The organism is Nesterenkonia lacusekhoensis, assembly GCF_017876395.1.
Lineage (GTDB): Bacteria > Actinomycetota > Actinomycetes > Actinomycetales > Micrococcaceae > Nesterenkonia > Nesterenkonia lacusekhoensis.
Genome location: NZ_JAGINX010000001.1, coordinates 2,060,337 through 2,116,342, shown reverse-complemented (window position 1 = coordinate 2,116,342; position 56,006 = coordinate 2,060,337). Strand labels below are relative to the sequence as shown.

53 protein-coding genes and 1 pseudogene (2 of these 54 cut by a window edge) are annotated in these 56,006 nt (G+C 67.4%); 28 read left to right on the top strand and 26 right to left on the bottom strand.

Annotation, left to right across the window (positions count from 1 at the left end):
• Window positions 1-230 carry the beginning of an HAD-IIA family hydrolase gene (locus tag JOF45_RS09980; protein ID WP_210049461.1) on the bottom strand. The gene continues 583 nt to the left of window position 1, outside the view, so only the first 230 of its 813 coding nucleotides appear in the window; its start codon is at window positions 228-230; its stop codon lies off the left edge, out of view.
• 118 nt (window positions 231-348) lie between these two features.
• Between JOF45_RS09980 and JOF45_RS09975 the strand changes: the two genes are divergently transcribed.
• From JOF45_RS09975 to JOF45_RS09965, 3 genes are read left to right on the top strand one after another with little or no spacing between them, the layout of a single operon-like run.
• Window positions 349-708, top strand: a complete 360-nt coding sequence (locus JOF45_RS09975; protein WP_342591506.1) for a GntR family transcriptional regulator — start codon at window positions 349-351, stop codon at window positions 706-708.
• A gap of 43 nt (window positions 709-751) precedes the next feature.
• Window positions 752-1,648 carry an ATP-binding cassette domain-containing protein gene (locus tag JOF45_RS09970; protein WP_342591460.1) on the top strand — a complete coding sequence of 299 codons (897 nt, stop codon included), beginning with the start codon at window positions 752-754 and terminating at the stop codon, window positions 1,646-1,648.
• Window positions 1,645-2,421: a hypothetical protein gene (locus JOF45_RS09965; protein WP_210049457.1), complete on the top strand. Its 777-nt coding sequence runs from the start codon at window positions 1,645-1,647 to the stop codon at window positions 2,419-2,421. The genes JOF45_RS09970 and JOF45_RS09965 overlap by 4 nt, the downstream gene beginning before the upstream one ends.
• 64 nt (window positions 2,422-2,485) lie before the next feature.
• Here JOF45_RS09965 and JOF45_RS09960 read toward each other — a convergent pair whose 3' ends face one another.
• The 3 genes from JOF45_RS09960 to JOF45_RS09950 all read right to left on the bottom strand — a co-directional run bounded on the left by JOF45_RS09960 (window position 2,486) and on the right by JOF45_RS09950 (window position 4,205).
• Entirely contained in the window at window positions 2,486-3,112 is a 627-nt protein-coding gene (locus JOF45_RS09960) for a YigZ family protein (RefSeq protein ID WP_210049455.1), read from the bottom strand.
• Between the two features lie 319 nt (window positions 3,113-3,431).
• Entirely contained in the window at window positions 3,432-3,776 is a 345-nt protein-coding gene (locus JOF45_RS09955; protein WP_210049452.1) for a non-heme iron oxygenase ferredoxin subunit, read from the bottom strand.
• Between the two features lie 39 nt (window positions 3,777-3,815).
• Window positions 3,816-4,205, bottom strand: coding sequence for an RNA-binding S4 domain-containing protein (locus JOF45_RS09950; RefSeq protein ID WP_210049449.1), 390 nt, complete (start codon window positions 4,203-4,205; stop codon window positions 3,816-3,818).
• Between the two features lie 595 nt (window positions 4,206-4,800).
• On the opposite strand from JOF45_RS09950, the gene JOF45_RS13530 reads away from it, so the two are divergent.
• The gene (locus JOF45_RS13530) at window positions 4,801-7,230 is read left to right on the top strand and encodes an SH3 domain-containing protein (RefSeq protein ID WP_210049447.1); all 2,430 of its coding nucleotides are present in this window, start codon (window positions 4,801-4,803) and stop codon (window positions 7,228-7,230) included.
• A gap of 123 nt (window positions 7,231-7,353) precedes the next feature.
• Here the strand turns inward: JOF45_RS13530 and hisD are convergent, their stop codons facing one another.
• Complete coding sequence (hisD, locus tag JOF45_RS09940; RefSeq protein WP_210049445.1) at window positions 7,354-8,661, bottom strand: histidinol dehydrogenase; 1,308 nt, start codon at window positions 8,659-8,661, stop codon at window positions 7,354-7,356.
• Between the two features lie 86 nt (window positions 8,662-8,747).
• Here hisD and JOF45_RS09935 point away from each other — a divergent pair, with 86 nt between their 5' ends.
• Entirely contained in the window at window positions 8,748-10,319 is a 1,572-nt protein-coding gene (locus JOF45_RS09935; protein WP_210049443.1) for a mechanosensitive ion channel family protein, read from the top strand.
• A gap of 340 nt (window positions 10,320-10,659) precedes the next feature.
• Here JOF45_RS09935 and JOF45_RS09930 read toward each other — a convergent pair whose 3' ends face one another.
• Complete coding sequence (locus tag JOF45_RS09930; RefSeq protein ID WP_210049440.1) at window positions 10,660-11,787, bottom strand: SDR family NAD(P)-dependent oxidoreductase; 1,128 nt, start codon at window positions 11,785-11,787, stop codon at window positions 10,660-10,662.
• Window positions 11,788-11,928: 141 nt separating this feature from the next.
• On the opposite strand from JOF45_RS09930, the gene JOF45_RS09925 reads away from it, so the two are divergent.
• The gene (locus JOF45_RS09925; RefSeq protein ID WP_210049438.1) at window positions 11,929-12,336 is read left to right on the top strand and encodes a hypothetical protein; all 408 of its coding nucleotides are present in this window, start codon (window positions 11,929-11,931) and stop codon (window positions 12,334-12,336) included.
• 125 nt (window positions 12,337-12,461) lie between these two features.
• Here JOF45_RS09925 and JOF45_RS09920 read toward each other — a convergent pair whose 3' ends face one another.
• On the bottom strand, window positions 12,462-13,277 hold the full coding sequence (locus JOF45_RS09920) for an MBL fold metallo-hydrolase (RefSeq protein ID WP_210049436.1): 816 nt from the start codon (window positions 13,275-13,277) through the stop codon (window positions 12,462-12,464).
• A 106-nt stretch (window positions 13,278-13,383) separates the two neighbouring features.
• Here JOF45_RS09920 and JOF45_RS09915 point away from each other — a divergent pair, with 106 nt between their 5' ends.
• Window positions 13,384-14,517 carry a glutathione S-transferase family protein gene (locus tag JOF45_RS09915; RefSeq protein WP_210049434.1) on the top strand — a complete coding sequence of 378 codons (1,134 nt, stop codon included), beginning with the start codon at window positions 13,384-13,386 and terminating at the stop codon, window positions 14,515-14,517.
• 99 nt (window positions 14,518-14,616) lie between these two features.
• Here the strand turns inward: JOF45_RS09915 and JOF45_RS09910 are convergent, their stop codons facing one another.
• Window positions 14,617-15,525 carry an NAD(P)-dependent oxidoreductase gene (locus tag JOF45_RS09910; protein ID WP_210049432.1) on the bottom strand — a complete coding sequence of 303 codons (909 nt, stop codon included), beginning with the start codon at window positions 15,523-15,525 and terminating at the stop codon, window positions 14,617-14,619.
• Between the two features lie 140 nt (window positions 15,526-15,665).
• On the opposite strand from JOF45_RS09910, the gene otnK reads away from it, so the two are divergent.
• From otnK to JOF45_RS09875, 7 genes are all read left to right on the top strand, one after another.
• Window positions 15,666-17,051, top strand: coding sequence for a 3-oxo-tetronate kinase (otnK, locus tag JOF45_RS09905; protein WP_210049431.1), 1,386 nt, complete (start codon window positions 15,666-15,668; stop codon window positions 17,049-17,051).
• Entirely contained in the window at window positions 17,051-17,947 is an 897-nt protein-coding gene (gene otnI / locus JOF45_RS09900; protein ID WP_210049429.1) for a 2-oxo-tetronate isomerase, read from the top strand. The genes otnK and otnI overlap by 1 nt, the downstream gene beginning before the upstream one ends.
• Window positions 17,944-18,729: a DeoR/GlpR family DNA-binding transcription regulator gene (locus JOF45_RS09895; RefSeq protein WP_210049427.1), complete on the top strand. Its 786-nt coding sequence runs from the start codon at window positions 17,944-17,946 to the stop codon at window positions 18,727-18,729. Before otnI ends, JOF45_RS09895 begins: the two co-directional genes overlap by 4 nt.
• Window positions 18,730-18,822: 93 nt before the next feature.
• Window positions 18,823-19,809, top strand: coding sequence for a D-erythronate dehydrogenase (gene denD, locus JOF45_RS09890; protein ID WP_210049425.1), 987 nt, complete (start codon window positions 18,823-18,825; stop codon window positions 19,807-19,809).
• 11 nt (window positions 19,810-19,820) lie between these two features.
• Complete coding sequence (locus JOF45_RS09885) at window positions 19,821-21,224, top strand: GntP family permease (RefSeq protein ID WP_210049423.1); 1,404 nt, start codon at window positions 19,821-19,823, stop codon at window positions 21,222-21,224.
• Between the two features lie 10 nt (window positions 21,225-21,234).
• Window positions 21,235-21,852, top strand: coding sequence for a class II aldolase/adducin family protein (locus tag JOF45_RS09880; protein WP_210049421.1), 618 nt, complete (start codon window positions 21,235-21,237; stop codon window positions 21,850-21,852).
• A 23-nt stretch (window positions 21,853-21,875) separates the two neighbouring features.
• The gene (locus tag JOF45_RS09875; RefSeq protein ID WP_210049419.1) at window positions 21,876-22,667 is read left to right on the top strand and encodes an SGNH/GDSL hydrolase family protein; all 792 of its coding nucleotides are present in this window, start codon (window positions 21,876-21,878) and stop codon (window positions 22,665-22,667) included.
• A gap of 95 nt (window positions 22,668-22,762) precedes the next feature.
• On the opposite strand, the gene JOF45_RS09870 is transcribed toward JOF45_RS09875, so the two are convergent.
• Window positions 22,763-24,025 (bottom strand): aspartate aminotransferase family protein, encoded by a 1,263-nt coding sequence (locus JOF45_RS09870; protein ID WP_210049417.1) that lies wholly within the window; start codon window positions 24,023-24,025, stop codon window positions 22,763-22,765.
• 94 nt (window positions 24,026-24,119) lie between these two features.
• Here JOF45_RS09870 and JOF45_RS09865 point away from each other — a divergent pair, with 94 nt between their 5' ends.
• Window positions 24,120-25,595, top strand: coding sequence for an NAD-dependent succinate-semialdehyde dehydrogenase (locus JOF45_RS09865; RefSeq protein WP_210049414.1), 1,476 nt, complete (start codon window positions 24,120-24,122; stop codon window positions 25,593-25,595).
• A gap of 6 nt (window positions 25,596-25,601) precedes the next feature.
• Here the strand turns inward: JOF45_RS09865 and JOF45_RS09860 are convergent, their stop codons facing one another.
• A complete protein-coding gene (locus JOF45_RS09860; RefSeq protein ID WP_342591457.1) occupies window positions 25,602-26,135 on the bottom strand; it encodes a substrate-binding domain-containing protein in 534 nt (177 codons plus the stop codon).
• 149 nt (window positions 26,136-26,284) lie between these two features.
• Between JOF45_RS09860 and dnaK the strand changes: the two genes are divergently transcribed.
• The 6 genes from dnaK to trmB all read left to right on the top strand — a co-directional run bounded on the left by dnaK (window position 26,285) and on the right by trmB (window position 33,269).
• Window positions 26,285-28,144: a molecular chaperone DnaK gene (dnaK, locus tag JOF45_RS09855; RefSeq protein ID WP_210049411.1), complete on the top strand. Its 1,860-nt coding sequence runs from the start codon at window positions 26,285-26,287 to the stop codon at window positions 28,142-28,144.
• Between the two features lie 13 nt (window positions 28,145-28,157).
• A complete protein-coding gene (locus JOF45_RS09850; protein WP_245324201.1) occupies window positions 28,158-28,904 on the top strand; it encodes a nucleotide exchange factor GrpE in 747 nt (248 codons plus the stop codon).
• A gap of 119 nt (window positions 28,905-29,023) precedes the next feature.
• Window positions 29,024-29,983: a DnaJ C-terminal domain-containing protein gene (locus JOF45_RS09845; protein WP_210049409.1), complete on the top strand. Its 960-nt coding sequence runs from the start codon at window positions 29,024-29,026 to the stop codon at window positions 29,981-29,983.
• Window positions 29,984-30,014: 31 nt separating this feature from the next.
• On the top strand, window positions 30,015-30,455 hold the full coding sequence (locus tag JOF45_RS09840; RefSeq protein WP_245324200.1) for a heat shock protein transcriptional repressor HspR: 441 nt from the start codon (window positions 30,015-30,017) through the stop codon (window positions 30,453-30,455).
• A 43-nt stretch (window positions 30,456-30,498) separates the two neighbouring features.
• On the top strand, window positions 30,499-32,427 hold the full coding sequence (locus tag JOF45_RS09835) for a penicillin-binding transpeptidase domain-containing protein (protein WP_210049408.1): 1,929 nt from the start codon (window positions 30,499-30,501) through the stop codon (window positions 32,425-32,427).
• Window positions 32,427-33,269 carry a tRNA (guanosine(46)-N7)-methyltransferase TrmB gene (gene trmB, locus JOF45_RS09830; RefSeq protein WP_210049406.1) on the top strand — a complete coding sequence of 281 codons (843 nt, stop codon included), beginning with the start codon at window positions 32,427-32,429 and terminating at the stop codon, window positions 33,267-33,269. Before JOF45_RS09835 ends, trmB begins: the two co-directional genes overlap by 1 nt.
• 7 nt (window positions 33,270-33,276) lie before the next feature.
• Here trmB and JOF45_RS13775 read toward each other — a convergent pair.
• Window positions 33,277-33,384 (bottom strand): annotated as a pseudogene (locus tag JOF45_RS13775) (winged helix-turn-helix domain-containing protein); the annotation flags it as partial.
• Window positions 33,385-33,450: 66 nt separating this feature from the next.
• Between JOF45_RS13775 and JOF45_RS09825 the strand changes: the two are divergent.
• Window positions 33,451-34,384 (top strand): IS5 family transposase gene (locus JOF45_RS09825; RefSeq protein ID WP_210049404.1). Its coding sequence is split into 2 segments (ribosomal slippage): window positions 33,451-33,828 and window positions 33,830-34,384, totalling 933 coding nucleotides; the frame shifts between segments, so codons are not numbered across the junction.
• Here JOF45_RS09825 and JOF45_RS09820 read toward each other — a convergent pair.
• Window positions 34,381-34,905, bottom strand: a complete 525-nt coding sequence (locus tag JOF45_RS09820; RefSeq protein WP_018023079.1) for a putative glycolipid-binding domain-containing protein — start codon at window positions 34,903-34,905, stop codon at window positions 34,381-34,383. The genes JOF45_RS09825 and JOF45_RS09820 overlap by 4 nt on opposite strands.
• Window positions 34,906-35,504: 599 nt before the next feature.
• Here JOF45_RS09820 and JOF45_RS09815 point away from each other — a divergent pair.
• Window positions 35,505-36,476 carry a hypothetical protein gene (locus JOF45_RS09815; RefSeq protein ID WP_210049402.1) on the top strand — a complete coding sequence of 324 codons (972 nt, stop codon included), beginning with the start codon at window positions 35,505-35,507 and terminating at the stop codon, window positions 36,474-36,476.
• Window positions 36,477-36,516: 40 nt separating this feature from the next.
• On the opposite strand, the gene JOF45_RS13640 is transcribed toward JOF45_RS09815, so the two are convergent.
• The 5 genes from JOF45_RS13640 to JOF45_RS09790 form a co-directional block, all read right to left on the bottom strand.
• On the bottom strand, window positions 36,517-37,491 hold the full coding sequence (locus JOF45_RS13640; protein WP_210049400.1) for a CPBP family intramembrane glutamic endopeptidase: 975 nt from the start codon (window positions 37,489-37,491) through the stop codon (window positions 36,517-36,519).
• A gap of 77 nt (window positions 37,492-37,568) precedes the next feature.
• A complete protein-coding gene (locus JOF45_RS09805; protein WP_210049399.1) occupies window positions 37,569-38,369 on the bottom strand; it encodes a methyltransferase domain-containing protein in 801 nt (266 codons plus the stop codon).
• 69 nt (window positions 38,370-38,438) lie between these two features.
• Complete coding sequence (locus JOF45_RS09800) at window positions 38,439-39,830, bottom strand: FAD-binding oxidoreductase (protein WP_210049397.1); 1,392 nt, start codon at window positions 39,828-39,830, stop codon at window positions 38,439-38,441.
• A gap of 214 nt (window positions 39,831-40,044) precedes the next feature.
• A complete protein-coding gene (locus JOF45_RS09795; RefSeq protein WP_342591456.1) occupies window positions 40,045-40,512 on the bottom strand; it encodes a SufE family protein in 468 nt (155 codons plus the stop codon).
• Window positions 40,509-41,402, bottom strand: coding sequence for a sulfurtransferase (locus JOF45_RS09790; protein ID WP_210049395.1), 894 nt, complete (start codon window positions 41,400-41,402; stop codon window positions 40,509-40,511). Before JOF45_RS09790 ends, JOF45_RS09795 begins: the two co-directional genes overlap by 4 nt.
• Before the next feature lie 199 nt (window positions 41,403-41,601).
• Here JOF45_RS09790 and JOF45_RS09785 point away from each other — a divergent pair, with 199 nt between their 5' ends.
• The 4 genes from JOF45_RS09785 to JOF45_RS09770 are packed head-to-tail and all read left to right on the top strand — an operon-like array spanning window position 41,602 to window position 45,501.
• Window positions 41,602-42,615: a sulfate ABC transporter substrate-binding protein gene (locus JOF45_RS09785; protein WP_210049393.1), complete on the top strand. Its 1,014-nt coding sequence runs from the start codon at window positions 41,602-41,604 to the stop codon at window positions 42,613-42,615.
• Between the two features lie 7 nt (window positions 42,616-42,622).
• The gene (locus JOF45_RS09780) at window positions 42,623-43,507 is read left to right on the top strand and encodes an ABC transporter permease (RefSeq protein ID WP_210049391.1); all 885 of its coding nucleotides are present in this window, start codon (window positions 42,623-42,625) and stop codon (window positions 43,505-43,507) included.
• The gene (locus JOF45_RS09775; RefSeq protein ID WP_210049389.1) at window positions 43,500-44,393 is read left to right on the top strand and encodes a sulfate ABC transporter permease subunit; all 894 of its coding nucleotides are present in this window, start codon (window positions 43,500-43,502) and stop codon (window positions 44,391-44,393) included. The genes JOF45_RS09780 and JOF45_RS09775 overlap by 8 nt, the downstream gene beginning before the upstream one ends.
• A gap of 19 nt (window positions 44,394-44,412) precedes the next feature.
• The gene (locus JOF45_RS09770) at window positions 44,413-45,501 is read left to right on the top strand and encodes a sulfate/molybdate ABC transporter ATP-binding protein (RefSeq protein WP_210049387.1); all 1,089 of its coding nucleotides are present in this window, start codon (window positions 44,413-44,415) and stop codon (window positions 45,499-45,501) included.
• 101 nt (window positions 45,502-45,602) lie between these two features.
• Here JOF45_RS09770 and JOF45_RS09765 read toward each other — a convergent pair whose 3' ends face one another.
• The 9 genes from JOF45_RS09765 to JOF45_RS09725 all read right to left on the bottom strand — a co-directional run bounded on the left by JOF45_RS09765 (window position 45,603) and on the right by JOF45_RS09725 (window position 55,067).
• The gene (locus JOF45_RS09765; protein ID WP_210049385.1) at window positions 45,603-46,772 is read right to left on the bottom strand and encodes an acyl-CoA dehydrogenase family protein; all 1,170 of its coding nucleotides are present in this window, start codon (window positions 46,770-46,772) and stop codon (window positions 45,603-45,605) included.
• Window positions 46,773-46,825: 53 nt separating this feature from the next.
• Complete coding sequence (gene fdxA, locus JOF45_RS09760; RefSeq protein ID WP_210049383.1) at window positions 46,826-47,146, bottom strand: ferredoxin; 321 nt, start codon at window positions 47,144-47,146, stop codon at window positions 46,826-46,828.
• Complete coding sequence (locus tag JOF45_RS09755) at window positions 47,143-48,576, bottom strand: FAD-dependent oxidoreductase (protein ID WP_210049381.1); 1,434 nt, start codon at window positions 48,574-48,576, stop codon at window positions 47,143-47,145. The genes fdxA and JOF45_RS09755 overlap by 4 nt, the downstream gene beginning before the upstream one ends.
• Entirely contained in the window at window positions 48,573-49,337 is a 765-nt protein-coding gene (cobA, locus tag JOF45_RS09750) for a uroporphyrinogen-III C-methyltransferase (protein WP_210049379.1), read from the bottom strand. Before cobA ends, JOF45_RS09755 begins: the two co-directional genes overlap by 4 nt.
• Window positions 49,334-50,740: a sulfate adenylyltransferase subunit 1 gene (locus JOF45_RS09745; RefSeq protein ID WP_210049377.1), complete on the bottom strand. Its 1,407-nt coding sequence runs from the start codon at window positions 50,738-50,740 to the stop codon at window positions 49,334-49,336. The genes cobA and JOF45_RS09745 overlap by 4 nt, the downstream gene beginning before the upstream one ends.
• The gene (gene cysD / locus JOF45_RS09740) at window positions 50,737-51,624 is read right to left on the bottom strand and encodes a sulfate adenylyltransferase subunit CysD (protein ID WP_245324199.1); all 888 of its coding nucleotides are present in this window, start codon (window positions 51,622-51,624) and stop codon (window positions 50,737-50,739) included. Before cysD ends, JOF45_RS09745 begins: the two co-directional genes overlap by 4 nt.
• Entirely contained in the window at window positions 51,621-52,379 is a 759-nt protein-coding gene (locus JOF45_RS09735) for a phosphoadenylyl-sulfate reductase (RefSeq protein WP_210049373.1), read from the bottom strand. Before JOF45_RS09735 ends, cysD begins: the two co-directional genes overlap by 4 nt.
• Window positions 52,376-54,139 (bottom strand): nitrite/sulfite reductase, encoded by a 1,764-nt coding sequence (locus JOF45_RS09730; RefSeq protein WP_210049371.1) that lies wholly within the window; start codon window positions 54,137-54,139, stop codon window positions 52,376-52,378. Before JOF45_RS09730 ends, JOF45_RS09735 begins: the two co-directional genes overlap by 4 nt.
• Before the next feature lie 91 nt (window positions 54,140-54,230).
• Window positions 54,231-55,067, bottom strand: a complete 837-nt coding sequence (locus JOF45_RS09725; RefSeq protein ID WP_210049369.1) for a sulfurtransferase — start codon at window positions 55,065-55,067, stop codon at window positions 54,231-54,233.
• A 208-nt stretch (window positions 55,068-55,275) separates the two neighbouring features.
• Between JOF45_RS09725 and JOF45_RS09720 the strand changes: the two genes are divergently transcribed.
• On the top strand, window positions 55,276-56,006 hold the 5' portion of the coding sequence (locus tag JOF45_RS09720) for a YeiH family protein (RefSeq protein WP_210049367.1). It continues 325 nt past the right edge of the window; the window shows 731 of its 1,056 coding nt (coding positions 1-731); it begins with the start codon at window positions 55,276-55,278; its stop codon lies beyond the right edge, outside the window.

Here is a 56,006-nt window from a genome sequence, read left to right as displayed (position 1 = left end):
AGTGCGGAGGTCCAGATCCGTTCCTCAGGCACGACCAGCCCGGAGTGCCGGAGCCGTGCGCTGAGGTCTCTGGCGGTGAAGATCGAATTATTCGTCAGGACCAGGTAGGGGAGGTCCTGGCGGCGCCACTGTTCCAGCAGCTCAGCCGCGCCCGGCAGGGCCTCATGTTCACGGACGAGCACGCCGTCCATGTCGGTCAGCCAGCATTCGATGTTCTCGCCATTCATCATGTCTCCCATCCTACCGTTGACAGACGGTCTACTCCTATGGTTCATTAGTCAAGTAATGAACCACTGAGGTAGTGATGTGGTCTAAGCTGGGGAGGTCCTGATGGAGGAGGTGAGTTCTGTGGAAGATGGCCGTCCGCTCTTCGTGCAGATCGCAGAGCAGGTCGAGTCCTCCGTGCTCGACGGCTCTCTGGCCGAAGGGGAGCGTGCTCCCTCCACCAACGAACTCGCAGCCTTCCACCGGATCAACCCGGCGACGGCGGCGAAAGGTATCAATCTGCTGGTGGACCGGGGCATCCTGGTCAAGCGCCGCGGACTGGGCATGTTCGTCGCCGACGGCGCCCGGGAGATCCTGCGCGCCGAACGCCGGCAGCACTTCGCCGATCACTACCTCGAACCGATGCTCACCGAAGCACGCGCCGTCGGGCTCACCACGGACAGCGTGATCGAGATGCTCCGCGCCAGAGCGCGCGAGCAGTGACCTGTCCGCTCCCGCGCGGGCATCAGGAGAGGAGGGATGCTCAGTGAGCACCCGACAGAGACCGGCGATCGAAGTGCGTGGCGTCTCGCGGAACTACCGCAGCACCACGGCGCTCGACTCCGTCAGCGTCACCTTTGAGAAAGACATGATCCACGGCCTGCTGGGCCGCAACGGGGCGGGGAAGACGACTCTGATGTCGCTGATCACCGCTCAGGACTGGCCCAGCTCCGGCGAGATCTCGGTCTTCGGGCAGGCCCCGCATGAGAACGAGCAGGTGCTGCCCAAGATCTGCTTCGTCCGTGAGGAGCAGAAGTACATCGACGACGCCAAGGCCTCGCATGCCTTCGCCGCTGCGGCCCTGGCCTTCCCCAACTGGGACTGGGAGCTGGCCGAACGGCTGAAGCAGGACTTCAAAGTCCCGGAGAAGACTCGGATCAAGAAGATGTCCCGTGGACAGCGTTCGGCCGTGGGAGTCATCATCGGACTGGCCTCACGGGCCGAGGTCACCTTCTTCGACGAGCCCTATATGGGTCTCGACGCCGTGGCCCGCCAGCTCTTCTACGACCGTCTCCTCGAGGACTATGCGGAGAATCCGCGGACCATCGTGCTCTCCTCGCACCTGATCGACGAGGTGGCCCACCTGATCGAGAACGTGGTGGTCATCGATCAGGGCAGGATCCTGATGGATGAGCCTGTGGAGGAGCTGCGCGACCGTGCCGTCACCCTGGTTGGACGCTCCGACGCCGTCGCCGAGATCTCCGGAACGCGTGAGGTGCTCCACCACGAGGAGCTGGGCCGGATGGTCCGCACCACTGTCCTGGGCGCACTCAGCCAGACCGAGAAGCGCCGGGTCCACGAGTTGGATCTGGACGTCGTCCCGGTCTCGCTGCAGCAGCTGATCGTCCGCATGACCGAGAAGCAGCAGGAGGCAGCACGATGACTACGACGACGACCGCGACGGCTGGGACTGAGACCGCCCAGCACCGTTCCAGCTTCGCCCGTGTGCCCGCGGCCTTCCGGCTGCAGTTCCTGGTGAAGACCCATTTCATCCATGTGCCGCTGATGGTCTTCTTCGTCGCCTGGGCGATCGCGCTGGGCATCGGCTTCTGGCTGGACCGTGTGCGGGCCCAAGGGTCATGGACTGCCGAGGATCCCTTCTATGCCGGTGCCTCGCAGGCCGTGGTGTGGTGCCTGGCCTTCATGGCTGCCTATGCGGCGTCGCACACCTTTCCGTTCTCCATGGCGCTGAGCTTCAGCCGGCGGGTCTTCGTCCTCGGGGCCTACCTGGCCTTCGCCGTCGTCTCCGCCGTCTACGGGGCGGCCTTCGCCCTGGTGGCGCTGCTCGAACGGGTGACCGACGGCTACGGGATCCACTCCTACACCTTCGACCTGCCGTTCCTGACCGAGAGCTCCGGGATCGCCGGGGCCGGGGCGCTGGCCGCAGCACTGTGCCTGATGGTGATGCTCTTCGGCTTCGGCGTGGTGATCATGCATCAGCGCCTGGGGCTGACGTGGACCTGGACAGTTCTGATCGGCATCGGCGTGATCGTGATCCTGGCGGCCATGCTCATCACCACCAATGACGGGTGGCCCGCAGTGGGCCGTTGGTTCGCAGACCAGACGGCGTTCACCCTGGCGCTGTGGACCCTACCGGTGTCCCTGCTGGTCGGCTGCGGGAGCTACGCCCTGATCCGCCGGGCTACCCCGGCCTGAGCTGGGACGGCCTGGATGGCTCAGTCCGAGGTGATCAGCGTGCGGAGCCATCAGCGTGCAAAGATCAGCGCAGCACCCAACGGGTCTGACCCAGAGCGGGCTCTGCGGCTCCGGAGGTGAGGTCGGCCAGGCGCGTGATGGCCTGGTCGACCTCCTCGCGCGGAACTGCGAAGGTCAGTGTGACCTTCTCGCCATAGCCGGTCTCCACCACGGACCAGCCGGCACTGTGACATTCGGCCTCGAAGGCCGGGCCGTGGTGGTAGTCCAGCACCACCGTGATCTCGTGGCGCAGCGCGTAATGGGCCAGCTGTGCGGCCTGGATGCCCTCTGAGACGGCATTGCCGTAGGCCCTGATCAGGCCGCTGGCTCCCAGCAGCACCCCGCCGAAGTAGCGGATGACCACGGCGACGACGTCGGTGACCTCTTCCTGTAGCAGCACGTCCAGCATCGGGCGGCCTGCCGTGCCGGAGGGTTCGCCGTCGTCGTTGCTGCGCTGGACCGCAGCATCCGGGCCGAGCACGAATGCGGTGCAGTGGTGCCGGGCTTTGGGGTGGGTGGAGATCTGCTCGGCGATGAACCGCCGCGCCTCTTCCTCCGTGTGGGCAGGGGCCAGGGCGCAGATGAAGCGGGATTTCTTGATCTCCAGCTCCGCCTGGGCGGGCGCCGCCACAGTGGTGTATTGCTCAGCCATCGGAGTCCACACTAGTCGCCGCTGATGGTCCCGCCGTCTTCTCTCGTTCTTCGGCCGGATCCAGTCGGTTTCGGCCTCTGGCGTGGGCACGCCTGAGGACCTGTGGGGAGAGGCGGCAGATGACAGAGAAGAGCCCCCGGGTCCGGCAGCGTGAGGGGGACGCTGTGTGCCGGGCCCGGGGGCTCTGAATCACTCGCACCTTGATGAGGTACTTACTAATATAGGGACCGACCTTGATGGTTCCCCCGAAACTCCCTGAAAGTTTCCTGTGAGTTTTTGCTCGGCGCTCGATTCGGGCATCGGTCCAGGCCAGAGCGGGTCATTCAGCTGGGTACGGGGTCCCCGGGTAGAGCAGTAGGGAGCCATCCTCGACGTCCACCCGGTGGGTCTTCACCGGCTTCATCGCAGGCGGCGTCTCCGGGACGCCGGTCTTGAGGCAGAAGGCCGAAGCGTGCATCGGGCACTCCAGGGTCTGTTCCTCCACGAAGCCGTCGGAGAGGGACACCGCTTCATGGCTGCATTCGTCGTCCAGGGCGAAGAATCCGCCGTCCTCCGCGTGGACCACAGCGATGTCGGCGTCGTACCCGGAGTCCTCTGCGGTGACCCGCATGACTTCGCCCTCAGGCAGTTGGCTGGCCGGTCCGAGGTTCACTGGTTCAGTCATGCTACCCAGGGTAGTGGTTTCGGCCCGTCCGAATCCTGCTCAGCGGTCCTTGATGTAGCCGCGCAGGGCCTCCAACTGCCGGCGTTCACGCTTGGTCGGTCGGCCGGTGCCGCGCTCGCGAACGGGAAGTCCGACCTCTCGGGGCTTGATCTGCTCCGGGGAGTGGTCCTGATATGCCGTGCGTGCCACCGGCGGCCCCACCCGCTTGGAATAGGTGTGCACGACTTCCAGGATCACCACGAACCCAGGCCGGCTGATATGGATCTGAGTCCCCGGGGAGATCTTCAGCGAGGCCTTGGCAGGCTCGCCGTCGATCTTGATCTTGCCGGCGCGGCAGGCCTCAGTCGCGGCGGAGCGTGTCTTGAACATGCGGACCGACCACAGCCATGCATCGACTCGGACCGGCGACGTCGGGGCGCTCTCACTCATGGGGACAGTCTAGGAAACCGCCTGGAACGAGCGCAGACCCCGTGTCGAAAGCGTGAGGGGGACGCTGTTCTTCGACACGGGGCCTGCTGAATCACTCGCACCTTGAAGAGGCACGTTCCACTCTAAGGAGCGAGCTTGAGTGATCAATGGGCGCAGCCTGAAAGTACTCTGGGATTTGTTGTCGGTCTCGGTTGCATGGGCCAGGACTTATGCTCAGTCACAGTCTGATTACGATGTCCGCCGAGAGTGCCGGCGTGGCGGTTCTGCAGGTCCTGCGGATGAAATAGTGGAACGCGAAGAGGGCAGTGCAGAGTCATCCGTTGTCCTGCGGTAGTGGCAGCCTGACGATGCACTGCCCTCCTCACCTCACTGCAGCCGCGTCGAGCATCTTCAACTCCAGCTCGAAGCTTTGCGGCCTTCTCCTTGCCATGCCCTGACAGCCCCGGGTTACTCTGAACTCGAACGCGGCGAGTCGTGCGCGCTGGCTTCCCATCCTTGTGTACGATCCGCCGCTTCCCCCACAGCGACAGATGTGGGGTGCACCTGGTGCGCCCCGAAGGGGCCGTTCCGCGGAACGACTAGTGAGGATTCTGCTGTGCCGAAGAAACTTTCGACGGCCATCGTCGGCACTCTTGCCGTCGGCCTGACCCTGCCGATGAACGCCCAAGCGGCGACTGCGGCGCCCACCGCGCCCAGCCCGACGCCGACTGGTCCAGGCACCGACGTGCCCACCGCCGGGGCCAACACGCTCGACGGGATCGCGCTGGACATCACCCGGACCGCCGGTGTGGAAGCTCCCACCGTCTCTGTCTCCACCAGCGCCGGTGCTGAGGAGCTGGAGCCCACGATCTACCGGGTGACCACTGCGCTGAACGCACGCAGCGGCCCGGGGACCTCTCACCCTGTGCAGCAGGGCATGCCCGAAGGCGAGGAGATCATCGTGACGGCCCGGGACGGCGACTGGGTCCAGTTCGAGCGCAACGGGCAGACCGTCTGGTCCCACAACGCCTACCTGGAGGAAGTCGATCCGGCCGAACCCGAGGTGGAGGGCACCTATGAGGTGGACGGCGTCTGGCTGAACGCGCGTACCGGACCCGGAACCGAGCACTCCGTGCGCACTGTGCTGGAGCCTGGGGCTCAGATTGAGGTGACCGGTCGTGACGGCGAGTGGTTCAGCTTTGATTCCGAGGGAGAGACGCTCTGGTCGCACTCTGACTATCTGACCGAGGTGGAGAACCAGACTGCGACCACCACGGTCTGGCAGAACTTCCGCACCGGACCGAGCACTGAGCATAACGTGATCCGCGGCATCGCCCCCGGCGTGACCGTCGAGCTCACCGGCGCGCAGGACGGTGCCTGGTACGAGGTGGAGTTCGAAGGCGAGACCGGCTGGATGCACGGTGCCTACCTCGACTTCGGTGTGAGCCACGCTGAGGCGCCGATCCAGCAGGGGGTGCCCGCGCCACAGGCTCCGGTTCAGCAGGCACCGGAGCCTGCGCCGGAGGCGTCCGAGGCTGGACAGGAAGCTCCTGAAGCGGAGGCACCGGTGGAGAAGCCAGAGCCTGAGGCGGAGCTGCCCGAGGAGCCAGTGCAGGAGGTCCCGCAGCAGGAGGAGGCCCCACAGCAGGAGGAGGCACCTGCGGCTGAGCCGGAGCAGGAGGAGACCGAACCTCAGATGCCGGCGCAGCAGGAGCCCGTCGAGCAGGCTCCTCAGGAGCCGGCCCAGGAGGAAACAGAGCCGGACGAAGGCGGCCAGGATGAGCCCGTGCAGCACGAGCCCGCTGAGTCCGAGCCTGTTGAGGAGGAGGCTTCTGAGGAGGAGCCCGAGGCAGAGCCTGAGGACGACGCGCCCCAGCAGGAGCCGGCACAGCAGGAGAACTCCGACCAGGACCGCCAGCAGGCCGAGGCTGATGACGAGACTGAACCCGCGCAGCAGTCGGTGCAGCAGCAGTCCGTGCAGGAGCCTGCCCAGCCGTCGCCCGCCGAGGAGGAAGCTGCCCAGGACGACGCTGCTCAGGAGGAAGAACCTGAGCCCGCACCTGAACAGGAGCCCGAGCCCGAGCCCGAGCCGGAGCCCGAGCCGGAACCAGAACCCCAGCCTGAGCCGGAGCCAGAACCGGAACCTGAGCCGGAGCTGGTCGAGGTCTCTGCGCAGGAGCCCAACCAGGTCTGGAACCTGGTCGAGATCCCCGAGGTGGAGGGCGTCACCCACACCACCGCCGAGGGTGAGATCAACGACGACGTCGAGGTGCCCGAGGGCGGGATCACGGTCGAGGCCACGGCCGATGAAGGCTACGAGCTCACCGGTCAGACCTCGTGGACCTTCGAGTTCCAGGAGCCCGAGGGAGGCACCGAGCCCCAGCCTGAGCCGGCACCCGAGCCGGAACCGGAGCCTGAGCCTGAGCCGGAGGCTCCCGCACAGCAGCCTGCTCAGACCGGTCCGTCCAGCGGCCTGCACGCACAGAGCTCCAGCGGTGAGCCCTACAGCCAGGTCTGGGACCAGCTGGCGCAGTGCGAGTCCGGCGGCGACTGGTCCATCGACTCCGGCAACGGCTTCTACGGGGGCCTGCAGTTCCAGCAGAGCTCCTGGGAGGCCGTGGGCGGCGAAGGCCGGCCCAACGAGGCCTCCAAGGAGGAACAGATCCAGCGGGCTTATGCCCTCTGGCACCAGCAGGGCTGGGGCGCCTGGCCGCACTGCACCCAGCAGCTCCTGCCCAGCCAGGGCGTCACAGGCCTCAACGGTTGGGACAACGATCCCGGCGGGTATGGGGACTCCTACCTGGAGGTTCACGGCACCGGAGTCGACACTGTCTCGTCGAGGTCGTCGGCTGAGATCTGGAACGCGAGCTACAGCGTGCCGCTGCGGGAGGAGGCCGATTCCTCCAGCGATCGCCTGGTGCAGATCCCGCGCGGCTCCGAGCTGGAGAAGCTGGACGAGGACGGCTCCTGGATCCAGGTGCGCTACACCGGCGAGGACGAGACGCTCACCGGCTGGGTCAACACTGACTACGTGATGGCCGCCTGAACGGATCCCTCAGCTGTCAGCCCCACCCCACTCACACAGAATCGCGTACCGGAATGTCGTGAATAGGCGGATCGTGTCCGTCAATGTCGATATTCGGGTACGCGATTCTGTATGTAGGGCCGCTCAGCGGAAGCGGATCTGGACGGCCTCGCCGTGGGCGGGAAGCCCCTCGGCTGCGGCGAGTGCTGAGACGTGGCCGGAGACCTGGTTCAGCCCTTCGCGGCCGTAGTGGATGACCTGCTGGGAGCGCATGAAGCTGGTGACGTTGAGCCCTGAGGAGTAGGCCGAAGCCCCTCCGGTGGGCAGCACGTGGTTGGATCCGGCGCAGTAGTCGCCCAAGGACACCGGCGTGTAGGAGCCCACGAAGACCGCACCGGCATTGTGGATCCGGTCGATCAGCTCGGCGTCCTGGGCGGTCATCAGCTCCAGGTGCTCAGCGCCGTAGGCGTTGGCCACCTCCATCGCGACGTCCACGGAGTCCACCACCAGCACGGCGGACTGCTCGCCGCTCAACGAGGCCCGCACCCGGGCGGCATGCTCGGTGGATTCGGCCTGGGCGGAGACCTGCTCCAGGACGGATTCGGCCAGGCCCATGGAATCGGTCACGAGCACGGCCGCGGCCAGCTCGTCGTGCTCGGCCTGAGAGATCAGATCGGCGGCGACCAGGCCGGCGTCGGCGGTCTCATCGGCCAGCACCATGATCTCGGTCGGGCCGGCCTCAGAGTCGATGCCCACTACGCCCTGGACCGCGCGCTTGGCAGTGACCACAAAGATATTGCCGGGACCGGTGATCAGCGAGACCGGCGCGCAGACCTGCTCGCCTTCGGAATCCTTGGCGCCGTAGGCCAGCATGCCCACCGCCTGGGCTCCGCCGGCGGCGTAGACCTCGTCGACTCCCAGCAGAGCGGCCGCGGCCAGCACCACCGGATGCGGGTAGCCGCCGAACTCGGCCTGCGGGGGAGAGGTGATGGTCAGAGACTCGACGCCGGCCACCTGGGCGGGCACCACGTTCATCACCACAGACGATGGGTAGACCGCCTGGCCTCCGGGCACGTAGAGCCCCACCCGGCGGACCGGGACCCACCGGTTGGTGATCCGGGAATCCGGACCGGGCGAGATCACCGAGGCCGCAGGAAGCTGCGCGGCGTGGACTTCGCGGGCTCGGGTGATCAGCTCCTCCAGAGCCTCGCGGATGCTCGGGTCCAGCTGGTCGAGCGCCTCGTCCAGCTTCTGCTGGGGAACGCGCAGCGACGGCGGGCGCACGCCGTCGAACTTCTCTGAGAGGTCCAGCACAGCTTCGACGCCGCCGGTGCGCACCTGCTCAAGGATCGGCTTCACGGTGTCGACAGTGGCGGAGACGTCCTGTTCCGCACGGGGAAGCACCGTGGCGACGTCTGCGGTGCTTCCACGGAGATCCTTGAGGGTCAGCAATGGTCCTCCTCGAGATGGACAAGGGGCGGGCGGTCGTCAAGCTCCCGCCTAGCCCATCCTAATTCCTGCGTGGGATCATCGTGCGCATGGGTATCAACACTTCAACATTGGCAGCCGCTGAGGGCGAAGAGACCCTCATCGATGAGGAGACGGACCCGAGCCAGCGGATCGATGAGGTCGAGGAGTACGTCCCTGAGAGCTTTGAGTCCATGGTGACCGAGGCCGGGCTGCTCTGGGGCGTGCTGATCGGCATCGGCGTCGCCTTCCTCTTCGCGCTGGCGGTCACGCTGGTGACTTCTACGATCATGAAGCAGTTCTTCCGGAAGTCCCCGGAGGTCCGGAGGGTGATCGACCGAACCCGGCTTCCGCTGCTCCTCGCGGTCACCGCGATCGGGGCACGGCTGGCCATCGACTTCGTGGCCCGTCAGGAGGTCTGGTACCCGCCTGTCTCCTTCGCGCTGATCGTAGTGATCGTGGTGGGACTGGCCTGGTGGGCTCTGCGCCTGGTGGGCGTGGTCGAGGCGTTCATCCTCTCCAAGTACATCGGGGACGGTGCCGAGGCCGACCTGGAGAACCGCCGCGGACGGAGGCTGCAGACCCAGGTCTCGCTCATCCGCCGGATCCTGGCAGCGGTCATCATCACTCTGGCGGTAGCCGCCGTGCTGCTGAGCATCGAGCAGGTCCGCGCTCTCGGCGTCGGTATGCTCGCCTCGGCCGGCGTGGTCTCCGTGGTGGCGGGTATGGCCCTGCAGTCCACCCTGACCAACCTCTTCGCCGGCATCCAGCTGGCCTTCACCGACACCATCCGGGTGGGCGACGTGGTGACGGTGGAGGACAACTTCGCCACCGTCGAGGACATCACGCTCTCCGTGGTGGTCCTGAAGTCCTGGACCGGCCGACGCTTCATCTACCCCTCGGGTTACTTCGTGGGCACGCCCTTCGAGAACTGGACCCGGGTGGGGACCGAGATGATGGGCACCGTGGAGCTGGAGGTCGACTGGCGGGTCCCGGTGGACGCCATGCGTGGCCGGCTCAAGCGGCTGGTCGCCGCCACCGACCTGTGGGACGGTCGGGAGGCCTCCATCCAGGTCACCGAGGCTTTGGGCGGAATGGTCAAGGTGTGGGTCGTGGTGTCAGCACGAAACTCCGGCGAGCTGTGGGATCTGCAGTGCCTGGTGCGCGAGGATCTGGTCCATTTCCTGCGTGCCGAGTACCCCTACGCCGTGGCCGCTCAGCGGATGCTGATCTCCAGAGACGAGGCCCTGGTGGAGATGGGCGAGCGCGGCGAGGAGAATCCCGCTGCTCCCGCCGAGGCTCCGGCAGGGGAAGCGGCGACCGGCGAGCAGAAGCTCTCCGGAGCGGGTGACGGACAGGACGAGGGCCCTCGCGGTGAGGTCTCCGGTGAGGAGCAGGAGTTCCTGCAGCGCTACGACTCCGTGACGGAGGAATACTCCGCTGAGAGCGGTGAGACTCCGCTGACCACCTCGGATCAGTACTCCTCGATCTTCACCGGTTCCATCTCCGCCGTGGAGCGCAACCGGGAGTTCGCCGGACCGGGCGAGGATGCGTACAGGGAGCGTCGGGAGCGCCAGGAGGAGCACGACGGCGACGCTGAGGACGACCAGGACGGCGAGGAGCGCCACGAGCCCCGGCACTGACTCTCCGGAGTCCTGACAGACGCATCGGCGTCCCTTCTTCAGGGATTTCCAGGCCCTCAGGTCCCTGAGGAGGCCAGATCCCTTGAAGAGGGGACGCCGATCTGTTGTGTGTGTGGGGGAGTCTGATTCGTCGGGGGAGGGTGCTGGGGTCCTACTTCTTCTTGAGCGGGTTCTTCTTCGCCTGCCAGGTCGACTGGGCAGCTGACTGAGCGGCGGAGGGGTTGGAGGATGAATGGGCCTCGGAGACGCTCTTCTCAGCCGCGTCGTCCTCGGCAGCCGACTCGGCGATCTCCTCGCTCGGCTCGGCACTCTCCTCCGCCTCGGTCGCGGCGGCGTCGGACTATGCGGATTCAGGTTCCGTGGACTCGGGTTCGGTGAGCTCGGACCATGTGGACTCGGACTCTGTGGACTCAGGCTCTGCAGCTCCAGGCTTCGCGGCCTGAGCCTCCGCAGTTTCAGAGCCCGTACCCTCAGGCTCCGCGACCTCAGGGGCCTCTGCCTCGGGCGCAGCCTTCTCCGTGGGTCGTGCAGGCGGTTTCGGGAACTTCACCTTGGAGGCCTTATAGGCGTCCACTGTCTTGATCGCGCCTGTGGTCGGCTCCGCGGTGCCGTCGGCGTCGTGCTCTGCCGGAGCCGCAGGTGCCGGTGCGGTCCCGGCATAGTCGGGCGCCTCGATCTCCTCAGGGCCGGTCTGCTGACCGGGCATGCCCATACGCCGGTTGACCGCCCAATGGACCACCGAATCGGGCATGAAGCGAGTGGCTGCGGTGAGCATCTGGTAGCTGCGCGAAGGCACGCAGACCGCAGCGCCCTGCGCGTTGGCGGCCAGACCCTGACGGACCACGTCGTCGGCGTCGAGCCACAGCCGCTTGGTCGCGCCCTTGACGCTGATGCCCGAGCGCTGGTGGAACTCCGTGCGGACCAGGCCGGGGCAGAGGGCGGTCACCGTGACTCCGTCGCCGGCGAGCTGCTGGTGCAGCGCCTTCGAGAAGTTGATGACCCAGGACTTCGCAGCCGAGTAGCTGCCGGTGGCGGTGAACCCTGCCACGGAAGCTACGTTGATCACACGCCCAGCCCGACGCCGGACCATCGCCCGGGCAGCGGTGTGGGTGAGCTCCATCGGCGTCTGGACATGCAGACGCAGCAGATCGCGTTCGTCGTCGAGGTCGCTTTCGAGGAACTCGCTGGCCAGACCGTGTCCGGCGTTGTTGACCAGCAGGTGCACGGGATTGCGCATATCGGAGAGTCGTTCCTGGACCGCTCCCACGCCGTCGTCGGTGACCAGATCGGCCACCAGGACAGTGGTGGAGATCCCGTACTGGGAGCTCAGAGCCTCTGCCTGTGTGCCCAGCCGGTCGGCGTCGCGGGCGACCAGGATCAGGTCATAGCCCTGCCCGGCGAGCTGGCGCGCGAAGGCGGCTCCAAGTCCGGCGGTGGAACCGGTGACTACAGCGGTATGAGTGCCCATGACTAGATATCGTAGAACGTGAAGGTGGATGCTGGAGGCCACGCTGTTCAGGCCATACTCAGGCTTTGGCCCGATGACCGGCAGCGCGCCTTCGGATCGTGGGGAAACTCTTACTTTGTTACCTGTGCCGGGGAGGCTCTCATGAGGTGGAAGAAGCGTACGGAGTGGGGTCCGCGCACGCTGGGCTCGGACGAGTGGGCGGTGCTGGAGGCACAGATCCGTGCCGATGATCTGGCCGAGGTCGAGCAGGCGGTGGAAGAGCTCACCGGGTTCATGGACTTCTTCCGCGCAGACCTCGACGGCGCCCCGCTGACCGGTGTGACCGACGGGCAGCTGGCCGTGGTCCAGTGCACCGGGGAAGACCGCCGGGGACGCCGGGTCCACGCGGTGACCTTCTACGCGGCGGGGGCCGTGGGTCAGGCCCAGCCTCACGCCTTCGACCGCCTGGGCTCCTCAGCCTCGGAACTGGTGGACTATCTGCAGAGCGAGGGGGTCGGCGTCGCGGAGATCACCTGGACCGAGCATCCCTACGTGAAGCGCGCGTTCTGAACCTGCCCCCCCGGGATTGTGTACCCGGGGATCGTGTACCCGATCCTCGAGAATCGAGTACGCAATCCGCTCATTCGCCCCATTCCGGTACGCGATTCCGGGAGTTGGGGCGGCGCGACAGGATCTCAGATCTCGCCGAGGTCCCGCAGGTGGGCCAGCTGTGAGGCGGCGATCTGCTCGATCACCCGCTCCGGAACCTGGGCGCGCTCGCCGTAGATGAGCCTGCCCAGGGTCGCAGCGTCCAGGGCCTCATGGGTGCGGGCGCGGTGCTCGGCGATCAGCTCACGCGTCTGCGCCAGGCGCTCCTCACGGTGCTTCAGGTACCGTCCGGCCATCACGCTCAGATCCTCGCGTTCGGGTCCGTGGGCCGGGCACATCCCGACGCCGCCGAAGCCGCCCAGCAGCCGCAGGGACTCCATATAGTCGCTCAGCCTGCCGTCGGGGTGATCCAGCATGGTGGTCCCCTCGCCCAGGATGGTGTCTCCGGTGAGCATCACCCCGGGCTCTGCCGCGGCTTCGGACTGGGCCTGAGGGATCCAGAAGCACACCGAGTCCGAGGTGTGTCCGGGGGTGTGCAGCACCTGCAGGCTCACCCCGGCCACCTGGATCTCCTCGCCGTCCATCAGCGGCAGGACTGTGCCTTGGACGGGGAGGCAGTGATCGGCGTCGTAGCCACGCACCGGAGCGCCGGTCCGCGCGCTGAACTCCTTGGCGGCCCCGGTGTGGTCCCGATGCCGGTGGGTCACCAGAATCTCGGTCACCGTGCGCGTGCCGACGGCCTCCAGCACTGTGCGGAGATGGTCGTGGTGGCCCTGCGGGCCCGGATCCACGATTACGGCCTCCGAGGCTCCCTCGGCGCTGATGATGTAGGTGTTGGTGCCCTCCAGCGTCATCGGAGAGGGGTTGTCACAGGTGATCCGGGTCAGAGTCGGGACGGTCATGGCCCCAGCCTAATAGGGGCATGCTCAGGCGGGGCGGTGCGCCGAAGCGGGCTTCGGCGTACTCTGTCTCTGTCCTCCTCGTACCGGTGCCGCGTAGGCTGATCCCATGGCTGATCAGAATCCGCAGAAGACCTTCGGCACGGAGAACTCCACCCAGGGCGCCTACGTCACCGGCGGCGAGTTCACCCGCGACACCAACTACATCGAGGACCGAGTGGTGGCCGACGTCGACGCCGTCACCTCGGCCCCGCGCGAAGAGTCCAGCTCCATCGGGGATCCCCGGGTCAGCGGCCTGACCGAGGGTGCGGAGGCGTGGCCTGTGGAGTCCGGCCGGTACCGGCTGGTCGCCGCCCGCGCGTGCCCGTGGGCCCACCGCTCCATCATCATCCGGCGGCTACTCGGTCTGGAGGATGCCATCTCTCTGGCCACGCCCGGACCGGTCCACGACGTCCGCTCCTGGACCTTCGACCTCACCGAAGATGGCAAGGACCCGGTGCTCGGCACTGAGCGCCTGCAGGAGAACTACTTCGCCCGCTTCCCGGACTATCCGCGGGGCATCACCGTCCCGGCGCTGGTGGATGTGCCCTCCGGCGGTGTGGTCACTAACAACTACCCGCAGCTGACGTGGGACTTCTCCACTCAGTGGAAGGAGTTCCACCGCGAGGGCGCGCCGAACCTGGCTCCGGAGGAGCTGATCGATGACATGCTTCCGGTGATCAAGCGGATCTTCACCGAAGTCAACAACGGCGTCTACCGGGCGGGCTTCGCCGGGTCTCAGGAGGCCTACGACGCCGCCTACGATCGGCTCTTCGACGCCCTGGACTGGCTGGAGGAGCGGCTGGCCGATCAGCGCTACCTCATGGGCGAGCACATCACAGAGGCCGATATCCGGCTGTTCACCACCCTGGTGCGGTTCGACCCGGTCTACCACGGGCACTTCAAGTGCAACCGGCAGAAGCTGGCGGAGTTCCCCAACCTCTGGGCCTACGCCCGGGACCTGTTCCAGACCCCGGGCTTCGGCGACACGGTCGACTTCGACCAGATCAAGGCCCACTATTACGTGGTCCACGAGGACATCAACCCCACGCAGGTCATCCCCAAGGGTCCGGAGCTGCAGAGCTGGCTGAGCCCGCATGGCCGTGAGGCTCTGGGCGGCTCGCCCTTCGCCGAGGGCGCGACGGCGCCCGGTCCCGTGGCGCCTGAGGAGCAGCCTCCCGGGGCGAACCCGCTCTACCGCTGAGGAACCCACGTTGTGTGGGCACTTTGAGGCGTTGTCCGGCCGGATCTCCGCGCCAGAACGTCCCAAAGTGCCCACACAACGTGTGTGCGGCGTGGTGCCTCAGCCGCGGTAGGTCTGGATGACCTGCGAGTCGTCCCGGCCCGCCCAACCGGCGTCGGCGGCCTCGGCGTACTTCTTCTTCGCCGCCTCCAGCAGCGGGGCCTCCATGCCGACGGACTCGGCGATCTCGCTGACCAGCCCAGAGTCCTTCACAAAGATGCTCACCGCACTGGCGACCTGGGCATCCAAGCCTTCGAGCATGCGCGGTCCGCGGTCGCTGAGCATGAAGGATCCTGCCGCTCCGCCGGAGACTGCCTCCAGCACCTCGGCCGGCTCCAGGTCCAGCTTCTCAGCCAGCGCCAGTGCCTCTGCACCTGCCACGATATGCACTGCGCAGAGCAGCTGATTCACAGCCTTGAAGGACTGTCCGCGGCCCACCTGCTCGCCGCAGCTCACCACAGTCCCCATAGACTCCAGCAGGGTCTGCTGAGACTCCACGGCCGCCGGATCGCCGGAGACGAAGAGTCGCAGATCCCCTGATGCCGCCCGGGCGATGCCGCCGGTCACCGGGGCATCCACCAGCTGCACGCCGCGCTCGGCGGCCGGTCCCACCAGGTCCTGCACGGCCTCAGGTCCCACTGTGCTCATCACGATCAGCCCGGCGCCTGGGCGCATCCTCGCCAGCAGGCCTTCACCGCCGGCGCCCTCGCCGGATCCCAGCACGGCAGCGCGCAGCTGGTCTGCAGTGGCCACCATGACGATCACCGCGTCGGCATGGGCCGTGGAGCCGGCGTCGGCCGCTGCCTGCAGGCCCTTCTGTTCCGCGGCGGCGCGCTGTTCGGCCGAGAAGTCCACGCCGGTCACCTCGAATCCTCCGGCGGCCACGGCGGTGGCCATGGGCAGGCCGATGGCTCCGATGCCGACGAACGTGACTCTCTCGGGTATGCCGCTGGGGGAGTGGGACGCCATAGTGAGCTGCCTCTCGTGATGGTCTTCACAGATATGTGCTTCGATGTTATCTTATGTGAACGCGTGAGCTAGAGTTCACAAACTTGAACACCTCGTGGCGGAGATCCCCGCCGCTCCCCAGGTCACAGAAAGGCGTGCCGATGACGCTGCGCATAGGCGTGATTGCCGACGATTTCACCGGAGCCACAGACATCGCGGGCTTCCTGGTCTCCGCCGGGCTGCGCACCGCCCAGCTGAACAGCCCGAAGCACGCACCGGAGAATCTCGACGCCGATGCCGTCGTCATCAGCCTCAAGACCCGTTCCATCCCAGCTCAGGAGGCCATCGAGCAGAGCCTCGGCGCCTGCCGCGTCCTGAGGCAGCTCGGGGCTGAGCAGATCATCTTCAAGTACTGCTCCACCTTCGACTCCACCGCTGCGGGCAATATCGGTCCCGTCACCGACGCCCTGCTGGAGGAGCTTGGGGAAGACTTCACGGTGGTGGTCCCTGCCCTGCCGGTCAACGGCCGCACGGTCTATCAGAGCAACCTCTTCGTCCATCACCAGCCGCTGCACGAATCCGGCATGAAGGACCACCCGGTCACCCCGATGACCGATTCCAACCTGCTGCGCCTCATGGAGGCACAGGGCTCCGGCACCGCCGCGCCAGTGCCCTTCGCGATCGTCGAGCAGGGTCCCGACGCCGTCCGTGAAGCTCTGGACCAGGCCCGTGCGGAGGGCGCCCGCTACGCCGTGCTGGACACGCTGAACCATGATCACCTGGACACCATCGGCCAGGCGACCACCGGGCTGCGGCTGCTCACCGGCGGATCCGGCATCGGCGCGGGCCTGGCCCGGGCGCTCACCGGCCAGTCCGTGCAGCAGGACCAGGCCGAAGCCCCCGATCCCGCCGATCACGACGCCGTCAGTCCAGCTGAGGACTGGAGCTTCACCTCAGGGGCCGCCGTGGTGATCTCCGGGTCCGCCTCCCAGATGACCAACCGGCAGGTGCAGGCCTACTCCGCCCACGCGCCCCATACGGCCCTGGACATCCCACGTGTCATCGACGACGCCGCCGGATACCTGGCCGAGCTCAGCAGCTGGGTGCTGGATAACAGCACCAGCGACGACGCCGCCCCGATGGTCTACGCCACCGCCGCCCCGGAGGCGGTCAGGCAGTGGCAGCAGAGCTACGGCGCTGAGCGGCTCTCCGCCGCCATCGAGGACTTCTTCGGTCAGCTGGCCGCCCGGCTGCGCAGCGAGGGAGTCACCCGATTCATCGTGGCCGGTGGTGAGACCTCCGGCGCCGTCACCCAGGCGTTGGGCGTGGACGGCTTTGAGGTCGGCCCGCAGATCGCACCGGGTGTGCCATGGACGCGCAGCCTGGAGTCGGACCCTCAGCGTCGCATCGACCTGACCTTGAAATCCGGCAACTTCGGCGACCCCGACTTCTTCCGGACCGCAGTGCAGATGAGCGCCGGGCAGTCCAACAATGACCAGCCCAACAATGGCCAGCCCGACGCCGCCCAGCAGGAGGAGGACCGCTGATGCCACGCTTCGCCGGCAATCTGTCCATGATGTTCACCGAGGTGCCTTTCCTGGAGCGCTTCGATGCCGCCGCCCGGGCCGGATTCGACGCCGTGGAGTATCTCTTCCCCTACGCCCACCCGGAGCAGGACGTGGCCGCCGCGCTGCAGTCCGCCGGCCTGACCCAGGCGCTGTTCAACGCCCCCGCCGGGGATTGGGAGAGCGGGGAGCGGGGCCTGGCCGCGCTCGCCGGCCGTGACGAGGAGTTCGCCGAGAGCCTGGAGACCGCCATGAGCTACGCCCAGGCGCTGGACTGCCCGCGGGTCCACGTCATGGCGGGCATCCCAGACCCGCAGGGCCCTGCCCGCCGCACAGTGGAGCAGGCGCTGAACCATGAGGCCGCCGAGGTCTACATCCGTCGTATCCGCCAGGCGGCCGACCGTGCGGCCGCTGATGGCCGGCGCGTGGTCATCGAGCCCATCAATCACGTGGACATGCCCGGTTACTTCCTGGGCAGTGTGGCCCTGGGGCTGCAGATGATCGAGCGCATCGACCGGGAGAACCTCGGGCTGCAGCTGGATCTCTACCACGCCCAGATCACCGACGGGGATCTCACCCGGCTGCTGCGCAGCAGCGCTGAGGTCATCGAGCACATCCAGATCGCCTCAGTGCCGGACCGCCATGAGCCCGACTCCGGCGAGACCGACTATCAGCACCTGTTCTCCGTGATCGATGAGATCGGCTACAGCGGCTGGGTCGGCTGTGAGTACCATCCGGCCGGGCGCACCGAGGACGGGCTCGGCTGGTTCCATGCGCTGCAGCCCGGCGCTGATCAGTCCGGCGCTGATCAGTCCGGTGCTGCTCAGCCCTGCTCGGCCGAGTCCCAGAACGTCGAGTCCAGAAAGACCCAGCCGTGATCCCGGACGAACGCCGACGCCGGCTGCTCCACCTGGTCGAGGAGCGCGGCTCTGCGTCCGTGGCCGACCTGACCGAGGAGCTCGGCGTCTCCCATATGACGGTCCGCCGGGACATTCGTGTGCTGGAGGAGGAGGGTCGGCTGGTCTCGGTCTCCGGGGGAGTGGCCAAACCCTCCCGCCTGGCCCTGGACGCCACCCATCAGGCCAAGCTGGGGATCCGTCCGCAGCAGAAGGAGGCCATCGCCTCCCGTGCCGCGGATCTGGTGCGTCCCGGAGACCTGGTCTACCTCGACGCCGGCACCACCATGCTCGCTCTGGCCCGTGAGCTGGTCCGGCGTGCGGCCCAGCACCCGAACGACGACCCGGCCTGCGCCCTGGATGTGGTGACCAATGATCTGGCGGTGGCCGCCGCCGTCGGGGAGCACCCTCAGGCGCGGGTCCATGTGCTGGGCGGGACGCTGGACAGCGGGAACATGTCCACCCAGGGACCTCTGACCGCGGCCGAGCTGGGCGAGTTCAACATCGATCTGGCCTTCGTCTCTGCCTCCTCCTTCGACCTGCGGGGCCTGTCGGTCCCTACGGACGCGAAGTCTGTGGTCAAGCGAGCGATCATCGCCCACTCGGCGCGCGCCTACCTGGCCACCGACAGCAGCAAATACGGCCGGGTGGCCGCCTTCAAGGCCCTGGCCCTGGACGTCTTCGACGGGATCCTCAGCGATGAGGACCTGCCGGAGGCCGCCCGAGAACATGCCCAGCAGCACGGCCTCGAGGTGCTGCTCTGAGGGCAGCTCCGACTGCTCGATACACCTGACTGCTCAACATCCCTGACCCTCCGCCGGATGCGGCGGACGACCTCGAAAGGACAAGGACGTTCTATGAAGATCATCGTCACCGGAGGCGCCGGATTCCTCGGCAGCCGCGTCATCGGCGAACTGCTCGCCGCCCAGGACGCCGGTCGCCTCCCTGAGCAGATCACCGAGGTGGTCTCTCTGGATCTGGCCGAGACCCCGGTCCGCGACCCGCGCGTCAGCTCGGTGGTGGGCGACATCGCTGACCCCGAGCTGCTCCGCCGCACCGTGGATCAGGACACCTGGGCGATCTACCACATGGCGGCTGTGCTCAGCGGCGGCTCCGAGGAGGACTTCGATCTTTCCCACCGGGTGAACGTCGAGGCCACCCACCAGCTGCTCGAGGCGGCTCGCGCCACCGGCACCTGCCCGCGCTTCCTCTTCACCAGCTCCATCGCCGTCTTCGGCGGTGAGATGCCTGAGGTGGTCCCAGAGAACCTGGCCACCCAGCCCGACTCCACCTACGGTGCGTTCAAAGCCATCGGCGAGCTGCTGGTCAACGACTACTCCCGCAAGGGATTCGTGGATGCCCGCATCTGCCGGCTGCCCACGATCTCGGTCCGTCCCGGGCGCCCCAATTCGGCAGCCTCCTCCTTCGCCAGCGGAATCATCCGCGAGCCCCTGCAGGGCGAGGCCTCCGTCTGCCCCGTTCCGCTGGAGACCCGCATGTGGCTCTCCTCCCCGAACACGGTGGTGGCCAATCTGGTCCACGCCGTGATCATCGGGGGGGAGCAGATCGGCCGCTGGCGCGTGCTCAACCTGCCCGGCCTCTGCGTGACCGTGGGGGAGATGCTCTCCAGCCTCACCGCAGTGGGCGGCCAGCAGGCTCGCGACCTCGTGACCCATGAGGAGGACGAGCGGATCAAGTCCATCGTGCTCTCCTGGCCGGGCGACTTCGAGGTGGACCGTGTGCTGTCCCTGGGCTTCGGCCGGGATGAGAGCTTCACCGACGCCGTGCGCCAGTTCCACGCCGAGTTCGTGGCCTCCGGGCAGAACCCCACTGAGCAGAACTGAGGTCCGCAGCGATGAATACTGAGATCACCGCCGCCGTCGGGCTTGCGGCCGCCGTCGCACTGCTGATCCTTCTGGTCCTGAAGACCAAGGTCCACGCGGTGCTCGCCCTGGTCATCGCCGCCTCCATCGCGGGCCTGGCCGCCGGGATGGCGCCCGACGCCGTCATCGACACGATCACCGCAGGCTTCGGTTCCACTCTGGGGACCATCGGTCTGGTGATCGGCCTGGGCGTGATGATGGGCCGGATCCTGGAGGTCTCCGGTGCCGCTGAGAAGCTCGCCTACACGCTGATCCGCTGGCTGGGCAAGCGGAAGGAGGAATGGGCGATGGCGGCCGCCGGGTTCATCATCTCCATCCCGATCTTCGTGGACTCCGCCTTCGTGATCCTCCAACCGCTGGTGAAGTCCTTGGCTCGGACCACCGGGCGCTCCGTGCTGACTCTGGGCATCGCCCTGGCCGGTGGGCTGATCCTCACCCACCACGCCGTCCCGCCCACACCGGGCCCACTGGGTGCCGCCGGCATCTTCGGAGTCAGCATCGGCGAGATGATCATGTGGGGTCTGATCCTCACCCTGCCCGCCGGCGTGCTGGTGACCCTGTACGCAAAGGTGATGGGCCCGCGCATCGAGGCGATGATCGAGCGGGACACCGGGGAACGCATCGCAGCGGAGCCCGAACAGAGTCCTGCTGAGGCCTTCGAGGAGTTCCAGCAGCGGGCCGACGAGCGGGACCGCGAGCTGCCCAGCCTGTTCCTCTCGGTGCTGCCCATCCTGCTGCCGATCGTGCTGATCTTCTTCAACACCTTCTCCGCGAACCTGACCGATGCCGAGGTCATCGACCTTCCCGAGGGCTTCATCTCCGTGGCCGCCTTCCTGGGCAACCCGGTCATCGCGCTGCTCTTCGGCGTGCTCGCCGCGGTCTACGGATTGACCCGCAACCAGTCCCGGCAGGGCACGTTGGATGACATGGAACAGGGAGTGCAGGCGGCAGGCATCATCCTGCTGGTCACCGGTGCCGGTGGCGCCCTCGGCGAGGTGCTGCGCGAATCCGGCTCCGCCGACGCCATCGGTGAGACCGTGGCGGGACTGCCGCTGCCGACTATCCTGGTGCCCTTCCTGATCGCCACTGTGGTGCGCGTGATCCAGGGATCCGGAACGGTGGCGATCATCACCTCCGCCTCGATCTCCGCACCGATCCTGGCCCAGGTCCCGGATGTGAATATGGTCCTGGCCGCCCAAGCGGCCGCCCTGGGGTCGCTGTTCTTCGGCTACTTCAACGACAGCTTCTTCTGGGTGGTCAACCGGATGCTGGGAGTCAAGAACGCCAAACACCAGATGCTGGTCTGGTCAGTGCCGACCACCATCGCCTGGGCCACGACTATGGTGATGCTGCTGATCGCCAGCGTCATCGTCTGAGAGGAGAACTGTGACCGACGAGCACCTGCTGCGCCAGCAGATCACCGAACTGGGCGCGAGCCTGTTCCACCGGGGATTCTCCGTGGGCAGCGCCGGCAACATCAGTGTCCGCATCCCCGGCGGCTACCTGATGACTCCCACCAATTCCTCGCTGGGGCGGCTGGACCCGCAGAGCCTGTCCGTGCTGAACGAGGACTGGGAGCACGTGGACGGGCTCCGGCCCTCCAAAGAGGTGGTCATGCACCGCGCCATGTACCAGGCCCGGCCCGAGGCTCAGGCCATCGTGCACCTGCATTCGACCTATGTCACCGCCTACAGCTGCCTGGCCGGTGAGGAGGGCATCCCACCGCTGACGCCGTATTTCGTCATGCGGCTGGGCCGAGATGTTCCCACAGTCCCGTACTACAAGCCGGGATCAGCAGAGATGCTCGAGGACATCCTGGCAGCCGGTCGGCGTGGACCCGGAGTGATCCTCTCCAACCACGGCTCCATCGTGGCCGGCGCGGCTCTGGAGGACGCGGTCAATGCGGCGGAGGAGCTGGAGGCCTCCGCCCAGTTGGCCTTCCTGCTGGAGGGTCGGGCCACCCGCCCGCTGACTGAGGAGCAGGTCGCCGACCTGCTCGGCTGATCAGCCCCTGTAGGCTGGTGCCCATGTCCGCAGCTGATGAACTCGACGGTCCCTTTGCGCAGCGTTTTGTCGCCATCGGGGACTCATTCACCGAGGGTGTGGGGGATATCGACCCCACCCGTCCGAACGACTGCCGCGGCTGGGCGGATCGAGTGGCCGCCCAGCTGGTCGCCAACGATGACTCCTGGGGCTACGCCAACCTCGCGATCCGCGGGAAGAAGCTCCAGCAGGTCCTCGATGAGCAGCTCGACGCCGCCATCGCCCTGAATCCCACACTGGTGACCCTCTACGCCGGAGGCAATGACATCCTGCGTCCCGCGGTCAATGTCGATGGGCTCATGGAACGGTACCGGGCCGGCGTCGAGAAGCTCGTCGAGACCGGCGCGCGCGTGGTGCTGTTCACCGGATTCGACTCCGCCAAGGCGCCGCTGTTCCGAGTCACTCGGGGGCGCACCGCCATCTACAACGAGCATGTGCGGAAGATCTCCGCGGACCTGGGGACCGAGCTGGTCGACTTCTGGCACATGAAGCGGTTCCAGGACTGGCGCTACTGGGACGTGGATCGCCTGCATCTGGGGATCGCTGGGCACACCATGATGGCCAAAGAGGTGCTCGCAGTGCTCGGGGAGAAGGACGAGATCGCCGACCCTGAGGTGGATGAGCCGCCGGTGACCTCTCTGTCGGAGAGGGTCGTGGCCGAGGCCACCTGGACCAAGGACTACTTCGTGCCGTGGGTGAAGCGCCGCCTCACCGGAACCTCCTCCGGGGACGGGATGCGCGCGAAGTACCCCAAACTCACCTCGCGCGTCTGGTAGATCGCCGGGCAGCACACCAATTGATTGGGCGAAGAGTTGCCGTCTGAGGCGGGAAACCTCGCTGGGACGGCAACTCTTCGCCCAATCAACTCGGGTCAGCGGAGGACCTGCTCCAACGTCTTCTCCCAGAGGGCCAGGGCGTCATCGATCTGCCCCTCGGTGACCACCAGGGCCGGGATGAAGCGCACGTGGTGGCCGTACATCCCATTGGTCAGCAGCAGCAGGCCGTTCTCGGCGGCGGCTCGGTGCACGGCGGCCGCAGCGGCGCCGTCGGGCTCGCCCTCGGCATCGGTGAACTCCACTGAGACCATCAGCCCCAGGCCGTGGACGGCCTGGACCTCGGCGTGCTTCTCGCCGATCTTCTCCAGCCCGGCCTTCAGCTGGACGCCGCGGGCCGCCGAGTTGGCCACCAGCTGCTCCTCTTCGATGACCTCCAGCGTGGCCAGGGCCGCCGCGCACGCCACGGCGTTGGCGCCATAGGTCCCGCCCTGCGATCCTGGCCAGGCCTTGGCCATCAGCTCCTCGGAGGCGGCGATCCCGGAGATCGGGAAGCCCGAGGCGATCCCCTTGGCGAACATCTGGATATCCGGAGTGAGCCCGAAGTGGTCTTGGCCCCAGAACTCGCCGGTGCGTCCGAATCCCGTCTGCACCTCGTCGACGATCACCAGGATCCCGTGCTCATCGGCCTTCTTCCGCAGCCCCTCGAAGAACCGCCGGTTGCCCGGGATGTAGCCGCCCTCGCCGAGGACCGGCTCCACCAGGAAGGCGGCTGTGTCCGCCGGATGGGACTGGGTCTGCAGCACCAGATCGAGCTCCCGCAGCGCGAAATCGGTGGCCTGCTCCTCGTCGAATCCGTAGGCCCGGTAGTGCGCGGGGTTGGGGAAGGGGGAGACTGCGACGCCGGACATCAGCGGACTGAAGCCCGCCTTGAACTTGGTTCCGGAGGTGGTCAGCGACGCCGCCGCCACAGTGCGCCCGTGGAACCCGCCCTGGAAGACCACGATGTTCGGCCGACCTGTGGCCTGGCGGGCCAGACGCAGCGCTGCCTCAGCGGCTTCGGAACCCGAGTTCGAGAAGAACAGCGAGTCCAGGCCCTCGGGCAGCAGCTCGGTGAGTTTGTCGCTCAGCGCCAGCAGCGGCTTATGCATGATGGTGGTGTACTGGCCGTGGATCAGGCTGCCGACCTGGGCCTGGGCGGCCTCCACCACCCGCGGGTGGCAGTGCCCGGTGCTGGTCACCCCGATCCCTGCGGTGAAGTCCAGGTGGTGTCTGCCGGCGTCGTCGTAGAGGTAGACGCCCTCGCCGTGGGTGGCGACCACCGGTGTGGCCTGCTTCAGAACGGGGGAGAGATGAGACACCGTGACTCCTTCAGATCGATGAGGATTGTTGACAATCGTCTCGAGGGCTAGGCTACTGGGTGAGCATCCGAATGTCAGCCCAGGAGGCACAGCTATGACTCAGCAGATCAGCCCCGCCCAGGAGAGCTCGGTCATCGACCAGGCCCCCAAACAGCTGTTCATCGACGGCCAGTGGGTCGCGGCTGAGAGCGGCCGAACCCTCGACGTCATCGACCCCTCCACCGGCCAGGTCCTCTGCTCAGTGGCCGACGCCGCGGAGGCCGACGGTTGGAAGGCGCTGCGGGCGGCTGAGAGGGCTCAGGCCGATTTCGCCGCGATGGCTCCTCGGGAGCGCTCGAACATCCTCATGCGCGCCTTCGAGCTCATGCATGAGCGCAGGGACGACCTCGCGCTGCTGATGACCCTGGAGATGGGCAAGCCCCTCGCCGAGGCCTATGGCGAGGTCACCTATGCCGCCGAGTTCTTCCGCCACTTCGCTGAGGAGGCTACGCGGATCAGCGGCAGCTATCAGGTTGCCCCCGGAGGCGGGCAGCGGTTCCTGATCCATAAGCAGCCTGTGGGCCCTTCCATCTTCATCACTCCCTGGAACTTCCCGCTGGCGATGGGTACCCGCAAGCTGGGTCCGGCCCTGGCGGCAGGCTGCACCAGCGTGCTCAAGCCTGCCGAGCTCACGCCGCTGTCGATGCTGGCGCTCGCGGACATCCTCAAGGAGGCAGGAGTCCCCGACGGTGTGGTCAACATCGTCATCACCTCTGAATCCGGCCAGGTCATGGAGCCGCTGATCCGTTCCGGCATCGCGCGCAAGCTCTCCTTCACCGGATCCACCGGCGTCGGGAAGAAGCTGCTCGAACAGTGCTCGGAGCACGTCATGCGCACCTCGATGGAGCTGGGCGGCAACGCCGCTCTGGTCGTCTTCGACGACGCCGATCTGGACAAGGCGGTCGAAGGCGCTCTGGCGGCGAAGATGCGCAACTCGGGCGAGGCCTGCACTGCGGCCAACCGGATCTTCGTCCAGCGCGGGGTGGCCGATGAGTTCGCCCGGCGCCTGGCCGAGAAGATGGCGGAGTACCCCATGGGCCGAGGCGTCGACGACGGCGTCCGGGTCGGCCCGCTGATCAGTGCCGGGCAGCGGGACAAGGTCCAGGACCTGGTCGAGGATGCGGTGAGCGCCGGAGCGGATGTGCTGCTGGGCGGCGAGCCGGCGGCCGGAGAAGGCTTCTTCTACCCGCCCACTGTGCTCACCGGGATCCCGGAGCAGGCACGAGTGCGCCGGGAGGAGATCTTCGGGCCGGTGGCACCGGTGGCCGCCTTCGACACCGAGGAGGAGGCCATCGCCGCGGTCAACGACACCGAATACGGCCTCTCCAACTACGTCTTCACCAATGACCTCAACCGCGCCATCCGTGTCTCCGAGGCTCTGGAGTCCGGCATGGTCGGGATCAACCTGGGCGTGGTCTCCAACCCGGCCGCGCCCTTCGGCGGGGTCAAGGAATCCGGGCTGGGTCGCGAAGGCGGCGACGTCGGCATCGATGAGTTCCTGGAGACCAAGTACATCGGCATCGCCCTCTGATCTCCCTCATGCGCCCAGCGTGGACTCCCGCGTGACCAGACGGGGGCTGAGCAGGTGCTGCCCGGCTTCCCCATGCCCATCGATCATCTCCAACAGCAGCTCCACAGCTCGCTGTCCCAGGGTCTCCAGGCGCATATCCACAGTGGTCAGAGGCGGCCGGGCAGCCAGGAACATCACCTGCCAGTCGTCGTATCCGGTGATGGCGACGTCGCCGGGGACGTCGAGGCCGCATTCGCGCAGCCGGTCAGCCCCGCCGCGGGCGAGCTGATCTGAGGCGAAGATGATCCCGTCTGCCGGCGTCGGTGCGCCGGGTGAAGATCCCTGTCCGGACCGGGCGGGGCCGGACGGGGCCAGGTGTCCTGCACTGATGAGCATGTCGACGGCGTGGCGCCCCCAACGTTCGCTCCATTCGCCCAGGTGGGGTCCCTGAAGCATCTCCAGGCCGATCTCTTGTGGGTTCTCAAGGGTGCGGCCAGAGCCGACTGTCCCGGGTTCACGTGCGGCGATGAAGAGGTCTCGTCTCTCGGGAATGATCTCCACGCGCCTGCTGTTGGACCTGATGCAGCAAAGTTGAGTGGACTCGACTCAACACAGTTTGACACCCGGCTCGCTCGGGTGAACACTTGAGTCCAGTTCGCTCAATGGAGCGTCATCCAAGCCTTATGAAGCTCTCTGAAAGGAGTCCGCACATGTCCCGTGCAGTAGGTATCGACCTCGGAACCACCAACTCTGTGGTCACCGTCCTCGAGGGCGGCGAGCCCACCGTCATCGCCAACGCCGAGGGTGCCCGCACCACCCCGTCCGTCGTCGGCTTCTCCAAGTCCGGCGAGGTCCTCGTCGGTGAGGTCGCGCGCCGCCAGGCCGTGTCCAACCCGGACCGCACCTACGCCTCGGTCAAGCGCCACATGGGCACTGACTGGACCACGGAGGTGGACGGGAAGAAGTACACCCCGCAGGAGATCTCCGCACGCACCCTGATGAAGCTCAAGCACGACGCCGAGGCCTACCTGGGCGAGGACGTCACCGAGGCTGTCATCACCGTGCCCGCCTACTTCAACGACGCCGAGCGCCAGGCCACCAAGGAGGCCGGCGAGATCGCAGGCCTGAAGGTCTCCCGCATCGTCAACGAGCCCACCGCGGCCGCACTGGCCTACGGCCTGGACAAGGGCAAGGAGGACGAGCTCATCCTCGTCTTCGACCTCGGCGGCGGCACCTTCGACGTCTCCCTGCTGGAGGTCGGCAAGGACGAGGACGAGTTCTCCACCATCCAGGTCCGCTCCACGGCCGGTGACAACCGCCTGGGCGGCGACGACTGGGACCAGCGGATCATCGACTGGCTGGTCGATCAGGTCAAGCAGAAGGAAGGTGTGGACCTCTCCAAGGACAAGATCGCTGTGCCGCGTCTGAAGGAGGAGGCTGAGCGCGCCAAGAAGGAGCTCTCCTCCGCCTCCAGCGCCACCATCAACATCCCCTACGCCACCCAGAGCGACGGTGTGCCGGTCCACGTCAACGAGACCCTCTCCCGCGCCAAGTTCGAGGACATGACCTCGGACCTGCTGGAGCGCACCAAGAAGCCGTTCAACGACGTCATCGCCGAGGCTGGTGTGAAGATCTCCGAGATCGATCACGTGATCCTCGTGGGCGGCTCCACCCGTATGCCCGCAGTGGCCGACCTGGTCAAGCAGCTCTCCGGCAAGGAGGCGAACAAGTCTGTGAACCCGGACGAGGTCGTCGCCGTCGGCGCTGCGCTGCAGGCAGGCGTGCTGGCCGGTGAGCGCAAGGACGTGCTGCTCATCGACGTCACCCCGCTGTCCCTGGGCATCGAGACCAAGGGCGGTGTGATGACCAAGCTGATCGAGCGCAACACGGCCATCCCGACCAAGCGCTCCGAGGTCTTCTCCACCGCTGAGGACAACCAGCCCTCGGTGGCCGTCCAGGTCTTCCAGGGTGAGCGCGAGTTCACCCGCGACAACAAGGCCCTGGGCACCTTCGAGCTGACCGGCATCGCCCCGGCGCCCCGCGGTGTGCCGCAGATCGAGGTCACCTTCGACATCGACGCCAACGGCATCGTCCACGTCTCCGCCAAGGACAACGGCACCGGCACGGAGCAGTCCATGACCATCACCGGCGGCACCTCCCTGGACAAGGAGGACATCGACCGCATGGTGGCCGACGCCGAGGCCCACGCCGAGGAGGACAAGAAGCGCCGCGAGGCCGCCGAGAAGCGCAACGCCGCTGAGGCCAGCGCCTACTCCGTGGACAAGCTGCTCAAGGACAACGACGAGAAGCTGCCCGAGGAGGTCAAGACCGAGGTCCAGGCCGACGTCGACGCTCTGAAGAAGGCGCTGGAGGGCACCGACAACGACGAGGAGGTCGAGGCAGCATTCGAGAAGCTGCAGGCTTCCCAGGTCAAGATCGGTGAGCACCTCTACGCCCAGGGCGGCGCCGAGGGTGCCGAGGGTGCTCCGGCAGGCGATGCTCCGGCCGAGGACGAGGACATCGTCGACGCCGAGGTCGTCGACGAGGACGAGAACTCCGAGACCAAGTAAGGGGGCCTGACCGATGTCAGACCAGAACCCGAACACCCCGGACGGCCGGGACCGCCCTGAGGAGGACCCGACCAACGAGGGCACCGGTCCGGAGAGCGCAGCGCCGGAAGGCATGGAGCCTGAGGTTCAGGACGTCCACGGCACCGACCCGGAGGCGCCGGCGGAGGACCCCTCGGAGGAGGCCGCAGCGGTGGCCGAGGAGCCCGAGGTCGCCTCTGCCGACGAGGACGCCGAGGCTGTGGTCAACGCAGCCGAGGAGATCCTCGGCACCGCAGGCCAGGAGGCCGATGCCGTCGTCGAGGAGGCCGCCGAGGGCGAGGTGGCCGCTGAGGCGGCCACCGACCGCGAGGCTGAGCTGCAGGCCGACCTGCAGCGGCTCCAGGCGGAGTACGTCAACTACCGGCGTCGCGTGGACCGGGACCGTGCCACGGAGAAGGATCGCACCATCGGCCAGGTCATCACAGAGCTGATGCCGGTGCTGGACGACATCTCCGCGGCTCGCCAGGCCGGCGACCTCGAGGACGGGCCTTTCGCCCACATCGCGAACCGTCTCGAGAGCGTCCTGCAGCAGCAGGGCCTGGAGCGGATCGATGAGGTCGGCGTCGCCTTCGACCCGACCATCCACGAGGCGATCATGCAGCAGCCGCATGAGGAGATCGAGGCCGATCACGTAGCCGTGGTGCTGCGGGCCGGCTACCGCCACGGGGAGCGCCTGCTGCGCGCGGCCCAGGTGATGGTCTCCAGCGGTCCGGCAGAATGATCGCGTGATTGAGCAGGGGTTTCGGCCCTTTTGAGCCTGCAGAGCAGGCCATAAGGGCCGAAACCCCGCTCGAATCGCAGTTATATACAGAAGACTTGACGAAGGAGGGAGGCGCTCCAGTGGCCTCACAGGACTGGGTCGAGAAGGATTTCTACGCCATTCTGGGCGTCTCCAAGGACGCCTCTGAGGAAGAGATTAAGAAGGCGTACCGCAAGCTCGCCCGCAAGTACCATCCGGATAAGAACCCGGGTGATGAGGCGGCCGAGCAGAAGTTCAAGGACGTCTCCGAAGCCAACACGGTGCTCTCCGATCCGGAGCAGCGCGAACAGTACGACGCCATCCGGGCCATGGGCTCCGGCGCCCGCTTCTCCGGAAGTCCCGGCGCCGGCGGCGGGTCCGGCGGCTTCGAGGACCTGTTCGGAAACCTCTTCGGGGGCGGGGCTCCCGGCCCCGGCGACGGCCGCTTCGGAGGCGGCCCCGACTTCGCCGACCTCTTCGGCGGCATGGGCGGCCGCTTCGGCGGCGGCGCCCCCGCCAAGGGTGCTGATCGCACCGCAAAGACCACGATCTCCTTCTCCGGGGCGGTCCGCGGAACCACTGTGGGCCTGCGCGAGCAGAACGGCACCGTGATCGATGTCCGCATCCCGGCCGGGGTGAAGGACGGGCAGAAGGTCCGGGTCAAGGGCAAGGGCCAGCAGGGCCCCGGCGGTCCCGGTGACCTGCTGGTGGAGGTCAGCATCAGCTCTCACCGGTTCTTCGAGCGCGACGGCGACGACATCCGCATCCACCTGCCGGTCTCCTTCGACGAGGCGGCCCTAGGCGCCACGGTGGAGGTTCCCACCGTCCACGGCGAGAAGGTCCGGATCAAGGTTCCCGCCGGCAGCAGCTCCGGAAAGGTGCTGCGGCTGAAGGGCCACGGCATCCGCCGGAAGAACAGCCAGGGCGACATGCTCGTCGTCGTGGATGTCCAGGTGCCCCAGGACCTCCCCGAGGAGGCGCTGGAGGCGGTCCGGGCCTATGCTGAGGCCACCCGGAGCATCGACCCCCGGGCCGGCCTCGAGGAGAAGGCGGCGGTCTAGAAGGCGATCTGAGGGACTTCAGGAGGCACAGATGACGGACGACCCCAGGATGTCGGACGCTGACCAGCGGCACGCTCCGCTGTTCGTCATCTCCGTGGCCGCCGAGCTGGCTGATATGCACCCTCAGACCCTGCGCCAGTACGATCGTCTGGGCCTGGTGATCCCGCGCCGTCAGGGCGGGCGCCATCGCCGCTATTCCCCCTACGACGTCGATCAGCTGCGTCAGATCCAGCAGCTCTCCCACGAGGGCGTCTCACTCGAGGGCATCCGTCGGATCCTCCAGCTGCAGAACCGGGTGGAGGAGCTGGAGGAGACGGTGGACGAGCTGCGCTATGAGCTGCGCGAGGCCGAGCGCCACTCCACCAAGCCGCGCGTATTCGCCGTCGGGCCCCACGGTGATGTGGTCACGGTGGCCCGCGGGCGCAGGCCCCGTCCGCGCACTCAGGCCATGGTCCTGTGGCGGGACCGATGACATATTCTGCGCGCATGTCCCCGGCGTGATCCATACTGGGGGCATGCGTTTCTCCAGCTCGCGTTCAGCTCCCGTTCTGGGAGTTGCGGCTCTCCTCATCCTCACCGGCTGCTCCGAGGACGCGGCCGAGCTCATCGATCGGGATGCGGCTTCCGTGGCCGAGGCCCTGGGCACCGGGGACTTCGCGGAGGTCGAGCTGCGCAGCGGCAGCTCTGAGGAGCTCAGCGACGGCGTCGAGAACCTCCATGAGCCCCTGGATGGGCTGAGCCCCGAGGTCACCGTGGGCGAGATCGAGGTCGACGAGCCGGAGGACGATTCTCCGCAGCCGCCCACCGCCACCGTGGAGCTGCACCACAGCTGGGACCTGGAGTCGCTCGGCGTGGAGGATGACGCCTGGGAGTACGAGACCGAGGCCACCTTCATCTACAGCGAAGACGCCGAAGTCTGGCAGCTCGACGCCGGCCCGGAGATCATCTACCCCGGCTACAGAGGCTATGAGGCGGTGGGGCTCTCCACTGTGCCCGCTCAGCGTGGCCGCATCATGGACGACGACGGCACCGCCATGGTCTATGACCGTGATGTGTTGCGGATCGGCATCGATAAGACTCAGCTCAGTGACGGTGTCCCGGACGAGGAGACCCAGCGTGAGGCCGCCGAGCAGCTGGCAGAACTGGTGGACATCGACGCCGAAGGGTACGCGGAGACGGTGCTCGCCCACGGTGATGAGGCATTCGTCGAAGCCATCGTCCACCGCCGCGACTCTGATGCCGTGACCGCCGCCGAGCTGGAGGCCATCCCCGGGGCGTTCGCCCACGAGGACCAGATGCCCCTGGCCGAGTCCGCCGACTTCGCCCCGCTGCTGCTGGGCCGGGTGGGACCGGTCACTGCGGAGCACCTGGAAGAGAACCCTGCGCTGATGGCCGGGGACTCGATCGGCCTGGGCGGGCTGCAGTCGATCCACGACGAGCAGCTGCGCGGGACCCCGGGGATCAGCATCGAGATGGACGGCCGGACGGTGTTCTCTCGGGATGCCGAATCCGGTGAGGACCTGGAGACGGCGATGAATCCGCGGATGCAGGACCTCGCCCAGGAGATCGTCGATGACCAGGACGTCCCCGCATCCCTGGTGGCCATACGTCCCTCCGACGGCGGGATCCTGGCCGCCGCCAGTCACAGTCCCGACGGCGGTCAGATCGAGCATGCCACCCAGTCCACGTATGCGCCGGGCTCCACCTTCAAAGTGGTCTCATCCTTGGCGATGCTGCGCGACGGCCTGACTCCGGACTCCGAGGTCAGCTGCCCGAACACCACCGTGGTCAACGGCCAGGAGTTCGGCAACGTCCCAGGCTACCCCGAGGAGTACGTGGGCACGATTCCCTTCCGCGATGCCGTGGCGGTCTCCTGCAACACCCTCTTTGCCACCTCCTCCGACGACGTCACCTCGGAGGAGGTGGCGCAGGCGGCCTTGGACCTCGGCCTGGACAATGAGGTCGGCATCGGGGTGCCTGCCATCAAGGGCTCGGTCCCTGAGGACAGCGAGGACAATCTGCATGCGGCCAACCTGTTCGGTCAGGGTGAGGTGGAGGCCTCGACCCTGGGCATGGCCACGGTGGCCGCCTCCATCGGCGCAGGGCACACAGTCCATCCGCATCTGGCGGTTCCGGAGGAGCCTCGCGAGGGCGACGGGCTCACCGAGCAGGAGGCGGAAGACCTGCTGACCCTGATGACCGACACCACCGACTTCGGCACGCTGGAGACCATGGAGTCGGTGCCCGGTGAGCATGTCTACGCCAAGACCGGCACCGCAGAGGTCGGCAGCGGCGACGATGCCTACGCCCATACCTGGGTGATCGCCGTCCAGGGAGATCTGGCCGTGGCCATTTTCCTGGAGGAGGGGGAGTTCGGCGGCTCCACCAACGGACCGCTGCTGCATGAGTTCCTCAGCGGCGCACACGATATCCTTGGCTCCTGATGACTGAACCTGCCAAGCGCCCACTGCGCCACCCGTTCTCCTTCGTCCGCCGCAGCAACCGGCTCAAGCCCAGCTACCAGCGCGCCTGGGATGCCGCATTGGGCCACGAGCTGCTCGACATCCCTCAGGGTGAGCACGACACCTCGGTGGCGGACGGGTTCAGCATCGACTGGGAGGCCGAATTCGGTCGGAGGGCTCCGCTGATCCTGGAGATCGGATCCGGCTCCGGAGAGGCCGTGGCCCATGCGGCGGCTGAGAACCCGCAGAGCGACTTCATCGCCGTGGAGGTCTATCGCCCCGGTGCGGCCCAGCTGGCCAGTCGGCTGCGCCGCGAGGGTCTGACCAATGTGCGGGTGGCGGTGGCCAACGCTCCGGAGGTCCTGGACAAGCTCATCCCCGCTGGGGCGCTGTCCGAGCTGTGGATCTTCTTCCCTGACCCGTGGCACAAGAAGAAGCACAATAAGCGCCGCCTGGTCCAGGAAGACTTCATCGAGCGCGCCGCCCGGGTCCTGCCGGAGGGCGGGACGTGGCGGTTGGCCACCGACTGGTCCTCCTATGCGGTGCAGATGCGTGAGCTGATCTCTGCCTCCGAGCATTTCGTCAATCCCCATGCAGGGGAGCGGGCCGGCGCGGACTCTCCGCTCACGCAGGTCCGCCTGGGAGACCTCGACGCCGCCAGCCTGGGCAAGGAGACCGCACCGCTGCCGCTGGAGGAGGCCCTGGACCACGACGGCGGATGGGCGCCACGGTTCGCCGGACGCACCCTGACCGACTTCGAGGCCAAGGCACTGAACGTCGGGCGCAGGATCTTCGATCTGACCTTCGTCCGCAGCTCCTCCTGAGGGCTTATCAGAGGACCAAGCGGTAGCCGCGCTTGACCACGGTTCGGACCATGCGCGGGTCAGGCAGGGAGCGTCGCAGCCGTGACACCCACATCTCCAGGGCATGCTCTGAGCCGCAGTGCGGCAGCACAGCTAGGGCGTGTCTCCCATATGTGGGATGTTTTCTCGGTGAGGGTGGGGGATGAGCACTTCTACCAGCTCCCGGTATCGGATCTTGACCGATGAACAGTGGGCGCGGGTCGAGTCGCTGTTGCCCTCTAATGAGGGCCGCAAAGGCCACCCCTTCAGAGACAACCGCCGGATCGTCGAAGGGCTGATCTACCGCGCCAGGACAGGGATCCCGTGGCGTGACTTGCCCCGCGATGCCTTCGGGCCCTGGCAGACAGTCTGGAAGCGACATCGCAGGTATGCCGCTGAGGGCACCTGGGATTCGGTGTTGGCCCAGATCCTGGCTGAGGCCGATGCCGTCGGAGAAATCGATTGGACGGTTTCGGTGGACTCGACGATCAGCCGTGCTCACCAGCACGGGACCAACACCACCCGCCCTGACCAGCCCACAGGGGGCTCGCTCGAATCACAGTAAATCCGGGGCTGAACACTGCCAGGAGCCAGAAGGCCACGCGGTCGGCCGCTCCCGCGGGGGACTCTCCTCGAAACTGCATGCAGCCGTCGACGGTGAGGGGATGCCACTGTCGATCGTGCTCACCGGCGGACAGCGCAACGACGGGGTGGTGCTGGCCGAGGTCCTCGTTGACATCCGCGTGCCCCGGATCGGGCCGGGAAGACCCCGCACACGACCTGATGCGGTCATCGCCGATAAGGCCTACTCCAATAGGGTCATCCGCAAGATGCTCTCGGCTCGGGGCATCCGAGCAGTGATCCCGCAGAAGTCCGACGAACAAGCCGCTCGCAAACGCAAAGGCTCAACCGGAGGCCGACCACCGGCTATGGATAAGACCACCTATGCCGGCCGGAACGTGGTCGAGCGCCACTTCAACCTCGCCAAACAGTGGCGCGGGATCGCCACCCGCTACGAAAAGCTGGCCATCACCTACCGGGCCACCGCCGTGCTCTGCGCCGTCGTCGCCTGGCTACGCAAACTGGACGCTCCCTAACGATCTCCTCGAATGAACAACCCCGGGTATTCGATGACCAGTCCGTCCCCGTCCACGGTGATGGACCGGCGAAAATCGGAGTCGCGGGACTCATAGAGGTACTCGTTCTCGCCGGTGCGCGTGTACCGTTGCGGATCGGTCGTAACCTCGAGCTCCGGAACCCGGATGTAAGCCGTGGTGATGTCGGCACTCTCGCCAACAGCGAGGTCAAGTCGTCGGATCGGCAATGTGTTACTCAGCGGGGACACCGAGATGTCGACCTCTCGCGCCGCTTGAAGGTCAGGGCGATCCTCCCCATCAACTTCCCATCCCCGCTCGGTGAGGCGCAGTTCAAGCTCGCGTCCGTTCGCCCGAACTACGAGGTCGATGAACTCCCAGGCCTCCGTCATCTGCAACTTGTACGAGCACGCGCCGACCCCGCCATTAATATCGCTGACGACGGTCACGCCATGCAGGTTGCTCTCGATCCGGCATGACTCGCGGGAGGGCTCCTCCAGGCCAGTCCACACTATCTCAGTCATCGTCTCCTCCTTGAATCTTCGGGGCGGGTCAACCTTGCGGCAGAACCATCACTGGCGAGAACAAGTCTGTCATCGCATAGGGATTGCACGGTCGACTCCGCCGGTATCACCGGACTACAGATATAAGAGACACGCCCTAAGAGGTGATCGAGGGAGAGGACTGCGCCCTGTGCTTTGACGAGCACACGCATGAGCGCCAACGGGCCGGGGGCCAGGCGGACAGGGTCCTGGTGGGGATCCGGCAGGCGCACCTCATTGCCCCTGATCTCCAGCTCCCCGGAGCGGGTGCGCATGCGCAGAGAATGCTCCTCGCCGACGACCTCAGGTGCCGTGTCCGTCATCGCCCACCTGCATTCCGCTCCATCGGTTCTCCTCTGTGAGATCCACGCTCTCCGGCCCATCGCCACCCTGTGGGACCAGAGTAGGAGAGCGGCGTTTCCCTGCTTTGTCGCCTGTGTAAAGCAGGTATGACAAGGGCTTCTCAGGCCTGTTCAGCCAGATGGGTTGCACTAGCAAAACGCTTCAGCTTACGATGGCAAACGTAAGCAAATTGCTTCCGCGAAGCCGGGAGTGACCGTGTGAAGCGAAAGGGACAAGCCATGGACCGCATCACCGCTGAGACTGATCTGACCACTGACCAGGCCACCACTGACCAGGCCACCACTGACCGGGATGCTGAGCCGAAGGGTGCAGAGAGCGCGCAGGGTCGCCGTCGCCGGGTGTGTGCCCGGCTGGGTGCCGGAGCCGCGGCCTTCGCCCTGACCAGCTCCTTCGGCGTCGCCGGAGCCTATGCCTCGACGCCGGAGGTTGCTGGTCCGGGCCTCAGTCAGGACGAGTACCTGGAGATGATCGAGCAGCTCGCTGAGCGTCTCGGCGACGTCGAGGGCTTCGAGGAGCTGGAGGACGCCGTGGGGGAGGGCGCGGAGGATGCGCCCGAGGACGACGAGGACGATGAGGACGATGAGGACGACGGGGAGGAGGAAGGCTCCAGCTCAGAGGATGATTTCGCGGACCCTCTGAGTGCCGAGGAGCTGGAGCGGCTTGCCGTGGCCGAGTCTGATCTTCCCGATTCGGACTGGGCGTTCACCGTTGAGCCGGAGGTGATCTTCGACGAGTCTGTCCACGGTGCCAGCTTCTATAAGGACTTCAGCTTCGAGGGCCTCGGCGCTGAGCCGGCCTGTGAGGACGCCATGGAGTCCATCGACGATCTGGAGGAGGATGCCCAGGCGGCGGCCACCTACGAGGCTGCCGCCGGAGACGAGGAGGTCAGCGCCATCCTCGTGAGCACCCCTGAGGAGCACGACTTCTTCGACGGCTACTACCAGGACGTCGTCGACGAGTGCGGAACCCTCGACCTCGGCGACGGCGAGATCGAGTTCCAGCTCACCGACAGCGCCGACGGCGTACAGGTGCGCATGGAGGGCAGCGGTCAGGAGGAGTGGTTCTACATGGCGGGGCGGAGCTTCGGCGCCAACCACGTGATGGTCGTGGGCGAGGCACCGCGCGAGCTGGACGACTACGAGGACATCCTGGCCGATCAGGTCGAGCTGATGGAGGAGGAGGTCAGCTGAGCGAGGTCAGCTGACCTCTCGACCGCAGGGTCCGGCCCGATCACCGCACCGGGAAGGCGAAGGCCTTCTTCCGGAAGACCAGCAGCACAGCCAGCAGCACGCCGGGGATGATCCAGCCGGACCAGCCCTGCAGAGTCGCCTGGCGGAAGTCGATCTGTGGGCCGAACTCGGCGAACCAGTAGTGCAGCACCGTGGCGGCAGTGATCATGGACTGAGCGAAGGCCGCGGGCCAGATGGAGCCCGAACGCATGCGCAGCCAGGCCAGCAGCCCGCCGATGATCAGGCAGAAGCCGACCATCAGGGCCAGCGCCTCGAAGAGCTCGGTCTGGTCGTAGAAGAAGCCCACTGACAGCAGCGGGGCATACCAGAGACCCGAGGCCAGGCCGGTGATCCCGACGGCGGGCAGCACACCCCAGCGCTGCTGGATGCGCGGGTAGAGGTAGCCTCGCCACCCCATCTCCTGGCCGGCGTGCAGGAAGACCAGGACCACGGCCATGCCGAAGATGACCCCGGCCTCGACCATCAGCCCGGTGGCGAGGAACTCCGTGGCGTCATGGCCCAGCCGGTAGCCCAGGTCCTGGAGGAAGATCGGCATGGAGGGGTCGAACGGGTAGACCCCCAGCAGTCCTCCCAGCGGCAGGGCGGCGAGGCTGAAGACGAAGAAGAGCAGCAGCGCCAGCACACTCCATCCCAGCAGACGTCCCACCGGACGCAGCGGAGTGATGCCCAGCGCGTCGACGAGCTTCTGCGGACGGAAGCGGTCGGCGTCGTCGCCGCTGATGTGGCCGTAGAGCGTGGCGGCGCTGTGCCGGCGCTCCAACAGATACGCGACGACGGCGGCCACTGCCGGAGTGAGCATGAACAGGTTGTAGTAGGCCTCCATGGGAGCCTCCGCCAGCTCCGCAGGGTCCAGCAGGACCAGCGGCATAGCGATCAGCCAGCCCAGGGCGAGGCTGACCACCACGAAGGTGCTCAGGATGACCAGGGGAGTGCGGGGGACGCTGGCGGTAGTCACAGGCCCTGACGATACCGGTTCACCCTGGAGAGGCGGTATCCGGGGCCGCACTCTCCAGGGCAGAGTCGATGTGCTGCTCAGCCCTCGCGTCGGGCGATGAAGAACATGCGGCGGAACGGCAGGATGGTGCCGATCCGGCTCTGCGGATAGGCCTCGCGCAGGGCAGCGGTGTAGTCAGCGACGAACTGCTCGCGCTCGGCGTCGGGAAGGGCCTGGAGCACCGGACGGGCGGCGGTGGAGGAGATCCACTGGAACACCGGATCCTCACCCTGCAGGATGTGGTGGTAGCGGGTCTCCCAGGCTTCCACGGTCCAGCCGGGCTGGGCCACGTCGAGGATGTAGTCGGTCAGCTCGGCAGTGGGCTGCAGCAGGCTGTCCGGGTCGATGTGACGGGCGAACTCCGGCTTGGCCGCATGCTCGGCCAGCAGTCGGTGGCTGGGGGCGTTGAAGTTTCCGGGGATCTGGACCGAGAAGGTGCCGCCGGGGGCTACCAGCTCCATCAGCTGGGGCAGCAGGGCCCGATGATCGGGCAGCCACTGCAGGGCCGCGTTGGAGACCACCAGGTCGACAGGCTCGTCGAGTCCCAGTGCTTCCAGGCTGAGGTCGCGGATGTCGGCGTGGACGTAGCGGATGCCGGAGTCGGCCTCAGTGGAGACGGCGGCGCGCTCGAGCATCTCCGCGCTGGAGTCCACCCCGATGATCTGAGCGTGGGGGTACATGGCACGCAGGATCGGCATCCCGTTGCCGGGGCCGCAGCCCAGGTCGATGATGGTGGTGGCCTCCGGGGGCTGAGTGCGCTGGAGCAGGTCGATGAAGGGCTGGGTGCGTTCCGAGGCGTAGGTCAGATACGCCCCCGGATTCCACGGAGAGCTGGACATGCGTTCATTCTAGATTTCCGTGACCGGAGCGACGCCGGCCCCGTCACGAAGAGACATGTTCCCTGCTGCTCAGGGGTGGGGCCGCGGAGGCACCACCTTGCCGGGGTTCATGATGTTCTGCGGGTCCAGGGCCTGCTTGATCGCCTGCATGGCCGGGATGGCCGAGGCATGCTCCTTGGCCATGGAGGCCACCTTGCCGCTGCCGATCCCGTGTTCACCGGTGCAGGTGCCCCCTGCCTCCAGGGCGCGGGCCACGACTCGTTGGTTGATCGCCTTCGCCTTCTCGAAGGTCTCCGGGTCCTCCGGCGGCAGCACATAGGCGACGTGGAAGTTGCCGTCGCCCACATGCCCGACGATCGAGGCGATGAGTCCGGCGTCGTCCACGTCCTTCTTGGCGGCCAGCACCGCCTCGGCCAGCTGTGAGATCGGCACACAGACATCCGAGATCATCGGGGTGGAGCCGGGAACCAGAGACAACGACGCCGGCAGCGCATCATGGCGGGCCTGCCAGATCCGCGCGGACTCCTCCACCTCGGTGGCCTCGTCGGCGAGTGTGGCCGCGTAGGTCTCCGCCAGAGTGCGGAACTGTGCGAACTGGGCGGCCACATCGGAGGCGGTCCCCTCGAACTCCACCATCAGGGTGGGTGCCACCGGGAAGGTCATCCCGTTGTAGTCGGCCAGAGCCCCGACGGTGAGCTCGTCGAGCAGCTCCACGCGGGCGATCCGCAGCGAGGACCGCAGTGCGGCGACCACGAGCTCGGCGGCCGCAGCCAGAGTGGGCAGGGACCAGATGCTGACCTGGGCGGTCTCCGGGATCGGGTGGACCTTGACCGTGACCTCCGTGATCACGCCCAAGGTGCCCTCCGCGCCCACCAGCAGGTGGGTGAGGTCGTAGCCGGACGAGGACTTCTTGGTGATCCCGCCGGTGGTGACCACAGTCCCGTCGGCCAGCACTGCGGTCAGCCCGATGACGTTCTCCTTCAGCGTGCCGTAGCTGACCGCCGTCGTGCCGCTGGCGCTGGTGGAGGTCATGCCGCCCACGCTGGCATCGACGCCCGGGCCCACCGGGAACATCAGACCGTGAGGCTGCAGGGCGGCATTGAGCGAAGACTTCATGACCCCGGCCTGGACGCGGGCGTACATGTCATCGGCTGCGACCTCGAGCACCTGGTCCATCTGGGAGAGATCCAGGCAGATGCTCTGCGCGCTGGTGGTGGATCCGCCCTCGAGTCCGGTGCCGGAGCCGCGCGGGACCACCGGGGTGCTGTGCAGCGAGCAGATCCGCACGGCGTCGGCCACCTCGTCGGTGCTGCGGGGCTGGACCACGGCCAGGGGTGGTTCGCCCCGGTGATAGGAGCGATCCTGAGCCTTCTCGGCACGGAGGGAGGGCTCGGTGAGCACCAGCTCACCGAGTGCTTCGGTCAGGGCTGCGACGACGCCGTCGCCCGATGTCTCTGCCATATCTCCATTCTGCCTGGTCGGGGTCCCTCTGCCTGCTCCCTGGATCCTCGGCCCTTCGGCTAACTCGACCCGCGGTCCCCTCGACCCCTCCCGATGCGAAGACCCTCGTCTTACCAAGCGATTCTCGGATTACCTGCCCGTATACGTGCAGGTACAACGGATTCCGCTTGGTAAAACGAGGGTCGGTGGAGGGGTGGGGCAGCGGAGGGGCGGGTCAGCTGAGGTGATCCTCCACGCTGCGGCGCACCCGGCCGAACATGGCGTTGACCGCCCGCAGCCGCAGCGGGGCGATCACCCGCCCCATCCCCAGCTGCTCCCCGACGTCCAGTGGTGCGCTGAGGATCGCGTCATAGCTCTGCCCACTGAGTCCGTGCTGGATGATCGAGGCGAACCCGCGGGTGGTCGGGACCTCCTCCGGCGCAGCGAAGAAGAACTCGACAGTGCGGTCCTCGTCGCGGAACTCCGTGGCCAGGAACAGCGGAGTCTGGCACTCCACCACCTCGTCCATCTCATCGAAGTTCTCGCGATAGGCCTCCGGCAGCTCGGGCAGCCGGTGGGCGTAGTCCAGCAGCAGCTTCAGCCGCTGCTGATCCGGCACCGCACGGAACTCCGCGATGATCTCGGCCAGCGGGGCCGGAGCCGTCGCTGTGCCGGAATGCGTCACGGACGTCTGAGCAGTCACCGTGCCGGTGCCTCGCCGCGCTCCTCGCCGACCACGATGGGCAGGCGCACTGCGTTGCCCCACTCGGTCCAGGAGCCGTCGTAGTTGCGGGCCTTGTCATAGCCCAGCAGGTGCTGCAGCACGAACCAGGTGTGGGAGGAGCGCTCGCCGATGCGGCAGTAGGCGATGACCTCATCGGCCTGCCCGACGCCGGCCTCCTCCTGGTAGATCGCCTCCAGCTCCTCGCGGGACTTGAAGGTTCCGTCCTCATTCGCCGCACGGGCCCACGGCACCGAGGCGGCGGTGGGGATGTGGCCGCCGCGCAGTGCGCCCTCCTTGTCCTCGAAGCCGGGTGCGGAGGTCACCTCGCCGGTGTACTCAGCGGGGGAGCGCACATCCACCAGGGGTGCCTTGCCGATCGAGTCCAGGACGTCCTCGCGGTAGGCACGGAACTCGGCATCGTTGCGGGTGGCCGGGGCTGGGTACTCGGACGGGGTGGGGGTGGGCACCTCAGTGGTGAGCTCACGGCCCTCGTCGGCCCACTTCTGGCGTCCGCCGTCGATCAGGCGCAGGTCCTTGTGGCCGAAGAGGGTGAAGACCCACAGGGCGTAGGCGGCCCACCAGTTGGACTTATCGCCGTAGAAGATCACGGTGGAGTCCGGAGTGATGCCCAGCTTGGAGGCGAAGGCCGCGAACTGCTCGGGGTCGATGAAGTCGCGGGTCACCGGATCGTTCAGGTCGGTGTGCCAGTCGATCTTGTGGGCTCCGGGGATGTGGCCGGTCTCGTAGAGCAGCACATCCTCATTGGACTCGAGCAGCACGATGTTCTCGTCATCCTTGTGCTCGGCCACCCACTCGGTGGAGACCAGAGCCTCGGGGTTCGCGTACTGGGAGAAGTCCTTGGTCGACATCGTTTCTCTTCCTTTCACACAGGAGTCGGCGGGAGGTGTTCCACTGCCCTCGATCCTCCAATCTGCCACAGGAGCGGCGGAAGGAATGAGTGCATGAACATTTATGAACTTTTGTAACAGGTGTGCTGTGAGGGTGCCCCGTTTTCCTCTAGCGTGAACGACAGGCGGAGACGGACCATCGGCAGAGAGGACGGCAGCGATGACATCAGCCGGAACCCGCAGGTGGGCCCAGGCCGCTGCGGTCGCAGCGACCGCTGTGCTGCTGACCGGATGCATGGGCACCGGCGACCAGCTCAACGTCGTCGGCTATGGTTCCCCCGCCGAGGCCAACAGCGAAGTGTTCAACGCCTTCACCCAGACGTCTGCCGGCGAAGGCCTCGCCCAGGCCGAGTCCTACGGAGCCTCCGGAGACCAGTCCCGAGCCGTGGGGAACGGCCAGCCCGCCGACTTCGTCCACTTCTCCATCGAACCTGATGTCACCCGGCTTGCCGATCAGGGCCTGGTGGCCCAGGACTGGAACGACAACGCCTGGGACGGCCACGTCACCACTTCTGTGGTGGTGCTGGTGGTCCGCGAGGGCAACCCCGATGACATCACCGACTGGGAGGACCTGGTCCGCGAAGACGTCGAAGTGGTCACCCCCAACCCCGGGTCCTCCGGGGCGGCCCGCTGGAACATCCTGGCCGCCTACCTCTCCCAGATCCAGGCCGGCGGCACCGAGGAGGAAGCCGACGAGTTCACCGAGGACGTGGTGGAGAACATCGTGGCCTTCCCCGGATCAGGGCGCGACGCCACCACCTCCTTCCTGGACGGCACCGGCGATGTCCTCCTCTCCTATGAGAACGAGGCCATCCTGGGCCTGCAGCAGGGGGAGGAGTACGAATACATCGTTCCCGACCGCTCGCTGCTCATCCAGAACGCCGCCGCGGTCACCGAGGAGGCCCCGGAGGAGGCCCGCGAGTTCCTCGACTTCGCCGTGAGCCCCGCCGGTCAGGAGATCTACGCTGACTTCGGCTTCCGGCCCATCGCCGCGGCCGCCGACGAGGTGGACCTCGGAGAGGTCGACGGCGCGAACAACCCCGCGGCTCCCTTCCCGGAGGTCGAACAGCTGGCCACCATCGACGACCTCGGCGGGTGGGACCGCGTGATGGAGGACTACTTCGGCCAGGACGGGATCATCACCCGCATCACCGAAGGATCCGGGCTGGACTGAGGCCGCTATGACTCGCCCCACCACAGCCCCCAACACCCCGGGCACCCCGCCGGTCCCCGCCTCGGCCGCCGAGCGGGCCACGTCCCGACGCCGGCGCGGTCTGCGCTCCACACTGAACCTGCCGGCGTCGGCGGCCCTGGGCCTGAGCGTCCTGTGGTTCAGCCTGCTGGTGCTCATCCCGCTGGCCCTGGTCTTTGTGGCCGCCGGTGAGCACGGGCTGGGCTACATGGGGGAGGTGCTGACCAACCAGCAGACGGCCAACGCCATCCGGCTGACCCTGTCTGCGGCCGCGGCGGCCACTGCGGTGAACATCGTGATGGGCACGCTGACCGCCTGGGTGCTGGTCCGTGACCGCTTCCCCGGCAAACGACTGATCGAGCTGCTGATCGACATCCCGTTCGCGCTGCCCTCGCTGGTGGCCGGACTGGTGCTGCTCAGCCTCTATGGCCCGGACAGCCCGGTGGGCATCGACGTGCTGGGCACTCCGTATTCGGTCTTCCTGGCGGTGCTGTTCGTGACCCTGCCCTTCGTGGTGCGCACAGTGCAGCCGGTGCTCATGGCCATGGACGAGGAGGTGGAGCAGTCCGCCGAATCATTGGGCGCCTCGCGGATCACCACCTTCCGCAGAGTGGTGCTGCCGGCACTGGCCCCAGCCGTTGCGGCCGGTGCCACCCTGTCCTTCGCCCGCGGCGTCGGAGAGTATGGCGCACTGGTGCTGCTGACAGGTAACCGACCGAACGTGTCGGAGGGCGCGCCCCTGCGCATCCAGTCCTACATCGAGGCGGACGACACGGCGGCCGCAGCCTCAGTGGCGGTGCTTCTGCTGATGGTGGCGCTGAGCGCCATCGTCGTCCTGGACCTCATCTCCCGGAGAGTGAACCGGCATGGCTGAGACAGCTGAGCGCGGCGCCGCCGCGCCCCAACCCGCCGCACCCCAACCCGCCGCGACTGACGCCGCTGAGGGGGCCATCCGCGAGGACCTGGGCCGGGGGCTGAACCTGCGCCAGCTGATCGTGGTGATCTACCTGGTTCTGCTGGTGGGTTGGCCGCTGTGGCGGGTGGTCCAGGAGACTTTCTTCTCCGGGCAGAACTACCTGATCTCCGCACTGCAGGACCCTGCCATCCAGCACGCTCTGCAGGTCACCGTGGCCGCCACGGCCTGGGCGGTGGCGCTGAACACCGTCTTCGGCATCACGCTGGGGATCCTGCTGGTCCGCTATGAGTTCCCCGGCAGGCGGGCGCTCTCGGCTCTGCTGGATCTGCCCACCTCCGTATCACCCATCGTCGTCGGGATGGCCCTGCTGCTGGCCTACGGGCCCATCCATGGGGTGCTGGGCGGTCCGCTGTTCGAGCTCGGCGTGCGGCTGATCTTCTCCTTCCCGGGCATCGTTCTGGCGGTCACCTTCGTCTCGCTGCCGCTGGTGCTGCGGGCCGTGGTGCCGGTGCTCCAGGAGGTCGGCACCGAGCAGGAGATGGCGGCGAAGTCACTGGGGGCCAGCGGCCTTCAGGTGCTGCGCCGGATCACCCTCCCCAGCATCCGGTGGGCCGCCGCCTACGGGATCGTGCTGACGGTGGCCCGGGCGGTGGGGGAGTTCGGCGCGGTGGTGATCGTCTCCGGGGGCGTGGTGGGCCAGACCGAGACCGCCACCATCGCCGTGCAGCGCCTTCACCAGGGGTTCGAAACTGGGCACGCCTATGCGGTGGGCTTCCTGCTGGCCCTGATCTCCGTGGCGGCCCTGGCCGTCCTGACCATCCTCCGACCGTCCGAGAAGCGTTAGAAGCCTGAAGGAGACCGCCGTGGGCATCGAGATCCGAGGACTGAACAAGAGCTATGGCGACTTCGCCGCGCTCCGGGACATCACGCTGTCGCTGCCCTCCGGCGGGCTGACGGCGCTGCTGGGGCCCTCGGGCTCCGGGAAGACCACGCTGCTGCGCATCCTGGGCGGGCAGGAGTCTCCGGACACCGGGACGGTGCAGATCGACGGCCAGGACGTGACGGTGCTGCCGGCGCAGAAGCGCAACATCGGCTTCGTCTTCCAGCACTACGCGGCCTTCAGGCATATGACCGTGGCCAAGAACGTAGCCTTCGGCCTGGAGATCCGCAGAGTACCCAAAGCCCAGATCAGGCAGCGGGTGGAGGAGCTGCTGAGCCTGGTGCAGCTCTCTCAGCACGGGCATAAGATGCCTTCCCAGCTCTCCGGGGGTCAGCGTCAGCGCATGGCGCTGGCCCGGGCGCTGGCCATCGACCCTTCGGTGCTGCTGCTGGATGAGCCCTTCGGTGCTCTGGACGCCAAGGTCCGCAAGGAGCTGCGGGACTGGCTGCGCCGGCTCCACGACGACGTCCACGTGACCAGTGTCTTCGTCACCCACGACCAGGAGGAGGCCCTGGAGGTGGCCGACACCATCGTGGTGGTCAACGAAGGGGTCGTGGAACAGGTGGGCACGCCGGAGGAGATCTACGACCGCCCGGCCAGCGACTTCGTCTTCCGCTTCATCGGAGAGACCACACAGCTCGGTGAGATGCTGCTGCGCCCGCACGACGTGCGGATCGTCCCCGAGGCCTCGGGGACCGGGGCTGGGGCAGGGAACTGCTCGGCCGGCGTCGGGGGCTCCGATCTGAGCAGCTCTGATCTGGGTGGCGTCTTCTCTGGCGAGATCACCCGCTGGAACCGGGTGGGCTTCGAGACCCGCCTGGAGGTCACGCTGGATCCCACGGCGCAGGGACCGGTCCAGCAGACTCCGGTCCACGTGCAGCTGACCCGTACGGAGGTCCGCGGTCTGGGCCTGCAGCCTGGGGATCGGGTCATCGTGGCGCCGCATCCCGACGCCGAACTCCGCCCCGCCCAGCGCGCAGGTGCCCCGGAGCCGGTCCTCGCCGCGGTCTGACCCAGGGACTCCCACGAGTTCCCACGCGTTGTTTGGGCGAAGAGTTGCCGTCTCAGCGGCTCAGAGGCCCTGAGACGGCAACTCTTCGCCCAAACAACTGATCAGCCCAGAACATCCCCGGCGATGGTCTCGCGCAGCACCTCGCTGGTCCCTCCGAAGATGGTCAGCAGCCGCACCGCCAGATACGCCTGAGCCACCGGGTACTCCAGGATGTAGCCGTAGCCGCCGTGCAGCTGCAGGCAGGCGTCCACAGCAGACTTCGCCTCCTCGGCCGCCCAGAGCTTCGCCTTCGACGCCGCCACCACGTCGAGCTCGCCCGCGTTGTGGGAGTCCACGGCGGCGGCCACGTAGCGCTGGGTGACCTCCAGACGGGTCTGCAGGTCCGCCAGCTGGAAGCGGGTGTTCTGGAACTGGGTCAGCGGGCCGCCGAAGGCCTCACGCTCACCCACATACCGGATGGTCTGACGCAGCGCCTCGCCGGCCACGACCACGGCCGCCGCAGCCACGGCGAGCCGGCCCTGGGGCAGGATCGCCTTGGCGATCTCCAGGCCCTGGCCCTCAGCCCCGATCATGTTCTGTGCCGGGACGTGGACCTCGTCAAAGAACAGCTCCGCGGTGTCCGAGGCCTTCAGCCCCATCTTCTCCAGCTGGGAGCCCGGACGGTATCCCGGGTTGTCCTCCTTCTGGACCAGGAACAGGCTGAACGACGACGCCGCACCGCGCTCCTTCACATCGGAGCCGTCGGTCCGTGCCAGGACCAGGGCGCCGTCGCCGGAGATGCCGTTGCCGATGAAGGTCTTCTGACCGCTCAGGCACCAGCTGCCGTCGTCGTTCTTCACCGCTTTGGTGCGCACACCGCGCAGGTCGGAGCCGGCGCCGGGCTCGGTGAAGGCCACCGAGGAGACGAAGGAGGCGTCCATGAAGCGGGGCAGCCAGTGGGCCTTCTGCTCCTCGGTGCCGAACTGCAGCAGCGCGGGCAGCACCCAGTCGTCGTGCAGGTGCAGCGCCAGGGCCACGCCCAGGGCGTCGGCGCGGGCGAGCTCCTCATCGATGATCATCCGGAACCGGTAGTCCTCCAGCCCCATGCCGCCGTGCTCCTCGGGCACGGCCAGGCCCAGCAGCCCGTTCTCGGAGGCCTTCTCCCACAGGGCACGGTCGATCATATGGGCCGCATCCCACTGCTGATAATGCGGGGAGACCTCGCGGGTGACGAATTCCCGGACGACCTCCCGGAACTCCTCGTGGATCTCCTCGTAGAAACCAGGGAACATCGGCAACCTCTCAGAACGGGACGGCACAGCGGCGGAGCATGAGACTCATCGCCTCAGCTCTCCTGGGGCGGGAGCGCGGCGATGACCTCGTGATCCTTCTCGATCAGGCCGAGTCTGGCCGCACCGCCGGGGGAGCCGACGTCGTCGAAGAACTCGACGTTGGCCCGGTAGTACTCGGACCACTCCTCGGGAAGATCATCCTCATAATAGATGGCCTCCACCGGGCAGACGGGCTCGCAGGCGCCGCAGTCCACGCATTCGTCCGGGTGGATGTAGAGGGAGCGTTCGCCCTCGTAGATGCAGTCCACGGGGCACTCGTCGATGCAGGCCTTATCCTTCAGGTCCACACAGGGCAGGGCGATGATGTAGGTCACTGGTCAGCCTCCTCGGATGCTGGGACGGTCTGCAGGGCGCGGGAGACGCGGACCATCTCCTCGCGCGGGACGACCTTCACGCGCTCGCGGATGCCGCCGTCGTCGAGCTCACCCCAGGCTTCGCCCAGGGACCGCTCGTGGGCGTCCAGAGCGATCCAGCCGTCCCAGGAGGTGGTCTCCACGCCGCGGGACTCCAGCAGCTCGACGACGTCGACCTCCGGCTCGGCCGGAGCCGGCAGGTGGGGCAGGTCCTCGAGCAGGCAGCCGATGGTCTCGGAGGCGTCGCCCTTGGTGTGCCCGATCAGCCCGACAGGGCCGCGCTTGATCCACCCGGTGGCGTAGAGGCCTCTCAGGTGCTCGCCGTCCTCGTCGATGATGCGACCGGCCTGGTTGGGGATGGTCCCGCGCTCGGCGTCGAACGGCACCTCGGCCAACGGGCTGCCGAAGTAGCCGATGGCGCGGTAGACCGCCTGGACGTCGTAGTCCAGGTACTCGCCGGTGCCGCGGACGTTGCCGGTGCCGTCGAGCTCCTGACGCTCGAAGCGGATGCCGCTGACCGATCCGCCCCGGCCGCTGTCGGCATCACCGACGATCTCCACCGGGGAGTGCAGGAAGTGCAGGTGCAGACGGCGCGACGCCGGCTCCGTGCGCTCCTCCTGCTCCACCAACCAGTTGGCCAGAGTGTTGACCATGGTCTTGACCTGGTTGTTGGTCTTGATGGCCTCATCGGAGGCCTCGTCGAACTCGAAGTCCTCCTCGTAGAGGATGATGTCCACGTCCTTGGAGTGGGCGAGCTCGCGCAGCTCCAGCGGGGTGAACTTCACCTGGGCGGGGCCGCGCCGGCCGAAGACGTGCACATCGGTGACCGGGGAGGCCTTCAGCCCGGCGTAGACGTTCTCCGGGATCTCGGTCTCCAGCAGGTCATCGGCATGCTTGGCGAGCACCCGGGCCACGTCCAGGGCCACGTTGCCGTTGCCCAGCACGGCGATCTGCTGGGCCTGAAGCGGCCACTCGCGCGGGTAGTCCGGGTGGCCGTCGTACCAGGAGACGAAGTCCGCGGCACCGAAGCTGCCGTCGAGCTCGATGCCGGGGATGTTCAGCGCGGCGTCGTCGATGGCTCCGGTGGAGAAGATCACGGCGTCGTAGTGGCGCTGCAGGTCCTCACGGGTGAGGTCGGTGCCGTAGTCGACGTTGCCGATGAAGCGGATCTTCCCGCGCTCCATGACTTTGTGCAGGGCCTTGACGATCCCCTTGATGCGCGGGTGGTCCGGGGCCACACCGTAGCGGATGAGCCCGAAGGGGGCCGGGTAGCGGTCGAAGAGGTCGATCTCTACGTGCTCGCCCTGCTCGGAGCGGGAGAGGATGTCTGCTGCGTAGACACCGGCGGGGCCGGCGCCGATCACGGCGATGCGAAGTGTCCGATCAGTCATGGCTGCCTTTGCGAAGTCGTAGTGTGTGCGAGGTCTGCTGCGGGCTGGTAGAGCTCAGCCCAGTGATCGGCCAGGGTGACCACCTCACCGACCACGATCACAGCCGGATTGGCGACCTGACGCTGCAGGGCGAGCTCTGCGATGTCCCCCAGCCGGCCGAGGGTGACCCGCTGCTGCGGGGTCCATCCGGCCTCCACGATCCCCACCGGCGTCTCGGCGGCGAAGCCGTTGACCATCAGCGCGGTGGCGGTGCGGCGCAGGGTCTTCACACCCATCAGGATCACCAGGGTATGCCCTTCGGCCCGAGGGATCACACCCAGGTCCTCATGACCGGTGACCACGGTGAATCCGCGGGAGATCCCTCGGTGGGTCAGCGGGATGCCGGCCGCGGCGGGAACCGAGACGGCTGAGGTGATCCCGGGGACCACCTCCACCTCGATCCCGTAGCGCCGGCAGTGCTCGCGCTCCTCGGAGCCGCGGCCCAGGATGAAGGGATCGCCGCCCTTGAGCCGCGCTACCGTCCGCCCGGCCAGGGCGTGCTCCACCAGCAGCGCGTTGATCTGCTCCTGCGGTGTGCTGTGATGTCCGGGAGCCTTCCCAACGTCGATGACCTCCACCTCCGGCGCGAGGTCATCCAGCAGCCCGCGGGGGCCCAGTCGGTCGGCGACGACGACGTCGGCCGCCTGCAGCAGCTCCCGGCCGCGCTCGGTGATCAGCGACTCCTCTCCGGGGCCGCCGCCGATGAGAGAGACGGTGCTCATGATGACAGCCACTCCTCGTCGCTCTGAGCCTCAGGCTCCTCTTCAGGCTCGGGGACGCGGATCATGCCGGCCGCCAGCGTGTTGCCGTCGGTGGGGTCGATCAGCAGGGCCGCTCCGGTGCGCTTGGACACCGAGTAGTCGTCCACCGGGAGGGTGGAGGCCAGCTTGATCTGGACGGTTCCGATGTCGTTGAGCTCAAGCTCCTGGGCCGGCTCCGAGGAGAGCGTGCTGAGGTCCAGCCGGTCGTCGATCGCGGTGACCAGTGCCTTGACGGTGGCGGTGCCGTGCTTGAACAGCACACGGGCCCCGGGCTTCAGCGGGCTGTCCGCCAGCCAGGCCACCCGGGTGGTCAGCTCGTCGAGCTCCACGGCGGGGCGGTCCGGATCAGTGATCAGGGTGCCGCGGGCGGCGTCGAACTCGCCCGCGAGCTGGATGGTCACCGATTCGCCCGGAGCGGCCAGCTGGGGCATGCCCTCGCCCCCGGCCAGCTGGGTCTGCAGCTCAGTGCGCTCCACAGCGGTCACCTCAGTGACGTGGGCGCCCGGCTGCAGCCGCACCCGGTCCCCAGGCTGGAGGAACCCGGAGGCGATCTGTCCGGCATAGCCGCGGTAGTCCTGGTGAGGGCGGATGACGGTCTGGACCGGCAGCCGCAGCGGCTCCTCGCTGCGCAGGGAGGCATCGGCGTCGGGGAGCTCCTCCAGGATGGGGAGCAGAGCCTGCCCCAGGTGCTCCGGAGCCCGATACCAGGGTGTGCGCTCCGAGACGGTCACCACGTTGTCCCCGTGCAGAGCCGAGACCGGGATGACCCGCGGATCCGGGCTCCCCAGCTCGGCGGCCACGGCGCGGATGTCCTGCTCCACGGCACGGAAGGCCTCTTCGGAGTAGTCCACGGCGTCGATCTTGTTGACCGCGATGATCACGTGTTCCACGCGCAGCAGTGTGGCCACAGCGAGGTGGCGGCGGGTCTGCTCCACCACGCCGTTGCGCACATCCACCAGCAGCACCACGGCATCGGCGGTGGAGGTGCCGGTGACGGTGTTGCGGGTGTACTGGACGTGGCCGGGGCAGTCGGCGAGCACAAAGCTGCGCCGATCGGTGGCGAAGTAGCGGTAGGCCACATCGATGGTGATGCCCTGTTCCCGCTCGGCGCGCAGGCCGTCGGTCAGCAGCGCGAGGTCCAGAGGCTGCTCGGCCAGCTCCTCACGGTCGCTCTGTTCGAGGGCCTCACCGGCGTCGAAGCCGCGCTCGGCCGAAGTGCGGGCCACTGAGGCCAGCTGGTCGGAGAGGATGGCCTGGGCATCGTGGAGCAGCCGGCCCACCAGGGTGGATTTGCCGTCGTCGACGCTTCCGGCGGTGGCCAGCCGGAACAGCGAGCCGGTCTGGTCTGAGTTCGGGGTGATCAAAAGTAACCGTCCTTCTTGCGGTCTTCCATGGCGGCTTCGCTGAGCCGGTCATCGGCGCGGGTGGCTCCGCGTTCGGTGACCGTGGCGGCGGCGACCTCCTGGAGGACGAGTTCATTGGTGGTGGCCTCGGAGAGCACGGCGCCGGTGCAGGACATATCGCCCACGGTGCGGTAGCGCACCTGCAGCGTCTCCACGGTCTCCTCCTCGGTGGGGAGGCTGTGGGGGCCGACGGCGCGGATCATGCCGTCGCGGCGGAAGACCGGCCGGTGGTGGGCGTAGTACAGCGGCGGCAGCTCGATGTCCTCGGCGGCGATGTAGCGCCAGACGTCCAGCTCGGTCCAGTTGCTGATGGGGAAGGCCCGGACGTGCTGGCCGGGGGTGTGCCGGCCGTTGTAGAGGTTCCACAGCTCGGGGCGCTGGCTGCGGGGGTTCCACTGGCCGAACTCGTCGCGCAGCGAGAGGATCCGCTCCTTGGCCCGCGCCCGGTCCTCGTCTCGTCGAGCGCCGCCGAAGACGGCGTCGAACCGGTTCTCTCGGATGGTGTTGAGCAGCGGGACCGTCTGCAGCGGGTTGCGGGTGCCGTCGGCGCGCTCCTGCAGCTCACCGGAGTCGATGAGCTCCTGGACCGAGCCGACCACCAGGCGCAGGCCCAGCCGCTCGACGGTGCGGTCGCGGAAGTCGATGACCTCTTCGAAGTTGTGGCCGGTGTCGATGTGGACCACCGGGAAGGGGACGGGTCCGGGGCGGAAGGCCTTGGCGGCCAGGTGCAGCATGACCACAGAGTCCTTGCCGCCGGAGAAGAGCATGGCGGGGCGGTCGAACTCGGCGACCACCTCGCGGATGATGTGGATGGATTCGGCCTCGAGCCGTGCCAGTGAACTCATGAGGTGGCCTCCGTGGTGTGGATGCCGCATTCGACCTTGCCGGAGCCGGCCCAGCGGCCGGACCGCGGGTCCTCTCCGGGGGCGACGGGCTGGGTGCAGGGCTGGCAGCCGATGGAGGGGTATCCGTTCTCCAGCAGCAGGTTCACCGGGACGCTGTGCTCGTGGGAGTAGCTGACCAGGTCATCGAAGCTCCAGGTGGCCAGCGGGTTGACCTTGATCAGCCCGTGCAGTTCGTCGAAGGTCACCAGGGGAGTGTTGATCCGGGTGGGGGCCTCATCGCGGCGCACACCGGTGAACCAGAGCTTATAGCCGGTCAGCGCCTCGGCCAGCGGCTCCATCTTGCGCATCCGGCAGCAGGCGGCCGGGTCGGAGGCGAAGAGGTCCTTGCCGTGCTTCTGGTCCTGTTCGGCCACGCTGAGCGTGGGCATGACGTCGACGATGTTCACATCCAGGGTCCGGGCGACCTCGTTGCGCTCGGCGATGGTCTCGGCGAAGTGGTAGCCGGTCTCCAGGAACAGCACGTCCACGCCGGGGATCTGGTCGGCCACCATGGCCGGCAGCACGGCGTCCTGCATGGAGCAGGCCACGGCCATCTCGCGGGTGCCGAACTGCTGAGCCGCCCAGGCGATGACGTCCTCGGCTCGGGCGTCCCAGTCCAGCGCCTCCGCGCCGGACTGCGCCAGGGCGCGCAGCTCTGCCGTCTGTGTCTGCTGTTCCGGGGAAGTCTGCTGCTCCGGGGTGGGGTGGGTGGTCATGCTCGGCTCCCTTCCTGCTCTTCCGGGTCCTCCAGCTGGAGGTGGGACTCGTCCACCCGGTGGGCCCATTCGGCGAAGGTCTCTGAGGCGCTGCTGCGGCTGCGCAGGTACCGACGGATCAGAGCTTCGCTGTAGTCCACCAGGCCGTCTGCGGTGACCTTCAGTCCGCGCACGGTTCGGCCCAGGCCCGGGTCCTCCCGGTCGCTGGAGGCGAGTCCGCCGCCCAGGTGGACCTGGAAGCCGGGGGTCTTCTCGCCGTCGTCGTCGGGAAGCAGCTGCCCCTTCAGCCCGATGTCCGCGGTCTGGATCCGGGCGCAGGAGTTGGGGCAGCCGTTGATGTGCAGGGTCAGGCGCTCGGGCAGCTGGTCGGCGACGTCGGCCAGGCGGGTCTCCAGCTGCTCGATGGTCTGGCGGGCGGTCACCTTGGTCTCCACAATGGCGAGCTTGCAGTACTCGATGCCGGTGCAGGCCATCGTGGAGCGGCGGAAGACAGTGGGCTCGGGATCCAGGTCCAGCGCCTTCAGACCCTCCTTGACCGAGTCGATGTGCTCGGCCGCGATGTCCAGCACCACGATCTTCTGGTGAGGAGTGGTGCGCAGCCGGTGGGACCCGTGGGCCTCCAGCAGCTCGGCCAGACGGATCAGCAGCTCGCCGTCGACCCGGCCCACCACGGGGGCGGCTCCGATGTAGTAGCGCCCGTCCTTCTGCGCGTGGACGCCCACATGGTCCCCGGGGATGGAGGGTGCCGGCGCCGGCGGACCGTCCTTGAGCCGGTAGCCCAGGTACTCGTCCTCGATGACCTGGCGGAACTTCTCCGCGCCCCAGTCGTTGATCAGGAACTTCATCCGGGCCTTGTTGCGCAGCCGTCGGTAGCCGTAGTCGCGGAACGCCTGGGTGACCGCGTGCCAGACCTCGGGGGCCTCCTCCTGCGTGACGAAGGCGCCCAGACGTTCGGCCAGCCGGGAGTTGGTGGACAGGCCGCCGCCCACCCAGAGGTCGTAGCCGGGGCCGTGCTCGGCGTGGTCGAGGCCGACCAGCCCGAAGTCGTTGATCTCGTGGACCACATCCTGGCTGGGGTGGCCGGTGATGGCGGTCTTGTATTTGCGGGGAAGGTTGGAGAGCGTGTCGTCGCCGATGTAGCGCTGCGAGATCTCCTGGATCACCGGGGTGGGGTCGATGATCTCATCGGCGGAGATCCCGGCGACCGGCGAGCCCAGGATGACGCGTGGGGTGTCGCCACAGGCTTCGGTGGTGCCGAGGTCGACCGCCTCCAGGCGGCGCCAGATCTCGGGGACATCCTCCACCCTGACCCAGTGCAGCTGGATGTTCTGCCGGTCGGTGACATCGGCGGTGTTGCGTGCGTAGTCGCGGGAGAGCTCGCCGATGGTCCGCAGCTGCTCAGTGGTCAGCGCGCCGCCGTCGATCCGGACCCGCAGCATGAAGTACTCGTCGTCCACCTCTTCGGGCGGCAGCGAGGTGTGAGCACCGGCCGGCACGCCGGGGCGGCGCTGGGTGTAGAGCCCCCACCACCGGAAGCGGCCGCGCAGATCATCCGGCTCGATGGAGGCGAAGCCCTGCTTGGAGTAGATCTGCTCGATGCGCTCGCGGACGTTGAGGCCGTTGTCCGCTTGTTTGAACTCCTCGTTGTGGTTCAGCGGATCCGTCCCGTCGACCTTCCACTGGCCGTTGGGGCGCTTGGAAGGACGGGCCGGACGCTTGGGCGCGGCGTCGGCGGTCTCGGTGGGTGTGAGTGAGGCCATGCGGCCACTCTAGAAGACCATGGATGAACTTATGAATTTGTTCGTAAACAAAGTTCATCCTCGCGGTCGGGCGAGTGCGATCCCGAGACTGTCAGCGCTCCACCGGGCGTTGGGGATCTCGGCTCCACTGGCCGAACCCGCCCGGGTAGAGCACCGGTTCGTAGCCCGCACTGGTCAGCGCCAGTGCCGAATGAGCGGAGTGGACCCCGGAGAAGCAGTAGACATGGAGACGGCTGCCCGGGGGTGCTCCCAGGGCGGCGTAGCGCTCGCGGATCTCTTCTGGGGTCAGCAGGTGACCGGTGCTGTCGGTGTTGGCCGCCGTCGGAGCGCTGATCGCACCGGGGATGTGTCCGGGCCGTTCGGCCAGCGGGTCATCGATGCCTGCGTAGCGGCTTCCCGGCCGGGCGTCGAGCAGGGTGCCGGTGCTGTCCAGGGCGGCGATCTCCTCGGCCTCGGCGGTGGGCAGGTGGCCGAAGCTGATGCTGATCTCGCTGGGTTCGGTGAACTCCATGTCGGTGGAGAGCGGGTATCCGGCTGAGGTCCAGGCGCGCAGCGAGCCGTCGAGGATGCGCACGTCGCTCAGGCCTGCGGCCCGCAGCAGCCACCAGGCGCGGGCGGCGGAGAGGTTCTTCAGATCGTCGTAGACCACCACGGTGTGCTCCTCCGTGATGCCCCAGCGGCGCAGTGTCTCTTGGAAGGCTTCGGCTGAGGGGAGGGGGTGGTTTCCCTCCTGCGGTGCCCGCGAAGGGTCTGCGAGCTCGTAGTCCAGGTCCACGAAGATCGCTCCCGGGATATGTCCGGCCAGATAGTCGGGCAGGCCTTCGGGGCGGTCCTGGCGCCACCGCACATCCAGCACGGTCAGCGGGGCGCCGGCGTCCTGGAGCTCGCGGAGGGCTGGGGCAGTGATGGTGACGGCGGGGGCGGTCATGTCTGCAGGCTAGTGGTCCTGAAGAAGGTGAATGATCGCGTGAACTTATATGACGCGAGCGGAGTTTGCGCTCCGGAAGCGCTCAGGGGGGGCGGTGAATGCTCTGCGGGGCGGAGAGGGGAGCCGGTGGGCGACTATCCTGAAGGGCGCCGGTCCCGGGTGGGGCTGTGTCACATCATCTTCCTCCGCAGAAAGGACCAGTGGCCGCGTGAGTTCTCCGGATGCCGGCAGCGCAGGAGTCCGTCGGCTTCCGGGATGGATGCTGCTGGCCGGGGTGGCCACAGCGGCACTGCTGCTGGGGAGTATCCAGCGCGCCGTGGGTGCTCTGCTCATCGCTCTGGTGCTGGGACTGCTGCTGCGCAACCTCGGGCTGTTCCGCCCGGCGGTCCGCCTCGGCGTTCAGCGGGCCACCAAGCCGTTGCTGCGCCTGGGGATCGTGGTGTTGGGGCTGCAGCTGGCCGTCCCGGAGATCCTCGCTCTGGGTGTTCCGGTTCTGGTGCTGATCGGGGCGACGGTGCTGATCGGCTTTGTCTTCACCCACTGGTTTGCCCGCCGGATCGGCATGAGTCCGGCCGCCTCGCTGCTCTATGCCGCAGGGTTCTCCATCTGCGGGGCATCGGCTGTGGCCGGTGCGCAGAGCGTGGTCGACGCTGAGGATGATGAGGTCGCCTCCGCCGTCGCGATGGTCACCCTCTACGGCACCGCCGCTCTGCTGGCGCTTCCGCTGGTCTCCGGCATGGTGGGGCTGACTCAGGAGCAGAGCGGGGTATGGATCGGCCTGACGGTGCACGAGGTGGCGCAGGTGGTGGCCGCCGGAGGGTTGGTCGGGACTGCTGCGTTGGCCACAGCCGCGGTGGTCAAGCTGGGGCGTGTGGTCCTGCTGGCTCCGGTGCTGACCTTCTCGGCCCTCTTCTGGCGGCGTGCTGCGCGCGATCTGAG

Excerpts from the sequence above, each read along its gene's own strand:
- JOF45_RS09965 (WP_210049457.1), top strand. The coding sequence starts at position 1,645 with ATGACTACGACGACGACCGCGACGGCTGGGACTGAGACCGCCCAGCAC.
- JOF45_RS09960 (WP_210049455.1), bottom strand. The coding sequence starts at position 3,112 with ATGGCTGAGCAATACACCACTGTGGCGGCGCCCGCCCAGGCGGAGCTG.
- JOF45_RS09955 (WP_210049452.1), bottom strand. The coding sequence starts at position 3,776 with ATGACTGAACCAGTGAACCTCGGACCGGCCAGCCAACTGCCTGAGGGC.
- JOF45_RS09950 (WP_210049449.1), bottom strand. The coding sequence starts at position 4,205 with ATGAGTGAGAGCGCCCCGACGTCGCCGGTCCGAGTCGATGCATGGCTG.
- JOF45_RS09935 (WP_210049443.1), top strand. The coding sequence starts at position 8,748 with ATGGGTATCAACACTTCAACATTGGCAGCCGCTGAGGGCGAAGAGACC.
- JOF45_RS09930 (WP_210049440.1), bottom strand. The coding sequence starts at position 11,787 with ATGGGCACTCATACCGCTGTAGTCACCGGTTCCACCGCCGGACTTGGA.
- JOF45_RS09925 (WP_210049438.1), top strand. The coding sequence starts at position 11,929 with ATGAGGTGGAAGAAGCGTACGGAGTGGGGTCCGCGCACGCTGGGCTCG.
- JOF45_RS09920 (WP_210049436.1), bottom strand. The coding sequence starts at position 13,277 with ATGACCGTCCCGACTCTGACCCGGATCACCTGTGACAACCCCTCTCCG.
- JOF45_RS09915 (WP_210049434.1), top strand. The coding sequence starts at position 13,384 with ATGGCTGATCAGAATCCGCAGAAGACCTTCGGCACGGAGAACTCCACC.
- JOF45_RS09910 (WP_210049432.1), bottom strand. The coding sequence starts at position 15,525 with ATGGCGTCCCACTCCCCCAGCGGCATACCCGAGAGAGTCACGTTCGTC.
- otnK (WP_210049431.1), top strand. The coding sequence starts at position 15,666 with ATGACGCTGCGCATAGGCGTGATTGCCGACGATTTCACCGGAGCCACA.
- otnI (WP_210049429.1), top strand. The coding sequence starts at position 17,051 with ATGCCACGCTTCGCCGGCAATCTGTCCATGATGTTCACCGAGGTGCCT.
- denD (WP_210049425.1), top strand. The coding sequence starts at position 18,823 with ATGAAGATCATCGTCACCGGAGGCGCCGGATTCCTCGGCAGCCGCGTC.
- JOF45_RS09885 (WP_210049423.1), top strand. The coding sequence starts at position 19,821 with ATGAATACTGAGATCACCGCCGCCGTCGGGCTTGCGGCCGCCGTCGCA.
- JOF45_RS09875 (WP_210049419.1), top strand. The coding sequence starts at position 21,876 with ATGTCCGCAGCTGATGAACTCGACGGTCCCTTTGCGCAGCGTTTTGTC.
- JOF45_RS09865 (WP_210049414.1), top strand. The coding sequence starts at position 24,120 with ATGACTCAGCAGATCAGCCCCGCCCAGGAGAGCTCGGTCATCGACCAG.
- dnaK (WP_210049411.1), top strand. The coding sequence starts at position 26,285 with ATGTCCCGTGCAGTAGGTATCGACCTCGGAACCACCAACTCTGTGGTC.
- JOF45_RS09850 (WP_245324201.1), top strand. The coding sequence starts at position 28,158 with ATGTCAGACCAGAACCCGAACACCCCGGACGGCCGGGACCGCCCTGAG.
- JOF45_RS09840 (WP_245324200.1), top strand. The coding sequence starts at position 30,015 with ATGACGGACGACCCCAGGATGTCGGACGCTGACCAGCGGCACGCTCCG.
- JOF45_RS09835 (WP_210049408.1), top strand. The coding sequence starts at position 30,499 with ATGCGTTTCTCCAGCTCGCGTTCAGCTCCCGTTCTGGGAGTTGCGGCT.
- trmB (WP_210049406.1), top strand. The coding sequence starts at position 32,427 with ATGACTGAACCTGCCAAGCGCCCACTGCGCCACCCGTTCTCCTTCGTC.
- JOF45_RS09820 (WP_018023079.1), bottom strand. The coding sequence starts at position 34,905 with ATGACTGAGATAGTGTGGACTGGCCTGGAGGAGCCCTCCCGCGAGTCA.
- JOF45_RS09815 (WP_210049402.1), top strand. The coding sequence starts at position 35,505 with ATGGACCGCATCACCGCTGAGACTGATCTGACCACTGACCAGGCCACC.
- JOF45_RS09805 (WP_210049399.1), bottom strand. The coding sequence starts at position 38,369 with ATGTCCAGCTCTCCGTGGAATCCGGGGGCGTATCTGACCTACGCCTCG.
- JOF45_RS09800 (WP_210049397.1), bottom strand. The coding sequence starts at position 39,830 with ATGGCAGAGACATCGGGCGACGGCGTCGTCGCAGCCCTGACCGAAGCA.
- JOF45_RS09790 (WP_210049395.1), bottom strand. The coding sequence starts at position 41,402 with ATGTCGACCAAGGACTTCTCCCAGTACGCGAACCCCGAGGCTCTGGTC.
- JOF45_RS09785 (WP_210049393.1), top strand. The coding sequence starts at position 41,602 with ATGACATCAGCCGGAACCCGCAGGTGGGCCCAGGCCGCTGCGGTCGCA.
- JOF45_RS09780 (WP_210049391.1), top strand. The coding sequence starts at position 42,623 with ATGACTCGCCCCACCACAGCCCCCAACACCCCGGGCACCCCGCCGGTC.
- JOF45_RS09775 (WP_210049389.1), top strand. The coding sequence starts at position 43,500 with ATGGCTGAGACAGCTGAGCGCGGCGCCGCCGCGCCCCAACCCGCCGCA.
- JOF45_RS09765 (WP_210049385.1), bottom strand. The coding sequence starts at position 46,772 with ATGTTCCCTGGTTTCTACGAGGAGATCCACGAGGAGTTCCGGGAGGTC.
- JOF45_RS09755 (WP_210049381.1), bottom strand. The coding sequence starts at position 48,576 with ATGACTGATCGGACACTTCGCATCGCCGTGATCGGCGCCGGCCCCGCC.
- cobA (WP_210049379.1), bottom strand. The coding sequence starts at position 49,337 with ATGAGCACCGTCTCTCTCATCGGCGGCGGCCCCGGAGAGGAGTCGCTG.
- cysD (WP_245324199.1), bottom strand. The coding sequence starts at position 51,624 with ATGAGTTCACTGGCACGGCTCGAGGCCGAATCCATCCACATCATCCGC.
- JOF45_RS09735 (WP_210049373.1), bottom strand. The coding sequence starts at position 52,379 with ATGACCACCCACCCCACCCCGGAGCAGCAGACTTCCCCGGAACAGCAG.
- JOF45_RS09730 (WP_210049371.1), bottom strand. The coding sequence starts at position 54,139 with ATGGCCTCACTCACACCCACCGAGACCGCCGACGCCGCGCCCAAGCGT.
- JOF45_RS09725 (WP_210049369.1), bottom strand. The coding sequence starts at position 55,067 with ATGACCGCCCCCGCCGTCACCATCACTGCCCCAGCCCTCCGCGAGCTC.